At 70.7% G+C, this 57,671-nt stretch carries 44 protein-coding genes and 1 tRNA gene (2 of these 45 running past the window's edge); 21 read left to right on the top strand and 24 right to left on the bottom strand.

What is annotated here, in order from left to right; all coding sequences use genetic code 11:
• Window positions 1–182, bottom strand: the start of a protein-coding gene (locus ACIRR9_RS10075; RefSeq protein ID WP_384563975.1) for a PAC2 family protein. 757 nt of this gene lie to the left of the window's left edge; 182 of the gene's 939 nt are visible here — the first part of the coding sequence; its start codon is at window positions 180–182; its stop codon lies off the left edge, out of view.
• 304 nt (window positions 183–486) lie between these two features.
• The gene (rpsA, locus tag ACIRR9_RS10070) at window positions 487–1,983 is read right to left on the bottom strand and encodes a 30S ribosomal protein S1 (protein ID WP_123977983.1); all 1,497 of its coding nucleotides are present in this window, start codon (window positions 1,981–1,983) and stop codon (window positions 487–489) included.
• Between the two features lie 368 nt (window positions 1,984–2,351).
• On the opposite strand from rpsA, the gene ACIRR9_RS10065 reads away from it, so the two are divergent.
• Both ACIRR9_RS10065 and ACIRR9_RS10060 read left to right on the top strand, forming a co-directional pair.
• The gene (locus ACIRR9_RS10065) at window positions 2,352–3,200 is read left to right on the top strand and encodes a class I SAM-dependent methyltransferase (RefSeq protein WP_365336101.1); all 849 of its coding nucleotides are present in this window, start codon (window positions 2,352–2,354) and stop codon (window positions 3,198–3,200) included.
• 82 nt (window positions 3,201–3,282) lie between these two features.
• Entirely contained in the window at window positions 3,283–6,069 is a 2,787-nt protein-coding gene (locus ACIRR9_RS10060) for an ATP-dependent RNA helicase (RefSeq protein WP_403749478.1), read from the top strand.
• Here the strand turns inward: ACIRR9_RS10060 and ACIRR9_RS10055 are convergent.
• The 3 genes from ACIRR9_RS10055 to ACIRR9_RS10045 form a co-directional block, all read right to left on the bottom strand.
• Window positions 6,059–7,051, bottom strand: a complete 993-nt coding sequence (locus ACIRR9_RS10055; RefSeq protein ID WP_403749476.1) for a DUF3068 domain-containing protein — start codon at window positions 7,049–7,051, stop codon at window positions 6,059–6,061. The two genes, ACIRR9_RS10060 and ACIRR9_RS10055, sit on opposite strands and share 11 nt — an antisense overlap.
• Window positions 7,052–7,072: 21 nt before the next feature.
• Window positions 7,073–7,207, bottom strand: a complete 135-nt coding sequence (locus ACIRR9_RS10050; protein ID WP_365335926.1) for an SPW_0924 family protein — start codon at window positions 7,205–7,207, stop codon at window positions 7,073–7,075.
• Between the two features lie 147 nt (window positions 7,208–7,354).
• Window positions 7,355–9,136 (bottom strand): lytic transglycosylase domain-containing protein, encoded by a 1,782-nt coding sequence (locus ACIRR9_RS10045; RefSeq protein ID WP_403749474.1) that lies wholly within the window; start codon window positions 9,134–9,136, stop codon window positions 7,355–7,357.
• A gap of 311 nt (window positions 9,137–9,447) precedes the next feature.
• On the opposite strand from ACIRR9_RS10045, the gene ACIRR9_RS10040 reads away from it, so the two are divergent.
• Window positions 9,448–10,287 (top strand): DUF4184 family protein, encoded by an 840-nt coding sequence (locus tag ACIRR9_RS10040; RefSeq protein ID WP_403749472.1) that lies wholly within the window; start codon window positions 9,448–9,450, stop codon window positions 10,285–10,287.
• Here the strand turns inward: ACIRR9_RS10040 and ACIRR9_RS10035 are convergent.
• Both ACIRR9_RS10035 and polA read right to left on the bottom strand, forming a co-directional pair.
• Window positions 10,223–10,603, bottom strand: a complete 381-nt coding sequence (locus ACIRR9_RS10035) for a hypothetical protein (protein ID WP_403749471.1) — start codon at window positions 10,601–10,603, stop codon at window positions 10,223–10,225. The genes ACIRR9_RS10040 and ACIRR9_RS10035 overlap by 65 nt on opposite strands.
• A gap of 373 nt (window positions 10,604–10,976) precedes the next feature.
• Complete coding sequence (polA, locus tag ACIRR9_RS10030) at window positions 10,977–13,706, bottom strand: DNA polymerase I (protein WP_403749469.1); 2,730 nt, start codon at window positions 13,704–13,706, stop codon at window positions 10,977–10,979.
• 443 nt (window positions 13,707–14,149) lie between these two features.
• Between polA and ACIRR9_RS10025 the strand changes: the two genes are divergently transcribed.
• The 7 genes from ACIRR9_RS10025 (at window position 14,150) to ACIRR9_RS09995 (ending at window position 23,302) form a co-directional block, all read left to right on the top strand.
• Window positions 14,150–16,444 carry an FdhF/YdeP family oxidoreductase gene (locus ACIRR9_RS10025; protein WP_403749466.1) on the top strand — a complete coding sequence of 765 codons (2,295 nt, stop codon included), beginning with the start codon at window positions 14,150–14,152 and terminating at the stop codon, window positions 16,442–16,444.
• Between the two features lie 87 nt (window positions 16,445–16,531).
• Window positions 16,532–17,023 carry a hotdog fold thioesterase gene (locus ACIRR9_RS10020; RefSeq protein WP_403254081.1) on the top strand — a complete coding sequence of 164 codons (492 nt, stop codon included), beginning with the start codon at window positions 16,532–16,534 and terminating at the stop codon, window positions 17,021–17,023.
• Between the two features lie 565 nt (window positions 17,024–17,588).
• Window positions 17,589–18,797 (top strand): branched-chain amino acid ABC transporter substrate-binding protein, encoded by a 1,209-nt coding sequence (locus ACIRR9_RS10015; RefSeq protein WP_403749718.1) that lies wholly within the window; start codon window positions 17,589–17,591, stop codon window positions 18,795–18,797.
• 109 nt (window positions 18,798–18,906) lie between these two features.
• Complete coding sequence (locus tag ACIRR9_RS10010; RefSeq protein WP_403749463.1) at window positions 18,907–19,845, top strand: branched-chain amino acid ABC transporter permease; 939 nt, start codon at window positions 18,907–18,909, stop codon at window positions 19,843–19,845.
• A gap of 5 nt (window positions 19,846–19,850) precedes the next feature.
• Entirely contained in the window at window positions 19,851–21,632 is a 1,782-nt protein-coding gene (locus ACIRR9_RS10005) for a branched-chain amino acid ABC transporter permease (RefSeq protein WP_403749462.1), read from the top strand.
• Window positions 21,633–21,638: 6 nt separating this feature from the next.
• The gene (locus ACIRR9_RS10000) at window positions 21,639–22,589 is read left to right on the top strand and encodes an ABC transporter ATP-binding protein (protein ID WP_403749459.1); all 951 of its coding nucleotides are present in this window, start codon (window positions 21,639–21,641) and stop codon (window positions 22,587–22,589) included.
• On the top strand, window positions 22,586–23,302 hold the full coding sequence (locus ACIRR9_RS09995; RefSeq protein ID WP_123977971.1) for an ABC transporter ATP-binding protein: 717 nt from the start codon (window positions 22,586–22,588) through the stop codon (window positions 23,300–23,302). Before ACIRR9_RS10000 ends, ACIRR9_RS09995 begins: the two co-directional genes overlap by 4 nt.
• Before the next feature lie 139 nt (window positions 23,303–23,441).
• Here ACIRR9_RS09995 and ACIRR9_RS09990 read toward each other — a convergent pair whose 3' ends face one another.
• Entirely contained in the window at window positions 23,442–24,098 is a 657-nt protein-coding gene (locus tag ACIRR9_RS09990) for a response regulator (protein ID WP_365335935.1), read from the bottom strand.
• Window positions 24,099–24,198: 100 nt separating this feature from the next.
• Between ACIRR9_RS09990 and ACIRR9_RS09985 the strand changes: the two genes are divergently transcribed.
• Window positions 24,199–24,273, top strand: a tRNA-Leu gene (locus ACIRR9_RS09985).
• 78 nt (window positions 24,274–24,351) lie between these two features.
• On the opposite strand, the gene pyk is transcribed toward ACIRR9_RS09985, so the two are convergent.
• Entirely contained in the window at window positions 24,352–25,788 is a 1,437-nt protein-coding gene (pyk, locus tag ACIRR9_RS09980) for a pyruvate kinase (RefSeq protein ID WP_403749455.1), read from the bottom strand.
• Window positions 25,789–26,042: 254 nt separating this feature from the next.
• On the opposite strand from pyk, the gene ACIRR9_RS09975 reads away from it, so the two are divergent.
• Window positions 26,043–27,839, top strand: coding sequence for a bifunctional metallophosphatase/5'-nucleotidase (locus tag ACIRR9_RS09975; RefSeq protein ID WP_403749453.1), 1,797 nt, complete (start codon window positions 26,043–26,045; stop codon window positions 27,837–27,839).
• Between the two features lie 41 nt (window positions 27,840–27,880).
• On the opposite strand, the gene ACIRR9_RS09970 is transcribed toward ACIRR9_RS09975, so the two are convergent.
• Window positions 27,881–29,293 carry a lysine N(6)-hydroxylase/L-ornithine N(5)-oxygenase family protein gene (locus ACIRR9_RS09970; protein ID WP_403749450.1) on the bottom strand — a complete coding sequence of 471 codons (1,413 nt, stop codon included), beginning with the start codon at window positions 29,291–29,293 and terminating at the stop codon, window positions 27,881–27,883.
• Complete coding sequence (locus ACIRR9_RS09965; RefSeq protein ID WP_403749448.1) at window positions 29,290–30,648, bottom strand: pyridoxal phosphate-dependent decarboxylase family protein; 1,359 nt, start codon at window positions 30,646–30,648, stop codon at window positions 29,290–29,292. The genes ACIRR9_RS09970 and ACIRR9_RS09965 overlap by 4 nt, the downstream gene beginning before the upstream one ends.
• 231 nt (window positions 30,649–30,879) lie before the next feature.
• Between ACIRR9_RS09965 and ACIRR9_RS09960 the strand changes: the two genes are divergently transcribed.
• Window positions 30,880–31,425: a GNAT family N-acetyltransferase gene (locus tag ACIRR9_RS09960; protein ID WP_403749446.1), complete on the top strand. Its 546-nt coding sequence runs from the start codon at window positions 30,880–30,882 to the stop codon at window positions 31,423–31,425.
• 3 nt (window positions 31,426–31,428) lie between these two features.
• On the opposite strand, the gene ACIRR9_RS09955 is transcribed toward ACIRR9_RS09960, so the two are convergent.
• From ACIRR9_RS09955 to ACIRR9_RS09940, 4 genes are all read right to left on the bottom strand, one after another.
• Window positions 31,429–32,259 (bottom strand): NAD(P)H-binding protein, encoded by an 831-nt coding sequence (locus ACIRR9_RS09955; protein WP_403749443.1) that lies wholly within the window; start codon window positions 32,257–32,259, stop codon window positions 31,429–31,431.
• Between the two features lie 110 nt (window positions 32,260–32,369).
• Window positions 32,370–34,853: an aminopeptidase N gene (gene pepN / locus ACIRR9_RS09950; protein WP_403749442.1), complete on the bottom strand. Its 2,484-nt coding sequence runs from the start codon at window positions 34,851–34,853 to the stop codon at window positions 32,370–32,372.
• A 205-nt stretch (window positions 34,854–35,058) separates the two neighbouring features.
• On the bottom strand, window positions 35,059–35,412 hold the full coding sequence (locus ACIRR9_RS09945) for a chorismate mutase (protein ID WP_123977963.1): 354 nt from the start codon (window positions 35,410–35,412) through the stop codon (window positions 35,059–35,061).
• Window positions 35,413–35,446: 34 nt separating this feature from the next.
• On the bottom strand, window positions 35,447–36,349 hold the full coding sequence (locus ACIRR9_RS09940; RefSeq protein ID WP_384564095.1) for a helix-turn-helix domain-containing protein: 903 nt from the start codon (window positions 36,347–36,349) through the stop codon (window positions 35,447–35,449).
• Between the two features lie 107 nt (window positions 36,350–36,456).
• Here ACIRR9_RS09940 and ACIRR9_RS09935 point away from each other — a divergent pair, with 107 nt between their 5' ends.
• Together ACIRR9_RS09935 and ACIRR9_RS09930 are read left to right on the top strand one after the other, a co-directional pair.
• Window positions 36,457–38,208, top strand: coding sequence for a beta-galactosidase family protein (locus ACIRR9_RS09935; protein WP_403749439.1), 1,752 nt, complete (start codon window positions 36,457–36,459; stop codon window positions 38,206–38,208).
• 155 nt (window positions 38,209–38,363) lie between these two features.
• Window positions 38,364–39,254: a hypothetical protein gene (locus tag ACIRR9_RS09930; protein WP_403749438.1), complete on the top strand. Its 891-nt coding sequence runs from the start codon at window positions 38,364–38,366 to the stop codon at window positions 39,252–39,254.
• A 39-nt stretch (window positions 39,255–39,293) separates the two neighbouring features.
• Here ACIRR9_RS09930 and ACIRR9_RS09925 read toward each other — a convergent pair whose 3' ends face one another.
• Window positions 39,294–40,199, bottom strand: coding sequence for an SDR family oxidoreductase (locus tag ACIRR9_RS09925; RefSeq protein ID WP_403749436.1), 906 nt, complete (start codon window positions 40,197–40,199; stop codon window positions 39,294–39,296).
• A gap of 1 nt (window position 40,200) precedes the next feature.
• Window positions 40,201–40,959 (bottom strand): SDR family oxidoreductase, encoded by a 759-nt coding sequence (locus ACIRR9_RS09920; protein WP_384563913.1) that lies wholly within the window; start codon window positions 40,957–40,959, stop codon window positions 40,201–40,203.
• Between the two features lie 101 nt (window positions 40,960–41,060).
• Between ACIRR9_RS09920 and ACIRR9_RS09915 the strand changes: the two genes are divergently transcribed.
• The 4 genes from ACIRR9_RS09915 to ACIRR9_RS09900 are packed head-to-tail and all read left to right on the top strand — an operon-like array spanning window position 41,061 to window position 44,467.
• Window positions 41,061–41,831: an enoyl-CoA hydratase family protein gene (locus ACIRR9_RS09915; RefSeq protein WP_403749433.1), complete on the top strand. Its 771-nt coding sequence runs from the start codon at window positions 41,061–41,063 to the stop codon at window positions 41,829–41,831.
• Between the two features lie 10 nt (window positions 41,832–41,841).
• Entirely contained in the window at window positions 41,842–42,693 is an 852-nt protein-coding gene (locus tag ACIRR9_RS09910) for a CoA transferase subunit A (protein ID WP_403749715.1), read from the top strand.
• Window positions 42,690–43,418: a CoA-transferase subunit beta gene (locus ACIRR9_RS09905; protein ID WP_403749430.1), complete on the top strand. Its 729-nt coding sequence runs from the start codon at window positions 42,690–42,692 to the stop codon at window positions 43,416–43,418. Before ACIRR9_RS09910 ends, ACIRR9_RS09905 begins: the two co-directional genes overlap by 4 nt.
• Window positions 43,418–44,467, top strand: a complete 1,050-nt coding sequence (locus ACIRR9_RS09900) for an NAD(P)H-dependent flavin oxidoreductase (RefSeq protein ID WP_403749428.1) — start codon at window positions 43,418–43,420, stop codon at window positions 44,465–44,467. The genes ACIRR9_RS09905 and ACIRR9_RS09900 overlap by 1 nt, the downstream gene beginning before the upstream one ends.
• On the opposite strand, the gene ACIRR9_RS09895 is transcribed toward ACIRR9_RS09900, so the two are convergent.
• From ACIRR9_RS09895 to ACIRR9_RS09885, 3 genes are read right to left on the bottom strand one after another with little or no spacing between them, the layout of a single operon-like run.
• Window positions 44,451–45,608 carry an acetyl-CoA C-acetyltransferase gene (locus ACIRR9_RS09895; protein WP_403749426.1) on the bottom strand — a complete coding sequence of 386 codons (1,158 nt, stop codon included), beginning with the start codon at window positions 45,606–45,608 and terminating at the stop codon, window positions 44,451–44,453. The genes ACIRR9_RS09900 and ACIRR9_RS09895 overlap by 17 nt on opposite strands.
• Window positions 45,609–45,654: 46 nt before the next feature.
• The gene (locus ACIRR9_RS09890; RefSeq protein ID WP_403749424.1) at window positions 45,655–46,266 is read right to left on the bottom strand and encodes a TetR/AcrR family transcriptional regulator; all 612 of its coding nucleotides are present in this window, start codon (window positions 46,264–46,266) and stop codon (window positions 45,655–45,657) included.
• Window positions 46,267–46,281: 15 nt separating this feature from the next.
• Window positions 46,282–47,079: an SDR family oxidoreductase gene (locus ACIRR9_RS09885; protein WP_365335951.1), complete on the bottom strand. Its 798-nt coding sequence runs from the start codon at window positions 47,077–47,079 to the stop codon at window positions 46,282–46,284.
• Between the two features lie 53 nt (window positions 47,080–47,132).
• Between ACIRR9_RS09885 and ACIRR9_RS09880 the strand changes: the two genes are divergently transcribed.
• Window positions 47,133–48,272, top strand: coding sequence for an acyl-CoA dehydrogenase family protein (locus ACIRR9_RS09880; RefSeq protein ID WP_403749713.1), 1,140 nt, complete (start codon window positions 47,133–47,135; stop codon window positions 48,270–48,272).
• A gap of 1 nt (window position 48,273) precedes the next feature.
• Complete coding sequence (locus ACIRR9_RS09875; RefSeq protein WP_403749422.1) at window positions 48,274–49,239, top strand: acyl-CoA dehydrogenase family protein; 966 nt, start codon at window positions 48,274–48,276, stop codon at window positions 49,237–49,239.
• A gap of 57 nt (window positions 49,240–49,296) precedes the next feature.
• Here ACIRR9_RS09875 and ACIRR9_RS09870 read toward each other — a convergent pair whose 3' ends face one another.
• From ACIRR9_RS09870 to gltB, 4 genes are all read right to left on the bottom strand, one after another.
• Window positions 49,297–50,967 (bottom strand): cytochrome bc complex cytochrome b subunit, encoded by a 1,671-nt coding sequence (locus ACIRR9_RS09870; protein WP_403749419.1) that lies wholly within the window; start codon window positions 50,965–50,967, stop codon window positions 49,297–49,299.
• Window positions 50,968–51,064: 97 nt separating this feature from the next.
• Window positions 51,065–51,790: a VWA domain-containing protein gene (locus tag ACIRR9_RS09865; RefSeq protein WP_365335953.1), complete on the bottom strand. Its 726-nt coding sequence runs from the start codon at window positions 51,788–51,790 to the stop codon at window positions 51,065–51,067.
• Between the two features lie 150 nt (window positions 51,791–51,940).
• Window positions 51,941–53,401 carry a glutamate synthase subunit beta gene (locus ACIRR9_RS09860; protein ID WP_403749416.1) on the bottom strand — a complete coding sequence of 487 codons (1,461 nt, stop codon included), beginning with the start codon at window positions 53,399–53,401 and terminating at the stop codon, window positions 51,941–51,943.
• Window positions 53,394–57,671: the 3' portion of a glutamate synthase large subunit gene (gltB, locus tag ACIRR9_RS09855; protein WP_403749413.1), read on the bottom strand. 345 nt of this gene lie beyond the right edge of the window; only the last 4,278 of its 4,623 coding nucleotides appear in the window; its start codon lies beyond the right edge, outside the window; the stop codon is at window positions 53,394–53,396. Before gltB ends, ACIRR9_RS09860 begins: the two co-directional genes overlap by 8 nt.

Here is a 57,671-nt window from a genome sequence, read left to right as displayed (position 1 = left end):
ACGACCTGGTGGGGCAGCGAGTCCAGGAGCCGGTCGACGATCTGGTCGCCGGTCTCACCCGCGTCGATGTATCCGTCGAAGTGGTAGAGCATGACAAGGCCGGCCGACTCCTGGGCGAGCGCCATGTCGACGGTGGCGAGGCCCTTCGGCTCCCATGCGTACAAACCCTGCGGATCAAGCACTGTGACCGCTCCTCCTCGTGTTCGTACGACACAACGTGGCACGGACCGCAGGCATTCCCGTCGGCGACGTGAACAGCCGACATCTCACCGCCTTTTCATGGCCGGAAGGCGGGCACGCGCGCGTGCCGGGCCCCGCCCCGGCCGTGCGGAACGCGCCGAACCGCTCCGGGCCCGGTGGCCGTCAACTCCTGGTCCAGAGCGCCCCTGTTCGTGGCCCTGGCCGGCAACTCCCGCCGGAAAACACCGAGGGACCGCACCTCGGAAGGTGCGGCCCCTCGGTCAGGAGCTACTGCTCAGTGAGCGTTCAGCTCTGGCCACCCGCGAGCTTCTCGCGGAGCGCGGCCAGCGCCTCGTCCGAGGCGAGGGCACCGGAGGTGTCCGCACCCTCGGAGGAGTACGAACCGCCACCGGCGGCCGGAGCCGCACCCGCGGCGTCGCCACCCTCCTCGGCAGCGGCAGCGTCGGCCTCGCGGCTCTTGATGACCTGCTGCTGGTGCTGCTCGAAGCGCTGCTGCGCCTCGGCGTACTGGTGCTCCCACGCCTCGCGCTGGGTCTCGTAGCCCTCGAGCCAGTCGTTGGTCTCGGGGTCGAAGCCCTCGGGGTAGATGTAGTTGCCCTGGTCGTCGTAGGACGCGGCCATGCCGTACAGGGTCGGGTCGAACTCGACCGTGGCCGGGTCGGCACCGAAGGCCTCGTTGGCCTGCTTCAGCGAGAGGCTGATGCGACGGCGCTCGAGGTCGATGTCGATGACCTTGACGAAGATCTCGTCGTTGACCTGGACGACCTGCTCCGGGATCTCCACGTGGCGCTCGGCCAGCTCGGAGATGTGGACCAGACCCTCGATGCCCTCGTCGACGCGGACGAACGCACCGAACGGAACCAGCTTCGTGACCTTACCGGGCACGACCTGGCCGATCTGGTGGGTGCGGGCGAACTGCTGCCACGGGTCTTCCTGGGTCGCCTTCAGCGACAGGGAGACACGCTCGCGGTCCATGTCGACGTCGAGGACCTCGACGGTGACCTCCTGGCCGACCTCGACAACCTCGGACGGGTGGTCGATGTGCTTCCAGGACAGCTCGGAGACGTGGACCAGACCGTCGACGCCACCCAGGTCCACGAAGGCACCGAAGTTGACGATCGAGGAGACCACACCGGAGCGGACCTGACCCTTCTGGAGGGTCGTGAGGAACGTCTGGCGGACCTCGGACTGGGTCTGCTCCAGCCAGGCACGGCGGGACAGGACCACGTTGTTGCGGTTCTTGTCCAGCTCGATGATCTTCGCCTCGAGCTCCTTGCCCACGTAGGGCTGGAGGTCGCGGACGCGGCGCATCTCGACCAGGGAGGCCGGGAGGAAGCCACGGAGGCCGATGTCGAGGATGAGACCACCCTTGACGACCTCGATGACGGTACCGGTGACGATGCCGTCCTCTTCCTTGATCTTCTCGATGGTGCCCCAGGCACGCTCGTACTGGGCGCGCTTCTTCGAGAGGATCAGGCGGCCTTCCTTGTCCTCCTTCTGGAGAACAAGGGCTTCGATCTCGTCACCGACGGCGACGACCTCGTTGGGGTCGACGTCGTGCTTGATCGAGAGTTCGCGGCTCGGGATGACACCTTCGGTCTTGTAACCGATGTCGAGCAGGACCTCGTCCCGGTCGACCTTCACGATGACGCCGTCGACGATGTCGCCGTCGTTGAAGTACTTGATCGTCTCGTCGATCGCGGCGAGGAAGGCTTCCTCGTTACCGATGTCGTTGACCGCAACCTGCGGGGTGGTGGCGGTGGTCTCGGTGCTGCTCGTCATGTGGGAAAGGGCTCCGGTACGGACATTGAAGTCGTAGGTACTGCTTACGCCGGGAGCCCGTTTCGCTCTGATGAAGCCGGACAGCCAAGGAAGCGCCACAGAAAACCGCTGGTGGCGCCTCGAAAACCGAGGGGACATACAACAGATGCGAGCGCAGCCTGCTACGTCTGAGGTGCGCAGGCCCGCAGCGCAACTTGTAGCATACGGGGGCAGCCGGGCAGGGTCAATGCGCGAAGGCGCACACCCGGGGCGGATCGCCGCATACCCGGCACAAGAACCGTCCCGCGAGGCCACACACGCCTGACACACCGCGCGTGTGACACTCCCCTGAACGGGTTGCACGGAAGAGTACGACGAGGGAGCCGATCATCCAAGAGCCCGATTCGTTCGACCTCGAAGACACCGGGTCACAGTCCGGAACAGAGGCCGAACCCGAAGCCACCCGGCGTGCCGCCGGGGTCGCGGAGAGCAGCCGGGCCAACCGGGGCTGGTGGGACCGCAACGCCGACGAGTACCAGGTCGAACACGGCACGTTCCTGGGCGACGACCGCTTCGTGTGGGGCCCCGAGGGCCTCGACGAGGTGGAGGCGGAGCTGCTCGGCCCGCCGGAGGAGCTGAAGGGCAAGGACGTCCTGGAGATCGGCGCCGGCGCGGCCCAGTGCTCGCGCTGGCTGGCCGCGCAGGGTGCCCGGCCGGTCGCCCTGGACATCTCGCACCGCCAGCTCCAGCACGCCTTGCGCATCGGCGGATCGTTTCCCCTGGTCTGCGCGGACGCGGGCGAGCTCCCCTTCGCGGACGCCTCGTTCGACCTGGTGTGCTCGGCGTACGGCGCGCTCCCCTTCGTCGCGGACCCGCGCCTGGTGCTGCGCGAGGTGCGCCGCGTGCTGCGTCCCGGCGGCCGCCTCGTCTTCTCGGTCACCCATCCGATCCGCTGGGCGTTCCCGGACGAGCCGGGCCCCGAGGGCCTGTCCGTGTCCTCGTCCTACTTCGACCGGACGCCGTACGTCGAGCAGGACGACGACGGCCGCGCGGTGTACGTCGAGCACCACCGCACGCTCGGCGACCGCGTCCGCGACATCGCCTCCTCGGGCTTGCGGCTGGTGGACCTGGTGGAGCCGGAGTGGCCGGCCTGGAACACCTCCGAGTGGGGCGGCTGGTCCCCGCTGCGGGGCAATCTCATCCCCGGGACGGCGATCTTCGTGTGCGAGCGGGATTGATGCGAGCGGGATTGAGCCGTACGCAGCTTGACTGTGCACGCGCGCGTGCGGGGCGTTTTCGGGGGCGTACGACACTAGGGGCGTGATCCGCTACGACGCCCTGGACGCGCTGCCCGTACGACAGGTCCTGCCCGGCCTGAAGGACGCCCTGGACGGGCACGGCACCGCCGTCCTCGTGGCACCGCCCGGCACCGGCAAGACGACGCTGGTGCCGTTGGCGCTGGCCGGGCTGCTGGGCGAGGGGCCGGCCCGGCGGGTGGTCGTGGCCGAGCCCCGCCGGATCGCGGCACGCGCGGCGGCCCGCCGGATGGCGTGGCTGCTCGGCGAGCAGGTCGGGCGGAGCGTCGGCTACACCGTGCGCGGCGAGCGGGTCGTGGGACGCCGCGCGCGCGTGGAGGTCGTCACGACGGGTGTGCTGTTGCAGCGTCTGCAGCGCGACCAGGAGCTGTCCGGTGTGGACGTCGTCGTCCTCGACGAGTGCCACGAACGCCATCTGGACGCCGACACGGTGGCTGCCTTCCTCTGGGACGTCCGGGAGACGCTGCGGCCGGAGCTGCGGCTCCTGGCCGCGTCGGCGACGACGGACGCGCAGGGCTGGGCGCGGCTCCTGGGGGACGCGCCGGTGGTCGAGGCGGACGGCGTGTCATATCCCGTGGAGACGGTGTGGGCGCCGCCGGTGCGTCCGGTACGGCCGCCGCACGGGATGCGCGTCGACCCCGTCCTGCTGACACATGTGGCATCCGTCGTGCGGCGGGCCCTGACCGAGCGCTCCGGTGACGTGCTGTGCTTCCTGCCCGGGGTCGGCGAGATCGCGCGCGTGGCCGGGCAGCTGGGGGACCTCGGGGGCGTCGAAGTGCTCCAGGTGCACGGCCGGGCACCGGCGGCCGTGCAGGACGCTGTGCTGGCGCCCGGGGCGCGGCGCCGGGTGGTCCTCACCACGTCCGTGGCGGAGTCCTCGCTGACCGTCCCGGGCGTCCGGGTGGTGGTCGACTCCGGGCTCGCGCGGGAGCCGCGTGTCGACCACGCGCGCGGGCTGAGCGCGCTGACGACGGTGCGGGCGTCGCGCGCGGCCGGGCGGCAGCGGGCGGGGCGCGCCGGGCGCGAGGCGCCGGGCACGGTGTACCGGTGTTGGACCGAGGCCGAGGACGCCCGTCTCACGGCCTTTCCGGCACCGGAGATCAGGGTGGCCGACCTGACCGCGTTCGCCCTCCAGGCGGCCTGCTGGGGCGACCCGGAGGCCGCGGGGCTGGCGTTGCTGGACCCACCGCCGGGCGGGGCCATGGCGGCGGCGCGGACTCTTCTGACGGCGATCGAGGCGGTCGACTCCGTCGGTCGGGCCACGGGGAGGGGGGTGCAGTTGGCGCGGCTGGGGTTGCACCCCCGGCTGGGGCGGGCCCTGATGGACGGTGCCGCGGTGGTGGGGGTGGAGCGGGCTGCGGAGGTGGTCGCGCTGTTGAGCGAGGAGGTGCCTCGGGAGTACGGGGACGATCTCGGGGCGGCTCTGCGGAGTGTGCGGCGTGGGGGTGACGCCTATTCCGGGAGGTGGCGTGCGGAGGTTCGGCGCCTGCGGGCCGTCTTCGTTGGTATTTCCCACCCACCCGCCCATGACCGTCGGCCGACAGGCGAGGTCGAGGACGGAGCCACCGCCGAGGTCGGGGCCGGAGTCGAGGCCGGGGCCGGAGTCGAGGCCGGGGCCGGAGTCGAGGTCGAAGTCGAGGCCGGGGCCGAAGTCGAGGCCGGGGCCGGAGTCGAGGCCGAGGTCGAGGCCGGAGTCGAAGTCGGGGCCGAGGTCGATGCCGGAGTCGGGGTCGGGGCCGGGGCCGGGGCCCCGGTCGTGGTCGGGGTCGGGGCCGGGGCCCCGGTCGTGGTCGGGGTCGGGGTCGGGCCGGGCGCTGCTGATGACCATGTCGCCGGGCTCGTCGCCGCCCTCGCCTTTCCCGAGCGGGTCGCCCGGGCGGACGGCGGTTCCTGCCTCATGGTCTCGGGGACCCGTGCCGAACTCCGTGACGGATCGCCGCTGCGGTCCGCACCCTGGCTCGCCGTCGCCGTCGCCGACCGGCCCGTGGGGAAGGGGCACGCGCGTGTGCAGCTCGCGGCGGTGGTGGACCAGGGGATCGCGCGAGCGGCCGCCGGGGCGCTGCTCGACGAGCGGGACGAGGTGCACTGGGCCGACGGGGATGTCGTCGCGCGGCGTGTGGAACGGCTCGGGGCGATCGAGCTCGCGGTGCGGCCGCTGCGGGACGCCGGCCCCGCCCTCGTACGCGCTGCGCTGCTCGAAGGGCTGCGGCACGAGGGGTTCGGCCTGTTGCGGTGGACGCCCGAGGCTGTCGTACTGCGGCAGCGGCTCGCTTTCCTTCACCTGCGGCTCGGCGAGCCCTGGCCCGACGTGTCCGACAACGCGCTGCACGCGCGCGTGGACGACTGGCTGGAGCCGGAGCTCGGCAGGTCCCGACGGCGGTCCGATCTCGGGCGGGTCGACGCCGGGGAGGCGCTCCGGCGGCTGCTGCCCTGGGCGAGCGGGGAGGCGGGACGGCTCGATGAGCTGGCGCCCGAGCGGATCGCCGTACCCAGCGGTTCGCGTATCCGGGTCGACTACGCCGATCCCGAGCAGCCAGTTCTCGCCGTGAAGTTGCAGGAGATGTTCGGGTTGCAGGAATCGCCCGCCGTGGCCGGGGTGCCGGTGCTGGTGCATCTGCTGTCGCCCGCCGGTCGGCCCGCCGCCGTCACCGCCGACCTCGCCTCCTTCTGGAGGGACGGGTACAGGGGTGTGCGGGCCGAGCTTCGGGGGCGGTATCCGAAGCATCCCTGGCCGGAGGATCCCGCGACCGCGGAGCCCACCCGGCACACCAACGCGCGGCTCAGGCGCTGACCGGCTGCGGGATCGTGGACTGCGCCGGCTGCGGGTCGGCGGGGCGGCGGCTCAGCGCCTCCAGGCAGAGGGAGAGGGCCAGCAGCGCGACACCGAGGGACAGGAAGCCCCAGGGGAGGTAGGAGGTCAGCATCAGGACGATCGTGCGGTTGTGCTTCACCAGGGCGACCGTGTGCTCGATGTAGTCCTCGCGCATCTTCACGTCGCCGGCGAAGGCGGTGACCTTGGCGCGGCCGCCCAGCAGGGTGCCGCCGCGCAGCTCCTCCTTGTGGATCTCCTCGCCGTAGACGGGCGCTCCGGTGACGGGTTCCACCCAGAACTTGCGGACCGTCGTGTACCAGCGGGTGGTGCCGGTCTTGGCGACGGACTCCGGGGTGATGCCCTGCACCGGCATCTTCTTGGGCAGCGCGACCTTGGTCCACGGGATGGTCTGCTCGAAGTAGTAGACCTTGACGCCCCGGAAGGTCCGCGTCCCCTTGTAGTGGATGGGGTTGGTGGTGCGGGTCTGCGCGTCGAAGTACTCGTAGTCCCGCTTCTCGGTCAGGAACGGCCACTTGAACTCGATGCCGTCCCGGGTCACCGGGTCGCCGTCGACCATCTCGCCGGTGGCGTGGACGGGTTCCTGGCTGTGGGCGTCGAAGATGTAGCGCTCGGGGATCTCGGAGACCATCTTGCCGTCGGGGCCCTGGACGTAGGACAGCCCGTCCCAGACGACGACGTCCCGGCCCGCCGTCCGCTCGATCTCCTTCGCGGCCTCCACGTTGCCCTTGAGGGTCTGCACGATGGTGACCCGGGGGACTTTCTTCGCCTGCATGGTGCCGTAGTCGAGGAGCGTGGCGTTCTTCGCCACCAGGACCATGTCCTGGTACTGGTTCGCCGGGATCTTGGCGAGGCGCGGGAAGGCGTACCAGCGCAGCAGCGGGGACAGCGCCGCGAAGAACACGGCGCAGGCGAGCAGGACCAGACTGGCCTTGCGGCGCATCTCGGCCTCCCGGGGCGGCGGTTACGGGTGTGACGGCACCGTCGTGAGCAGCGGCTTGGGGGACGTCTTTCCGTTCGGCGACCCCAGGGCACTGATCGTCACGACCAGGGCGAGCGCGAGGGCGAGACCGGTCGCGGCGGCGATCAGTGCGCGCATGCGGGGCCTCCTTGCCTTGTCGGCACCTGACGGCTCGTCAGGTGCGGGCACCGTAGCAACGGGAGGGTGAGAAGAGAACAGGTCTCACGCGCGAGGGCGCCCTCCCGCGTCGGCGGAAGGGCGCCCTCGTCGTCGTGGGAGCGGGGATCAGGAGGTGGCGGAGGCCGAGGGGCTCGGGGATGCGGACGCGGAGGCGGAGGCGGAGGCGGACGCGGAGGCGGTCGGCGACGGGCTCGCCGAGCTGTCCGCCGCGGCGACCGTCAGCTCGACGGTGAGCGTCGCACCGCCGGTGGTGGTGATGCGGAGCAGGAACGTGCCGGTGGTGTCGTCCGCGTACAGCTTGGGCAGCGTGAGCAGGCCGTTCGCGTCCGTCTGGAGGTCCGTGAGGGTGCGGACGGCGTTGCCGTTCGCGTCCTTGAAGTACGGGCCCTTGTCGTTCGTGCTCGTGTCGTCCGCCGACTTGATGAGCGTGGCGGTGGCGGCGACCTTGTCGGCGACGGCACCCTGGTAGGTGGCCTTCGCCTGGACCTGGTCGGCGAACTCGCCGCCCGGCGTGCAGGTCAGCGCCGTGGTGTTGGCGAGGGCGAGGGTGTCGGCGGCGCGCGCGGTGACGCTCACCTTGTAGTCGACGCCCTTCACCGCACGGCCGACCACGCCGGTGCGGACCGTGAAGTCACCGGTCTTCTCGCCCGCCTGGAGCGCCGGTGCGACGGCGACGCCCTTGCTGTCGGTGACGACCGTGGCGGTGGTCTCGCCCCCGGCGAAGGTCGCGTCCGTGTCCCCGACGATGGTGAAGCGGACGCGGACCTTGGCGACGGCCTGTCCGGCCTCGGTCTCCGCGCGCGTGCTGATCTTCTTGGTGAACGCGTCGCCGGCCATCGCCGTGAGCGTGGCGGTGCCCGCGTCCTCCAGGTGGTCCACGGTCTCGGTGGGCGTGGCCGGCAGCGTCGGGGACGTGCTCGGGGTGCTCGGCGTGGGCAACGAGGGGCTCGGCGTGCTCTTGCCCGGCGCGCTGGGCGACGGGGAGGCGCTGGAGCCGCCGGAGCCGCTCGATCCCGACCCGGTCTTCCCGCTGTTGCTGCGGTGGCTGGGCACGGTACCGGTGCCGTCCGGTATCGAGTGGGTGCCCTTGCGGTAGAACTCGTACCAGGACAGGACCAGGTTCAGGTAGTCCTGCGAGTTGTTGTAGCTGAGGATCGCGCTGTTCATGTCGGCCTGGACGGACAGGTCCCAGCCGTTGCGGCACAGGTAGTGGCCGGCGGCGAGTGCCGCGTCGTAGACGTTGTTGGGGTCCTTGACGCCGTCGCCGTTGCCGTCGCGGCCCGCCCACGCCCAGGTCGAGGGGATGAACTGCATGGGGCCGACGGCCTGGTCGTACTGGCTGTTGCCGTCGTACTTGCCGCCGTCGGTGTCCTTGATGAGCGCGAAGCCGTTGCCGTCGAGCTCAGGGCCGAGGATCCGGTGCAGGGTGTTGCCCTCGGCGTCGACGTCACCGCCGCGGGCCTGGCCGGACTCGACCTCGCCGATGGCGGCGAGCAGCTGCCAGGGCAGGTTGCAGCCGGACTTGGAGCTGCGCAGCTCCGCCTCGGCCTTCTTGTAGGCGTCCAGAACGGTGGCCGGTATCCCGGCCTCGGCGCTGCCGCGCGAGACGGCGGTGCCGATGCTCGACGAGGAGGCCGTGGGGCTGGTGCTGGGGTTCGGGCTGTTCAGCGGCGGCAGGTCCGTGTAGTACGGCGAGTTGCCGGTGGCCCCGCCGGTCGCGCCGACTCCGTCGGGTGCGGCGGTGCTGGCGCCGGCGTTGGCCTGTCTGCCCATGTCGCCGGTCGTCGCGCCCGGTGCCTGGGACGCGGACAGAGCCGCGACCGCCAACGCGGCCGCGGCGGTCGTCGCCGCTCCCTTGCGCAGCCGCCTGCCGAATTGCGCCGCCATAAGGTGAACCCCTCCCCTGAGCGCCTTCTGAGCGCCCGTCTCCGACTGTCCACTCGCCCTGGTGTGACGGTTGACCCGATGCTGTGGTTGCCCCCGTTACCTCTTTCGAGTTGTGAGGTCGTGCACCCGGCCGTACGCGCCCCGGGCGGCGACCCAGGCGACCCTACGACAACTTGCTTTCCACGGACACCCGCCGGTGCCCGATTTTCACCAGTTGGCCATCCCCCGTTGAACGACGGTGGTGTCCCGGATACTTGCCGTACGCGATCACGTTCGGCACGCCGGCCGACGACTGCTCCAGGGGGCCCCGGGTGCCGTTCACTCTCAGCCATGCCGCCGCCGTACTGCCCGCCGTGCGCGGCGACGGGACCGGGCGCGGACGCCTGGTGCCGGCGGTGCTCGTGGCGGGGTCCTTCTCCCCCGACCTCACCTACTACGCGGCGAGCGCGGTGCCGGACGCGATGGAGTTCGGCGAGTTCACCCACTCCTTCACCGGTGTGTTCACCGTCGACGTGCTCTTCTCCTGGGCGCTCGTGGGGCTGTGGGTGCTGATACGGGAGCCGCTCGTGGCCCTCCTCCCACGCGCCCGGCAGGGACGCGTGGCCACCGTGCTGCGCTGCGGGACGCCACGCGCGCGTGCCGGCGTTTCCGTCGCGGCCCGCTGGTACGGCTGCGCCGTGCTCGGCGCGCTCACGCATGTCGTCTGGGACGCGTTCACCCACCACGACCGCTGGGGGACGCGGCTGATCCCCGCGATCGGCCGGAACGTCGCGGGCGTGCCGTTGTACACCCTGCTCCAGTACGGCAGTTCGGCGGTGGGTGCGGCCGTGCTCGCCGTGTTCGTGGTCCGCGCGGTACGGCGGGCACCGGCCGGGGAGCCGGTGGGCGTACCGCTGCTGTCGGTACGGGACCGGTGGTGGGCCGCTGCCGGGATCGGCGGCTGCGCCCTGGTCGCGGCGGTGCAGCGGGCGACCCGGTGGTGGGCCTATTGGGGGGCTACGGCCAAGCCCTGGGAGCTGCTGCCCACGGTGCTGTTCGGAGCGGGCGCGGGGCTGCTGCTAGGGGTGCTGGGGTACGCCGTGGTGGTCAGGGTGTGGCGTCCGGTTCCGGTGGCCGGCGGCGTGCGGCGGAGCCCGTCGGCCGTTCGGTGAGGGTCGCCACGAACACGGTCATGGTGCGGGGGCGGCGGGGGCCGGGGAGCGCGGTGAGGAGCAGCGCGAGGTAGCTGCGGACGAGGTCGAGCCACTGGCGCAGGCCGGGGCGGCGGGCACGGAGCCGGCGCCGCAGACGGGTGACCGCCCGGCGCACGGTGACGGCGAGGTCGGTGGGGATGCGGGCGGAGCTGGCGCCGGCGGCTTGGGCCGGGGCCGACGGGGACGCCGTGACCTGAGCGGAGGCCGAGGCGGAACGGGCCTTGGCCGGAGGCCTGCTCTGGGGCGTCCGGCGGTGAACCATACGTATACCCATGGCGGCATCCTTGCCGGTGGCGAGGGCGGGGGCGTTCTGGCGGGGTCCAGGTGAGTGATGGGGGCGATGGCCTCCTTTCCCGCCACGACGACGCGCACCCACTATGGCGTGGTCCGGCGGTGCCGCACCGGTCGTGACCCGCCGGTTCGGCACCGCCGGGAACCGGCGTGGTGGCTGAGCGCCGTTGCGGCGGGCAGAAGGGACGGACAGCGGCCAGTGGCCGGAGCGAGCAGGAGGGCGCCCCCACCGGGGTCGGGGAGCGGCGCCCTTGGCCGACCACTTCGTCACACGCGCCGTCTGCCGACCTCCGCGCCACCCGCCCCCCTGTCGCCCTCCGCGCCACCCGCCGCCCCCTGCCGGCTGGCGCCGCAGGCTAGTGCGCTGCCGACTCCCAGTCCGGGCCCACGCCCACCGAGACGTCCAGCGGGGCCCTGAGGCGGACCGCGTCGGACATCTGCTCGCGGAGGATGGACTCGACCTCCGCGCGCTCGCCGGGCGCGACCTCCAGGACGATTTCGTCGTGGACCTGGAGGAGCATGCGGGACTTCAGGTCCGCCTCGCGCAGCGCGCCGTCCACCCGGAGCATGGCGATCTTGACGATGTCCGCCGCGGTGCCCTGGATGGGTGCGTTGAGGGCCATCCGCTCGGCCGCCTCGCGGCGCTGGCGGTTGTCGCTGTTGAGGTCGGGGAGGTAGCGGCGGCGGCCGAAGAGGGTCGCCGTGTACCCGGTGGCACGGGCCTCGTCGACGACACGGCGCAGATAGTCGCGGACCCCGCCGAAGCGCTCGAAGTACGTGTCCATCAGGCCCCGCGCCTCGCCGGCGTCGATGTTCAGCTGCTGGGAGAGGCCGAAGGCCGACAGACCGTACGCGAGGCCGTACGACATCGCCTTGATCTTGCGGCGCATCTCCGCGTCGACGGACGAACGGTCGACGTCGAACACCTGGGAGGCGACCGTGTTGTGCAGGTCCTCGCCGGAGGTGAACGCTTCGATCAGGCCCTCGTCCTCGGAGAGGTGGGCCATCACACGCAGTTCGATCTGGCTGTAGTCGGCGGTCATCAGGGACTCGAAGCCCTCGCCCACCACGAAGCCCCGGCGGATCGCCCGGCCCTCGTCGGTGCGGACCGGGATGTTCTGGAGGTTGGGGTCCGTGGAGGAGAGACGGCCGGTCGCGGCGACCGTCTGGTTGAACGTGGTGTGGATACGGCCGTCGGCGGCGACGGTCTTGATCAGGCCCTCGACGGTCACGCGCAGCTTGGCCTGCTCACGGTGCCGGAGCATGATCACCGGCAGTTCGTTCTCGGTCTGGCCGGCGAGCCAGGCGAGCGCGTCGGCGTCGGTGGTGTAACCCGTCTTGGTCTTCTTCGTCTTGGGGAGCGCCAGTTCGCCGAAGAGTACCTCCTGGAGCTGCTTGGGCGAGCCCAGGTTGAACTCGTGTCCGGCAGCCGCGTGCGCCTCCTTCACGGCCTGCTGGACCGCGCCCGCGAACATCTGCTCCATCGCCTCAAGGTGCGCGCGGTCGGCCGCGATGCCGTACCGCTCCATCCGGGCGAGGAGGACGGAGGTCGGCAGCTCCATGTCGCGCAGGAGGTCCGCCGCGCCGACCTCCTGGAGCCGCTCCTCGAAGGCCCCGCCGAGGTCGAGGATCGCACGGGCCTGGATCATCAGGGCCTCGGCCTCGGCGCCGTCGTCCGCGCCGAAGGCCAGCTGCCCGTCGGCCGCCGCCGCGGGGGCCAGCTCGCGGCCCAGGTACTCCAGGGACAGCGCGTCCAGGTCGAAGGAGCGGCGGCCGGGCTTGACCAGGTACGCGGCGAGGGCCGTGTCCATGGTGACGCCCTCGATGGTCCAGCCGTGCTCGGCGAAGACCCGCATCGCGCCCTTGGCGTTGTGGAAGACCTTCGGCTTCGCGGCGTCGGTGAGCCAGGCCGCCCACGCGTTCTCGTCGGCCTCGTCGAGCTCGGCCGGGTCGAACCAGGCGGCCGGGCCGTCGGCCGTGGCGAGGGCGACCTCGGCGACCGAGCCGGTGCCGAGCGCCCAGGTGTCGACGGTGGCGATGCCCAGCGGCTGCTCCGTGCCGTGCTCGGCGAGCCAGCCGGCCAGCTCACCGGTGCCGAGGACGGTGGCGTCGACCTCCACACCCGCCTCGGCGACCGGCGTGGACTCGGCCTCCTCGGCGCCGGGGTCGACGGCGTAGAGACGCTCGCGCAGCGACGGGTTGCGGATCTCCAGGGTGTCCAGGATCATCGCGACGTTCTTGCGGTCGTACGGCGCGCGCTCCAGGTCGGTGACCGTCCTCGGCAGCTCCACGCCGCGCTCCAGCTCGGTGAGCCGGCGGTTGAGCTTGACCGACTCCAGGTGGTCGCGGAGGTTCTGGCCGGCCTTGCCCTTCACCTCGTCGACGCGCTCCACCAGCTCGGCGAAGGAACCGAACTGGTTGATCCACTTCGCCGCGGTCTTCTCGCCGACGCCCGGGATGCCGGGCAGGTTGTCGGACGGGTCGCCGCGCAGGGCCGCGAAGTCGGGGTACTGGGCGGGCGTCAAGCCGTACTTCTCGAGAACCTTCTCCGGGGTGAACCGGGTCAGCTCGGAGACACCCTTGGTCGGGTAGAGGACCGTGGTGCGCTCGGTGACCAGCTGGAAGGAGTCCCGGTCGCCGGTGACGATCAGGACGTCGAAGCCCTCCGCCTCGGCCTGGGTGGCGAGGGTGGCGATGATGTCGTCGGCCTCGAAGCCCTCGACGGCGAAGCGCTGCGCGTGCATCGCGTCGAGCAGCTCGCCGATCAGCTCGACCTGGCCCTTGAACTCGTCCGGGGTCTTGGAGCGGTTCGCCTTGTACTCGGTGAACTCCTCGGAGCGCCAGGTCTTGCGGGAGACGTCGAACGCCACCGCGAAGTGTGTGGGCGCCTCGTCACGCAGGGTGTTGGCCAGCATCGACGCGAAGCCGTAGATCGCGTTCGTCGGCTGGCCCGTCGCGGTCGTGAAGTTCTCCGCGGGCAGCGCGAAGAACGCGCGGTAGGCCAGCGAGTGCCCGTCCATGAGCATCAGCCGGGGACGGGTCCCGCCGGGGGTCTTGTCGGTCTTCTTCGATGCTGTCTCTGCCACGCCTCCGATCCTGCCACGCCGCACTGACACGCCGCGCTCCGCGAGGGCCGACGGTTCGGGTCCCGGCCGGTCGGACACCGTCGGCAAGGCATCACGAAGGCGACGGAGCCGACAAGGCAGGCACGACAAGCGAGGTGAGATAAAAGAGATGAAAAACACATTTACGGCAGAGGGTCATGAGAGGCGCGTAAGTGAGATGAGCGGCAGCACGATCCACGGGATCCGACGGGACACGGCACGCAGAGCAGCCGACGGAGACAGGAACGGCAAGGCGGGCCGGGTAGTTGGGTAGAGGTGGGGGGGCGGACGAAGGGGACAGAGGGCCGCGGCCGCCGCAGGCACTCGTGCCGTTCTCCCCCGTCCGCCTTCCTCGGTCGTCGTCGGTGACGCGTGCGAGGATCGATGCACAGGGCAGTGGTGCCGGCGTAGAGGGAGAACGAGCGATGGCCACAAAGCCGCCCAGCGGGGACCCGGTTCAGGACGCGCCGCGGGTCGCGGAGCCGAAACACGCGGCCGCCGGGCTGCCGGCCATCGGGCACACCCTGCGCATCGCCCAGCAGCAGATGGGAGTGAAGCGCACCGCGCTGACGCTGCTGCGGGTCAACCAGAAGGACGGCTTCGACTGCCCCGGCTGCGCCTGGCCGGAGCCGGAACACCGGCACACCGCCGAGTTCTGCGAGAACGGCGCCAAGGCCGTGGCCGAGGAGGCCACCCTGCGCCGGGTCACACCTGAGTTCTTCGCCTCGCACTCCGTCGCCGACCTGCACCACCGCAGCGGCTACTGGCTCGGCCAGCAGGGGCGGCTCACCACCCCCATGTATCTGTCCGAGGGCGCCGAGCACTACGAGCCGGTCAGCTGGGAGCGCGCCTTCGACATCATCGGCGAGGAGATCACCGCCCTCGGCTCCCCCGACGAGGCCGTCTTCTACACCTCGGGGCGGACCAGCAACGAGGCCGCGTTCCTGTACCAGCTGTTCGCGCGCGAGCTCGGCACCAACAACCTGCCGGACTGCTCCAACATGTGCCACGAGTCGTCCGGCTCGGCGCTGAACGAGACGATCGGCATCGGCAAGGGCAGCGTCCACCTGGAGGACCTCTACAAGGCCGACCTGATCATCGTCGCCGGGCAGAACCCGGGCACGAACCACCCCCGGATGCTCTCCGCCCTGGAGAAGGCCAAGGCCAACGGCGCGAAGATCATCAGCGTCAACCCGCTCCCCGAGGCCGGTCTGGGGCGGTTCAAGAACCCGCAGACCCCCCAGGGCATGCTCAGGGGCGCCGCGCTCACGGACCTGTTCCTGCAGATCCGCATCGGCGGCGACCAGGCCCTGTTCCGGCTCCTGAACAAGCTGGTCCTGGAGACGGACGGCGCGGTCGACGAGGAGTTCGTGCGCGAACACACCCACGGGTACGAAGAGTTCGCGAAGGCCGCCCGCGCCGCCGACTGGGACGAGACGCTGGCCGCGACCGGCCTCACCCGCGACCGGATCGAGGAGGCCCTGCGCATGGTGCTCGCCTCCCAGCGCACCATCGTCTGCTGGGCCATGGGCCTCACCCAGCACAAGCACTCGGTCCCGACGATCCGGGAGGTCGTCAACTTCCTTCTGCTGCGCGGCAACATCGGCCGCGCGGGCGCGGGCGTCTGCCCGGTCCGCGGCCACTCGAACGTGCAGGGCGACCGCACGATGGGCATCTTCGAACGCCCGGCACCGGCCTTCCTCGACGCCCTGGAGAGGGAGTTCGGCTTCGCGCCCCCGCGCGCGCACGGCTTCGACGTCGTCCGGGCGATCCGGGCGCTGCGCGACGGCGAGGCGAAGGTCTTCTTCGCGATGGGCGGCAACTTCGTCTCCGCCACCCCCGACACCGAGGTCACCGAGGCGGCGATGCGGCGCGCGCGGCTGACCGTGCACGTGTCTACGAAGCTCAACCGCTCACATGTCGTCACGGGCGCGCGGGCGCTGATCCTGCCGACGCTCGGCCGGACCGAGCGCGATCTCCAGGACGGCGGCGAGCAGTTCGTCACCGTCGAGGACTCCATGGGCATGGTGCATGCCTCGCGCGGCCGACTGGAGCCCGCGAGCCCGCAGTTGCTGTCGGAGCCGGCGATCGTGTGCCGGCTCGCGCGCCGGGTGCTCGGTACGAACAGCCGCACGCCGTGGGAGGAGTTCGAGAAGGACTACGCGACGATCCGCGACCGTGTCGCGCGGGTGATCCCCGGCTTCGAGGACTTCAACGCACGCGTGGCGCACCCGGGCGGCTTCACACTCCCGCACGCCCCGCGCGACGAGCGCCGCTTCCCGACGGCCACCGGCAAGGCGAACTTCACGGCGGCGCCGGTCGAGTACCCCGAACTGCCCGAGGGCCGGCTGCTGTTGCAGACGCTGCGCTCGCACGACCAGTACAACACCACGATCTACGGGCTGGACGACCGCTACCGGGGCATCAGGAACGGCCGCCGGGTGGTCCTGGTGAACCCGGAGGACGCGCGGGCGCTGGGCGTGGCCGACGGGGCGTACGTGGACCTGGTGAGCGAGTGGAAGGACGGTGTGGAGCGCCGGGCGCCGGGCTTCCGGGTCGTGCACTACCCGACGGCCCGGGGCTGTGCGGCCGCGTACTACCCGGAGACCAATGTGCTGGTGCCGCTGGACGCCACCGCGGACACCAGCAACACCCCCGCCAGCAAGTCCGTGGTGATCCGTCTGGAGAGCGGCGCACAGCACCCGGCACCCGCCGTCTGACCATCCGCCCGGCCCGTCTGGAAGAATCGGCTACCGACTGAGCGTTTGCTCAGTGGAAGACGGTTGTACGACGAACGGAGCCGGTCCATGGGCGAGCAGCAGCGCGTGAAGTTCCCGCAGGAGGTCATCGAGGAGTACGCCGCGCTCGGGGTCGACCTGCCCGCCCTGTTCTCGGCGGGCCACCTCGGCGCGCGGATGGGCGTACAGATCCTGGAGGCCTCCGTGGACCGGGTGGTCGGCACCATGCCGGTGGAGGGCAACACCCAGCCGTACGGGCTGCTGCACGGCGGCGCCAGCGCGGTGCTGGCGGAGACCCTGGGTTCGGTCGGCTCGATGCTGCACGGCGGCAGCTCGAAGATCGCGGTCGGCGTCGACCTGAACTGCACGCATCACCGCGGAGTCCGCTCCGGCCTGGTCACCGGCGTGGCCACGCCGGTGCACCGGGGGCGCTCGACGGCGACGTACGAAATCGTGATCAGCGACGAGGAGGGCCGCCGGGTCTGCACGGCCCGACTGACCTGCCTGCTGCGGGACGTTCGCAACGGCGACGAGATCCACGTCCAGGGCAGCAACACCTGACGCACCCCGGCGGGGCCCTCGGACCCCGCCCGGCCGTCACCCCCGGACGCCGGCGTCGCGTCGGCCGGAACTCTCACCTCTTCTCACCTCTTCCCCCTGCGCCCCGCATGGAAATGCGAAGAAGTTCCGAAGGCTTGACTTTCTTTCCTATGCGTAACTCTACGTAATACGCGCGCAATACAGATTCGCCGCTCCACTCGGTTCCCTCGGTGCAAGCGGCTCTCATCGCGCCCCGAAAGTCGCCCACAGCAACGGCACGCGTCATGCCCAAAACCGTTGAGACACCTGAACCGATACAGGGTGAGTCCTGCAGGTTCTCAGAATCCGGACTGGGCGAATCGGGCTTAATTCCTTCTTTCCCACCCACGTTGTACCGCTCTGCATTACCTCGTGTCATAACAAGAGCGTCACAGCCTTGGTCAAGCACTCCTCCACGTTCCTCACCCGCGCTTAGAGTCACGGCCAGTCACCGCTCCATGGGGAGTTCGGTACCGGCGCGGCACTCGTCGTTCCCTACAAGGGGGCGCACTGCCCACGGAAAGGATCGATTGTGCGACAGCGTTCTCTGGTGATTCTTACCTCCGTTCTGACCACCGGAGCCCTGACCCTCACCGCCTGCGGCTCCCGCGACAACGGCAGCAAGAGCGGCGACAGCGGCAACGTGACGGTCACGATCGGCGTCGACGCCCCGCTGACCGGCGCGAACTCGGCCACAGGGCTCGGCATCCAGTACGGCGCCCAGATCGCCGTCGACGACGCGAACAAGAACAAGACGGTCCCGGGCGTCACCTTCAAGATCAAGGCGCTGGACGACAAGGCGGTTCCGGCCACCGGCCAGCAGAACGCCACCCAGCTCGTCTCGGACAAGACCGTGCTCGGCGTCGTCGGCCCGCTCAACTCCGGTGTGGCCACGCAGATGCAGCAGGTCTTCGCCACCGCCAACCTGGTGGAGATCTCGCCGTCCAACACCAACCCCGAGCTGACGATGGGCAAGAACTGGCAGACCAGCCCGTCCCGTCCGTTCAAGACGTACTTCCGCACCGCGACCACCGACGCCCTCCAGGGCGCCTACGCGGCGGACTACGCCTTCAACGTCGCCAAGAAGAAGAAGGCCTTCGTCGTCGACGACAAGCAGACCTACGGTGCGGGTCTGTCGAAGATCTTCTCGGAGCAGTTCGTCAAGCAGGGCGGCAAGGTCATCGGCAGCGACCACGTCAACACCGGTGACCGTGACTTCTCGACCCTGGTCACGAAGATCAAGGCCTCGGGCGCAGACATCCTGTACTACGGCGGCCAGTACGACGAGTCCCAGGTGCTGACCAAGCAGCTCAAGGACGCGGGCGCCAAGATCCCGCTGTTCGGCGGCGACGGCATGTTCACCCCGACCTACATCAAGACCGCCGGCACGGCGTCCGAGGGCGACCTGGTGACGTCGATCGGTGTCCCGGTCGACACCCTCCCCGCCGCCAAGGACTTCGTGGCCACCTACAAGGCCAAGAAGTACCCCGGTGACTACGGCACCTACGGCTCGTACTCCTACGACGCCACCACCGCGATCATCAAGGCCGTCGGCACCGTCGTGAAGGACGGCAAGATCCCCACCGACGCCCGCTCCCAGATCGTCAGCGCCGTCCAGAGCACCTCCTTCGACGGCATCTCCGGCAAGATCGCGTTCGACCAGTACGGCGACACCACGAACAAGCAGCTGACCGTCTACAAGGTCGTCAGCGGTGCCTGGAAGTCCGTCCAGAGCGGCGTGGCCAACCCGAAGTAACCAACCCAAGCACATCGCTTCACCAGGGCCGCGCGGCACAGACCACCGTCACCGCGCGGCCCGCCCTCTACCGCCCCCCTGACTCTCCCCACCACATGGAGGCCATGCGGTGAACACCCTGCCGCAGCAGCTGGCCAACGGGCTGTTCCTCGGCTCGATGTACGGTCTGATCGCCATCGGCTACACGATGGTGTACGGCATCGTCCAGCTCATCAACTTCGCCCACGGCGAGATCTTCATGACCGGAGGCTTCGGCGCCCTCACGGTCTACCTTCTCCTGCCGGACGGCATATCCATGTGGGTAGCCCTGCCGGCGATGCTCATCGGCGGCGCCCTGGCCTCCGTCCTCATCGCCGTCGGCGCCGAACGCTTCGCCTACCGCCCCTTGCGCGGCGCACCACGCCTCGCCCCGCTGATCACCGCGATCGGCCTGTCGCTCGCGCTCCAGCAGGCGGTCTTCAACTGGTACCACGTCGACGGCGACGCCAAGACCGCCCGGGTCTTCCCGCAACTGCCGTTCGGGCCGCTGCACATCGGCTCCGTGACCGTGCAGAGCGGTGACATCTTCCTGATCATCGCCGCGCCGCTGTGCATGGCGATCCTCGCCCTGTTCGTCCGGCTCTCCCGCACCGGCCGCGCCATGCAGGCCACCGCCCAGGACCCGGACACCGCGCAGCTGATGGGCATCGACACCAACCGCATCATCGTCATCGCCTTCGCGATCGGCGGCTTCTTCGCGGCGGTGGCCGGTGTCTCGTACGGCCTCAAGTACGGCTCCGTCTCCTACGACATGGGCTTCATCGCCGGTCTGAAGGCGTTCACCGCGGCCGTCCTCGGCGGCATCGGCAACATCTACGGCGCCATGCTCGGCGGCCTCGTCCTCGGTATCGCCGAGGCCATGGCGACCGCCTACATCGCCAACGTCCCCGGCATGCAGCAGCTCGGCGGTGGCGGCTGGTCCTCCGTGTGGGCCTTCGTCCTGCTGATCCTCGTACTTCTCTTCAGACCACAGGGTCTGCTCGGCGAACGCGTCGCGGACAGGGCGTGAGCAGCATGACCGACACCATCACCAACTCCCCGGCGGCGACGGAGCGCGGGCCGGTCCCGCTGCCCCGGTCCCTCGCCCGGCTGCTCATCGTCGTGGGCGCCCTTGGCACCATCGCCAGCACCTTCCTCAGCTGGACCTGGACGTCCGACTTCCCCGGCGACCTGACCGTCTACGGCTACCCGGCCGGCCTGCAGATCCTCGCCCTCGTGGGCGGCGCCCTCACCCTGCTGTTCGGGCTCACCCTGTGGGACATCAAGTGGCTGCGCTGGCTGAACCCGGCGAACGCCACCTCCCCGGTCTTCCTGACGGCCCTGTCGGCGTTCGCCGTCTGCTGGTTCACCGGCATCGCCATCGCCGTCGACCTCGGCGGCCTGGTCAACCTCGACCCCGGCGCCTACGTGGCGATGGCGGCCTCCGCGCTGCCCGTCGTCGGCGCCCTCGCCCTGCCCCACCCGGCGCCGGGCACCGGCATCCGCGGCTACCTGACCAAGCCCCAACTGCCCGCTCCCGGCAAGGCGTCGCCGCTCATCGAGCGCATCGTCATCACGGTCGGCGTCGCGCTCGCCCTGCTGGCCTTCACCTACGGCATCGGCATTGACAACGACGCGAGCGAGACCTTCATCGGCTACCTGCTGCTGCTCGTCTTCGCCGCCTGGGGCCTCATGCACACCGGCCTCGTCGACCGCTTCGCGACCACCGCGGCCCACCACAAGGGGTTCGCCTCGGCGCTCGCCTTCGTCGCCGCCGTGATCTTCCCCTTCACCCAGAGCGACGACCACAACGCCAACGTCGGCGTGAACATCCTGATCTTCGCCACCGTCGCCCTCGGCCTGAACATCGTCGTCGGCCTCACCGGTCTGCTCGACCTCGGTTACGTCGCCTTCCTCGGCGTCGGCGCCTACGCGGCCGCCCTGGTCTCCGGCTCGGAGTACTCCCGGTTCTCCGGTGTGCACTTCCCGTTCTGGGCCGCCGCCCTGACCGGCATGGCCGCCTCGCTGGTCTTCGGTGTGCTGATCGGCGCGCCGACCCTGCGGCTGCGCGGCGACTACCTGGCCATCGTCACCCTCGGCTTCGGTGAGATCTTCCGCATCACCGTCAACAACCTCGACGGCACCTCGGGTCCGAACATCACCCGTGGCCCGAACGGCATCACCCAGATCCCGGACCTGGACATCTTCGGGTTCAACCTGGGCGAGTCGCACAACATCCTCGGACACACCCTGGGCCGGTTCGCCAACTACCTGTTCCTGATGCTCATCGTCACGGCGATCGTCGTGCTCGTCTTCACCCGCGCCGCCGACTCCCGTATCGGCCGCTCGTGGATCGCCATCCGCGAGGACGAGACCGCCGCGACCGCCATGGGCATCAACGGCTTCCGCGTCAAGCTGGTCGCCTTCGCCCTCGGCGCCTCCCTCGCGGGCCTCGCCGGCACCGTGATGGCCCACGTCAACTACAGCGTGAACCCGCAGCCGTACCAGTTCGCCGGCGCCGCCCCGCCCAACTCGGCCTTCCTGCTGGCCGCCGTCGTCCTCGGCGGCATGGGCACCGTCAGCGGCCCGCTGCTCGGCGCGAGCGTGCTCTACCTGGTCCCGGAGAAGCTCCAGTTCCTGCAGAACTACGAGCTGTTCGCGTTCGGTATCGCGCTGATCCTGCTGATGCGGTTCCGGCCGGAGGGCATCATCGCCAACCGCCGCCGCCAGCTGGAGTTCCACGAGACCGGCCAGCTCGACGTACCGGCGCAGGCGACGCTGAGCGACGATCCGGCCGTCACCAAGGCAGGGGCGTAAGGAACCATGACGACACCTGTACTCGAAGCCCGTGACGTCACGATGCGCTTCGGCGGCCTGACCGCTGTCCGTTCCGTGGACTTCACGGTCAACAGCGGCGAGATCGTCGGCCTGATCGGCCCGAACGGCGCCGGCAAGACCACCTTCTTCAACTGCCTCACCGGTCTGTACATCCCCACCGAGGGCACGGTCTCCTACCAGGGCAAGGTGCTGCCGCCCAAGCCGCACCTGGTGACCCAGGCGGGCATCGCGCGCACGTTCCAGAACATCCGGCTCTTCGCCAATATGACCGTCCTGGAGAACGTCCTCGTGGGCCGCCACACGCGGACCAAGGAGGGTCTGTGGTCCGCGCTGCTGCGCGGTCCCGGCTTCCGCAAGGCCGAGAAGGAGTCCGAGGCGAAGGCCATGGAGCTCCTGGAGTTCATCGGCCTGGCGGGCAAGCGCGACCACCTCGCGCGCAACCTGCCCTACGGCGAGCAGCGCAAGCTGGAGATCGCCCGGGCACTGGCGAGCGAGCCGGGCCTGCTGCTGCTCGACGAGCCGACCGCGGGCATGAACCCGCAGGAGACCCGGGCCACCGAGGAACTGGTCTTCGCCATCCGGGACAGGGGCATCGCCGTCCTCGTCATCGAGCACGACATGCGGTTCATCTTCAACCTCTGCGACCGGGTCGCCGTCCTCGTCCAGGGCGAGAAGCTCGTCGAGGGCACCTCCGACGTCGTCCAGGCCGACGAGCGTGTCGTCGCCGCCTACCTGGGCGAGCCGTTCGAGGGCGACCCCGGGACGGCGGAGGCCGCCGAGGTCGAGGCCGCGGAGGCCGCCGCGGAGGCTGTCGCCGAGGACCGGACCGCCGACGCGGCTCCGCCCGCCGACGCGGAGGACGCCGACGCCGACGCGGAGGACGCCGGCACGGAGAGCACCGAGGCGGACAGCACCACCAAGGGAGAGACCCAGTGACCGCACTGCTGGAGGTCGAGGACCTCAGGGTCGCCTACGGCAAGATCGAGGCCGTCAAGGGCATCTCGTTCAGTGTCGAGGCCGGCCAGGTCGTCACTCTCATCGGCACCAACGGCGCCGGCAAGACGACGACCCTGCGCACCCTGTCGGGCCTGCTCAAGCCCGCCTCGGGGAAGGTCGTCTTCGACGGCAAGCCGCTCAGCGGGGTCCCGGCGCACAAGATCGTCGCGCTCGGGCTGGCCCACTCCCCCGAGGGCCGGCACATCTTCCCCCGCCTGACCATCGCGGAGAACCTCCAGCTCGGTGCGTTCCTCCGCAAGGACAAGGCCGGCATCGAGCGGGACATCCAGCGGGCCTACGACCTCTTCCCGATCCTCGGGGAGCGGCGCAAGCAGGCCGCGGGCACCCTCTCGGGCGGTGAGCAGCAGATGCTGGCGATGGGCAGGGCGCTGATGTCCCAGCCGAAGCTGCTGATGCTGGACGAGCCGTCCATGGGGCTGTCGCCGATCATGATGCAGAAGATCATGGCGACGATCTCCGAGCTGAAGTCGACGGGCACGACGATCCTGCTGGTCGAGCAGAACGCGCAGGCGGCGCTGTCGCTGGCCGACCAGGGGCATGTCATGGAGGTCGGCAACATCGTGCTGTCGGGCAGTGGGCAGGATCTGCTGCACGACGAGTCGGTGCGAAAGGCCTATTTGGGCGAGGACTAGGTCGTGGGATCACTGCGGGCCGGTTGTGGCTGGTCGCGCAGTTCCCCGCGCCCCTACGGGGCGCTCCGCCGCCCGGCATCACAAAGGCCCGCGCTCCCTTCTCCGGAGCGCGGGCCTTGGCGTTCGTACGACGATCGCGTCAGCCCTTGTTGGACTTCTTCTCCTCGCTGTCCGCGATGACCGCCTCCGCGACCTGCTGCATCGACATGCGGCGGTCCATCGACGTCTTCTGGATCCAGCGGAACGCGGCCGGCTCGGTCAGGCCGTACTCGGTCTGGAGGATGGACTTCGCGCGGTCGACCAGCTTGCGGGTCTCCAGGCGCTGGCTGAGGTCGGCGACCTCCGCCTCCAGCTGCTTCAGCTCGCTGAACCGGGAGACGGCCATCTCGATCGCGGGGACGACATCGCTCTTGCTGAACGGCTTGACGAGGTACGCCATCGCGCCGGCGTCACGCGCCCGCTCGACCAGGTCGCGCTGCGAGAACGCGGTCAGCATCAGGACCGGGGCGATGGACTCCTCGGCGATCTTCTCGGCCGCCGAGATGCCGTCCAGCTTGGGCATCTTGACGTCGAGAATGACCAGGTCGGGGCGGTGCTCGCGGGCGAGTTCCACGGCCTGCTCGCCGTCACCGGCCTCGCCGACGACGGTGTACCCCTCCTCTTCCAGCATCTCTTTCAGGTCGAGCCGGATCAGGGCCTCGTCCTCGGCGATGACGACACGGGTCGTCAGCGGAGGCACGTGCGACTTGTCGTCGTCGGGTGCGTCGACTGGCTGGGGCGACTCGGCGGCGGTCACGGGGGCTCCTCGTTCAGGGCAGGGGTACTGCTGACAAGAGCCTACCTAGCTACGGTATGGTGGACGCGCGGAGGGTCGGGGATAACCTTTGATTCTTCGAGCCCCGGTAGCCCAATTGGCAGCAGGCAACGGATTCAAAACCCGTACAGTGTCGGTTCGAGTCCGACCCGGGGCACTTTTCCTGCGATTCCAAGGTCGCAATAAATTCGTGTAAATGATGGGCCCCTCCGTTTGACGGAGGGGCCCATCGGCGTCACTTGGGGCTGTCGTCCTCGCCGATGTGATGCACCCGGACCATGTTGGTCGAGCCGGAGACTCCGGGCGGGGAGCCCGCCGTGATGACCACGATGTCGCCCTTCTCGCAGCGCCCGTACTTCAGCAGCAGTTCGTCGACCTGGTCGACCATCTTGTCCGTCGAGTCCACGTGCGGGCCGAGGAAGGTCTCGACGCCCCAGGTGAGGTTGAGCTGGGAGCGGGTGGCCGGTTCCGGGGTGAAGGCGAGCAGCGGGATCGGCGAACGGTAGCGGGAGAGCCGGCGGACCGTGTCTCCCGACTGGGTGAACGCGACCAGGAACTTCGCGCCCAGGAAGTCGCCCATCTCGGCGGCGGCCCGGGCGACCGCGCCGCCCTGGGTGCGGGGCTTGTTGCTCTCGGTCAGCTCCGGCAGGCCCTTGGCGAGGATGTCCTCCTCCGCCGCCTCGACGATCTTCGCCATGGTGCGCACGGTCTCGATCGGGTACTTGCCGACGCTGGTCTCGCCCGAGAGCATCACCGCGTCCGTGCCGTCGATGACCGCGTTGGCGACGTCGGAGGCCTCGGCACGGGTGGGGCGGGAGTTGTCGATCATCGAGTCGAGCATCTGGGTGGCGACGATGACCGGCTTGGCGTTGCGCTTGGCGAGCTTGACGGCGCGCTTCTGGACGATCGGCACCTGCTCCAGCGGCATCTCCACGCCCAGGTCGCCGCGCGCGACCATGATGCCGTCGAAGGCGGCCACGATGTCGTCGATGTTCTCGACGGCCTGCGGCTTCTCGACCTTGGCGATCACCGGGAGACGGCGGCCCTCCTCGTCCATGATGCGGTGGACGTCCAGGATGTCCCGGCCGCTGCGCACGAAGGAGAGGGCGATGACGTCGAAGCCGGTGCGCAGCGCCCAGCGCAGGTCCTCCTCGTCCTTCTTGGAGAGCGCGGGCACGGAGACGGCGACACCGGGGAGGTTGAGGCCCTTGTGGTCGGAGACCATGCCGCCCTCGATGACCGTGGTGTGCACCCGGGGGCCGTCGACGTGGGTGACCTCCAGGCAGACCTTGCCGTCGTCGACGAGGACGCGCTCACCGGGGGTGACGTCGCCGGCCAGGCCTGCGTACGTCGTCCCGCACTGGCCGCGGTCGCCCTCGGCGCCCTCCTCCACCGTGATGACGAACGTGTCACCGCGTTCGAGGAGTACGGGCCCCTCGGTGAAACGGCCGAGCCGAATCTTCGGGCCTTGAAGGTCGGCGAGCATCCCGACGCTGCGACCGGTCTCGTCGGAGGCCTTGCGCACCCGGCGGTAGCGCTCCTCGTGCTCGGCGTAGCCGCCGTGGCTGAGGTTGAATCGGGCGACGTCCATTCCGGCCTCGACCAATGCCTTGATCTGGTCGTACGAGTCGGTGGCGGGCCCCAGAGTACAAACGATCTTTGCTCGGCGCATGGTTCGAGCCTAGGCCTTACCGGCCGGTAGAGAATTGGCCCTACATGACGACCCAACAACCTTTGCGTGAAGGCCTATTGACAAGTGTTGAATTGTGCGGCGCCCCGCTCCTATGAGCATCTCGCACTTGTTGAAGGCGGCCGTCGATTCACCGATCAGGTCACCAGATCGCAACCTCCAGGACCTTTTGATGTCGGTCATGCCCAGGTCAGAATCTACGCGCGTCGTTGACCGTTTCCCGAGGAGAACCAGAGATGCCCTTGAACCGCCGGAAGTTCCTGAAGAAGTCCGCCGCCACCGGGGCGGGAGTGGCGGTCGCCGGTGCGGCGGCGACTCCGGCACAGGCCGCGCCGCGCCCGCCGAAGCCTGCCAAGCGGTACTCCCTCACCGTCATGGGCACCACCGACCTGCACGGGCACGTCTTCAACTGGGACTACTTCAAGGACGCGGAGTACTCCGACAAGGCCGGCAACGCGATGGGCCTGGCCCGCATCTCCACCCTGGTCGAGCAGGTACGCAAGGAGAAGGGCCGCTGCAACACACTGCTCCTGGACGCCGGTGACACCATCCAGGGCACCCCGCTGACGTACTACTACGCCAAGGTCGACCCGATCACCGCCAAGGGCGGCCCGGTGCACCCGATGGCGCAGGCCATGAACGCGATCGGGTACGACGCTGCGGCGCTCGGCAACCACGAGTTCAACTACGGCATCGAGACCCTGCGCAAGTTCGAGGACCAGCTGCACTTCCCGCTGCTCGGCGCCAACGCGGTCGACGCCAAGACCCTCAAGCCCGCCTTCCCGCCCTACTTCGTCAAGCAGTTCCACGTCCCGGGCGCCCCGCCGGTCAAGGTCGCCGTCCTCGGCCTCACCAACCCGGGCATCGCCATCTGGGACAAGGCCTACGTCCAGGGCAAGCTCGCCTTCCCCGGTCTTGAGGAGCAGGCCGCGAAGTGGGTGCCGAAGCTGAAGGCGCTGGGCGCCGACGTGGTCGTGGTCTCGGCCCACTCCGGTTCGTCCGGCACCTCCTCCTACGGCGACCAGGTGCCCTACGTCGAGAACGCGGCCGCCAATGTCGCCAGGCAGGTGCCGGGCATCGACGCGATCCTGGTCGGCCACGCGCACGTGGAGATCCCGGAGCTGAAGGTCACCAACGAGGCCACCGGCAGGACCGTCGTGCTCTCCGAGCCGCTGTGCTACGCCGAGCGCCTCTCCCTCTTCGACATCGAGCTGGTCTTCAGCAAGGGCAGGTGGGAGGTCGAGTCGGTCGCGGCCTCGCTGCTGAACTCCAACACGGTCGCCGACGACCCGAAGATCACCCGCCTGCTTAAGGACGAGCACGCGAAGGTCGTCGAGTACGTCAACCAGGTCGTCGGCACCGCCACCGCGACCCTCACCACGGTCGACGCCCGCTACACGGACGCCCCGATCATCGACCTGATCACCAAGGTCCAGGAGGACGTGGTCAAGGCGGCCCTGACGGGCACCGAGTACGCCGCGCTGCCGGTGATCGCGCAGGCCTCGCCGTTCTCGCGGACGTCGGAGATCCCGGCCGGCAACGTGACCATCCGGGACCTGTCGAGCCTGTACGTGTACGACAACACGCTGGTCGCGAAGCTGATGACGGGCGCGCAGATCCGCGCGTACCTGGAGTACTCGGCGGAGTACTTCGTGCAGACGGCGGCGGACGCGGCTGTCGACGTGGAGAAGCTGACCAACGCCAACAACCGCCCGGACTACAACTACGACTACGTCTCGGGCCTGAGGTACGAGATCGACATCGCCCAGGCGGCCGGGTCGCGGATCAGGAACCTGACCTACGACGGTGCCGCCCTGGACGACACGCAGCAGTTCGTGCTCGCGGTCAACAACTACCGTGCCAACGGCGGCGGCGCGTTCCCGTACGTCGCCTCGGCCAAGGAGCTGTGGTCGGAGTCGACGGAGATCCGCACCCGGATCGCGGAGTGGGTGACCGCGAAGGGCGTGCTGGACCCGAAGGACTTCGCGTCGGTGGACTGGAAGCTGACGCGGAACGGCACGCCGGTCTTCTGAGTCGCCCGAAGGGCGCCGGCCCCGGAGCCGGCGCCCTTCCCTCAGTCGGCCAACGGCGTGAGCTGCAACGGCTGCTGCCGGTGTTGCGTCGGGACCCGCTCCCCGTGCTGTTCCAGGCCGAAGCTGGTGAAGGCCGTGCGGGCGGGCAGCGGGTACGGGTCCTTCCCGGTCACGGAGTTGAGGATGGTGGCGCTGCGCCAGGCGGCGAGGCCCAGGTCGGGGGCGCCGACGCCATGGCTGTGGAGTTCGGCGTTCTGGACGTAGGCCGATCCGGTCACCGACGGGTCGAGGACGAGCCGGAACCGCTCGTCCACGCGCGGGCGTTCGCTGTTGTCGCGGCGCAGATAGGGGTCGAGTCCGGCGAGCAGCCTGCCGAGGGGTCGCTCGCGGTAGCCGGTGGCCAGGACGACGGCGTCGGTGGTGAGCCGGGAGCGGCTGCCCTGCTGGACGTGTTCGAGGTGGAGTTCGACCTTGGTGGTGGCGATCCGTCCGGCCGTTCGGACCTGGACGCCCGGGGTGAGGACGGCGTCGGGCCAGCCCCCGTGCAGGGTACGGCGGTACAGCTCGTCGTGGATGGCGGCGATGGTGTCGGCGTCGATGCCCTTGTGCAGCTGCCACTGGGAGTCGACGAGCCGGTCCCGGACGGGCTCGCCGAGGGCGTGGAAGTAGCGGGTGTAGTCGGGGGTGAAGTGCTCCAGGCCGAGCTTGCTGTACTCCATGGGCGCGAACGCCTCGCTGCGGCCGATCCAGTGCAGCTTCTCGCGGCCCGCGGGCCGGTGGCGGAGCAGGTCGAGGAAGACCTCGGCGCCGGACTGCCCGGAGCCGACCACGGTGACGTGCTCGGCGGCCAGGAAGGCCTCGCGGTGGTCGAGGTAGTCGGCGGCATGCACGACGGGCACGCCCGGCTGCTCCACCAGCGGTCTGAGCGGATCGGGCACATGGGGGACGGTCCCGACCCCGAGCACGACGTTCTTCGTATACGTACGTCCGAGGGACTCGGCCTCCCCCTCGGCGTCGAGCTGGGTGAAGTCGACCTCGAACAGGTCGCGTTCGGAGTTCCAGCGGACGGCGTCGACCTGGTGGGAGAAGCGCAGTCCGGGGAGGTTCTCGGCGACCCAGCGGCAGTAGGCGTCGTACTCGGCGCGCCGGATGTGGAAGCGCTCGGCGAAGTAGAACGGGAAGAGCCGGTCGCGGGCCTTGAGGTAGTTGAGGAACGACCACGGGTTGGCGGGGTCGGCGAGGGTCACCAGGTCGGCGAGGAACGGCACCTGGATGGTGGCGCCGTCGATCAGCAGCCCGGGGTGCCAGTCGAAACCCGGGCGCTGTTCGTAGAAGACGGCGTCGAGTTCGGCGAGCGGGTGGGCGAGGGCGGCGAGGGAGAGGTTGGACGGTCCGACACCGATGCCGACGAGGTCGCGGGGTGCTTCGGACTCGTGGCGTGGGGGGTTGGTCATCTGGGGGTGGTTCCTTCCACGAGTTTGAGGAGGAGGGCCAGCTCGTCCGGCCGGATGTGGGGGTTGAGGAGGGTGGCCTTGAGCCAGAGCCGGCCGTCGATCCGGGCCCGGCCGAGGACGGCCCGGCCGTCGTGCAGCAGCCTGCGCCGTACCTCGGCGACGTCGTCGTCGGTGGCTCCGCTCGGGCGGAACAGCACCGTGCTGATGTTCGGCCGGTCGTGGAGCTCGAAGCCGGGGTGCTCGCGGACGAGCGCCGCGAACTCCCTTGCCTTCAGGCACACCTGGTCGACCAGAGCGCCGAGTCCGCTGCGTCCCAGGGTCTTGAGGGTGACCGCGATCTTGAGGACGTCGGGGCGCCGGGTGGTGCGCAGCGAGCGGCCGAGCAGGTCGGGGTAGCCGGCCTCGGTGTCGTCGTCGGCGTTGAGGTAGTCCGCGCGGTGGTGGAGTACGCCCAGTTCGGTCGGGCGGGCGACGGCGAGGAGGCCGGCGGCGACCGGCTGCCAGCCGAGTTTGTGCAGGTCGAGGGTGACGGTGTGGGCGCGCTCCAGGCCGGCGAGCTTGTCCCGGTGCCGGTCGCTGAAGGCGAGGCCGCCCCCGTAGGCGGCGTCGATGTGCAGCCGGGCGCCGTGGGCCGCGCACAGTCCGGCGATCTCGGGGAGCGGGTCGATGAGCCCGGCGTCGGTGGTGCCCGCGGTGGCGGCGACCAGCAGGGGCCGGGGCAGCCGGGTGAGGGCGTCGTGCAGGGCCGACGGGTCGAGGATGCCGTTCGGAGCGGGGACGACGACGGGGTCGGGCAGGCCGAGCAGCCAGGCGGCACGCGGCAGTGAGTGGTGGGCGTTGGCCCCGCAGACCAGCTGGACACCGCCGCCGGAGGCCTCGCGGGCGAGCAGCAGGGCGAGCTGGTTGGACTCGGTGCCGCCGGTGGTGACCACGGCGTCGGAGAGGCCGATGGTGTGGGCGAGGGTACGGGTGACCAGGGCCTCCAGGGCGGAGGCGGCCGGGGCCTGGTCCCAGGAGTCCAGGGAGGGGTTGAGGGCGCTCGCGGCGAGGTCGGCGGCGGTGGCGACGGCCAGCGGCGGGCAGTGCAGATGCGCCGCGCACAGCGGGTCGGCCGGGTCGGCGGCGCCTTCGGCGAGGGCGGTCACCAGAGTGCGCAGGGCATCCGGGTCGCCGTCGTCCGGGAGTACGTCCCCCACGGCGTCCGCGATCCGCTCCACGACCGCCTCCGGCCCGCCCGCGGGCAGCGGCCCGCCGCGCCCCCGGCCGCCCTCGCGCAGCGCGTCGAGCACGGTGTCCAGCAGAGGCCTCAGGGCGTCGGGGCCCTGGGGTCCGGATGCGAGGGGCGGCATGCTCATGGGCTCTCCTCGGGGGCACTGGCCGAAGGGGGTTGTCCGCGACGGGAGTTCCAGCTTGTACGGGATTGGGTCTGCGCGCCCATAAAGCCCAACGATCGGAACCCGAAAGTGGGTACTGCCGTGCGGGGAAAACATGTTGGGGCGCTGCGCCCGCGCGATGTGCTACAAGCGGTCGGGCCAAGCCGCGAAGGGCCGTTGTGACCTGGACTGACCGGGGTTAACGTCGATCGCGTGGTTGACGCATGGATGATCGACGTGCCCGGTGAGCGGGTGATGGTGCGGGAGCCGCTGCCCTCGGACGAGGTGCCGCTGCTGGACCTGTTCGAGGCATGCGAGGACTGGTTCGTGGCGGCGACGGGGCTGCCGTCGGGGCCCGGTGATGTGCAGAGCCTGTTCTACGGGCTGCCCGAGGGCGCCGACCCGGACGACAAGGTGCTGCTGGTGCTGGAGCGGGACGGGGTCGTCTCGGGCCTGGTGGACGCCGTACGGAACCATCCGGTGCCCGGCGCGGTCGCGGTGGGGCTGTTCCTGCTGGCGCCCTGGGCGCGGGGGCGGGGCCTGGGGCGGGCGCTGGCCGAGTCGCTGCTCGCGCACGCCGAGGGGGTGTCGCTGGTGACGGCGAGCGTGCCGCCGGGGTGGCGCTCCGGGGAGTGTTTCCTGGAGCGCCTGGGCTTCACGCTGGGGGCGGAGGCACCCCGGGCGGCCGAGGTGGGCAACCGGCGGGCGGGGCCTCGGGAGGGCGGGGTGCGCAGGGCCGAGCTGCGGCCCGCCCCCTGAGGGTCAGGGTCGGAAGTCGGCCGCGTGGTCGTCGGCCCACTGCCCGAAGGTGCGGGCCGGGCTGCCGGTGACGTCCTCGACGGTGGTGGTGATCTCCGGGGGCACGCCCACGGTGGCCGCGAAGGTCTTCAGGAGGCCCTGGAGGAACTCCGGCGGGGTCCCCGGGAACAGCGGTGCCGCCTCCTCCGGCTCCACCTCGACGAAGGTCAGGTCCCGGCCGACGGCCCGGCCGATCGCGGCGATCTGGTCGGTGTTGGTGGTGGCGGCGGGACCGGTGAGGCGGTGGGCCGCGCCCTGGTGGCCGTCGTCGAGGAGCGCGCGTTCCGCCACGGCGGCGATGTCGTCCTCGTGGATGGGTGCCGTGAGCATCCCGGCGAAGACACCGCGAACGGTGTTCCCGGCGCGGATCTGGGGTGCCCACTGGAGGGCGTTGGTGGCGAACGCGTTGGGGCGCAGAAACGTCCAGGCGAGACCGCTGTCGCGGATCTGCCGCTCGGCGGTGGCGTGCATGACGTGGATCGGGTGGGTCTCGTCGGCGCCCTCGTTGATGATCCCGGAGGAGAGCAGCACGACGTGCCGCACCCCGGCCGTGCGGGCCGCGTCCAGCAGTTCGGGCATCCGGCCGCCGGCGCCCTGGACGTACAGGAAGAGTCCGGTCGCCCCCTCGAAGAGGCCTGCCTGGTCGTCCGGCCGGTACTTCACCACCTCGGCCTTGTCGGGCAGTCCGGCCCGTTCCGGGTCGCGGGTGAGCGCCCGTACGGCGTGCCCGCCGGCGACGAGCCGCCCGACGAGGGCACGGCCGACGTTGCCGGTGGCACCGGTGACTACGATCACGGATCTCTCCCTCGGTTCAGTGCTCTTGGCCACCGAGCCTAGAAGCGGCGGCCGGCCCCCGCATCACCATTGGGGACCAGCCGCGCCCGTGTCGTCCTACGCCCGCCGTCCTACGCCCCGCGGACCCGCAACGCCCTTTCCAGGTCGTCGAGTTCATCGATCAGACGGCGACGCAGGGCCGCGGCCGGGCCGGCGTCGCGCAGACAGTCCCGGCCGAGGGCGAGGTTCTCGGCGTCGACGGCGTGGGCGGGGAAGGCCTCGCGGCCCGCGGCCGTGGCGATGGCGGGGCCGCGGCGGGCGGCGACGGCGACCGCGTCCCGGTAGTAGCGCGGCACGTACTCCCGGACCAGGTCGGCCTGTTCGGGGTGCCAGAAGCCCTGGGCGGTGGCCGCGAACAGGTAGTTGGACAGGTCGTCGCCGTTGAACATCGCCTCCCAGGCCCTGCGCTTGGCCTCGGGGTCGGGCAGTGCGGCCCGGCAACGGGCGGCGCCCTCCTGGCCGCTGGCACTGGGGTCGCGCGCCAGCTCGGCGGCGATCCGGTCCTCGTCGACGGCGCCGAGGACGGCGAGCCGGCCCATGATGCGCCAGCGCAGCTCGGGGTCGAGCTCGGGGCCGCCGGGCACGGTGCCCTCGGCGAGCCAGGCGGCGATGGTGTCGGGGTGGGCGGCGGCACGGATGAAGTGCCGTACGGCGATCAGGCGCAGGCCGGGGTTGTCGCCGTCCTCGGTGCGCCGGATGAAGTCGCGGCACAGGGCGGAGACGGTGGCGAGCGCGGCCGGGCGCTCCTCCGGCGTGAGGTACCGGTCGACGACATGGACCGCGGTGAAGGCGAGTACGCCCTGGACGAGGGCGAGGTCGGTCTCGTGCGGGAGATGGACGCGGGCGGTCTCCAGGTAGGCGGCGGCCGGGAGTTCGCCGTCGCGGACCGCGTCCCGCAGCGCGTTCCACACCACCGCGCGGGTGAGCGGGTCGGGCAGGCCGGAGAGGTGGGCGCGGACGGCGGCGGCGGACTCGGCGTCGAAGCGGACCTTGGCGTAGGTCAGGTCGCCGTCGTTCAGCAGGAGGAGGGCGGGGCGCTTGCCGAGGGGCTGCGGGACGGTCTGCGGGATGTCGAGGTCGATGCGCTCGCGCAGGGTGAGCCCGCCCTCGTCGGCGAGGCTCTGGTCATAGACGCCGACGCTGATGTGGTGCGGGCGGCTGCCGGTGCGCTCGACGGTGAGGGTGCGGGTGCCGTCGGGGGCGGTGTCCAGGACCGGGGTGAGGGTGTCGACGCCGGTGGTGCGCAGCCAGGTGTCGGCCCAGGCGTGCACGTCGCGTTCGGTGGCGGCGGCGAGGGAGTCGATGAAGTCGGCGAGGGTGGCGTTGCCGAACCGGTGCCGCTGGAAGTGGATGTTGATGCCGGCGAGGAAGTCCTTCTCGCCCATCCAGGCGACCAGTTGGCGCAGCGCGGAGGCACCCTTGGCATAGGAGATGCCGTCGAAGTTGAGCAGGGCGGCGGCGGTGTCGTCGACGGCCTCGGGAGCGACCGGGTGGGTGGAGGGGCGCTGGTCGGCGTCGTAGCCCCAGGCCTTGCGGGCCACGCCGAAGTCGACCCAGGTGTCGGTGAACCGGGTGGCCTCGGTGAGGGTCTGGTAGCCCATGTACTCGGCGAAGGACTCGTTCAGCCAGATGTCGTCCCACCAGCGGAGGGTGACGAGGTCGCCGAACCACATGTGGGCCATCTCGTGGGCGATGACCATCGCGCGGGTCTGCCGCTCGGTGTCGGTGACGGCGGAGCGGTAGACGAACTCGTCGCGGAAGGTGACCAGACCGGGGTTCTCCATGGCACCGGCGTTGAACTCGGGGACGAACGCCTGGTCGTAGGAGTCGAAGGGGTAGGGCTCCTCGAACTTCTCGTGGTAGCGGTCGTAGCACGCGCGCGTGATGTCGAGGAGTTCCTCGGCGTCGGCGTCCAGGTGGGGCGCGAGGGAGCGGCGGCAGTGGATGCCGAAGGGCAGTCCGCGGTGCTCGGTGCGCACGGAGTGCCAGGGGCCGGCGGCGACGGCGACCAGGTAGGTGGAGATCAGCGGGGTGGCGGCGGCCCGCCAGCGGCCCTCGCCGAGGTGCTCGGTGACGCCGTTGGCGAGGATGGTCCAGCCTTCGGGAGCGGTGACGGTCAGCTCGAAGACGGCCTTCAGGTCGGGCTGGTCGAAGGCGGCGAAGACGCGCTGCACGTCGTCCATGAACAGCTGCGTGTAGACGTACGTCCGGTCGTCCGTGGGGTCGGTGAAGCGGTGCATGCCCTCGCCGGTGCGGGAGTAGCGCATCGTGGCGTCGATGCGCAGTTCGTGTTCCCCGGCGGTGAGGTTCTTCAGGGGCAGCCGGTCCTGGTCCAGCGTCTCGGGGTCGAGGGGCTGTCCGTCGAGGGTGACGGCGCGCAGCTCGGTGGGCTTCATCTCGACGAAGGTGTCGCCGTCGGACCGGGCCGTGAACCTGATCACGGTACGGGAGTCGAAGGTCTCGTCCCCGGTGGTCAGGTCGAGGTCGATCGTGTAGCGGTGGACGTCGAGGAGCTCGGCGCGGCTCTGCGCTTCGTCGCGAGTCAGTACGGACATGCCGCCATGCTGCCTGATGACTCTGACAACGCACAGTGGCGGGAGCGGTACGCGGCTTATGTCCGCCCCGGGGTCTCGGTGCGGGACGAGACGGCACCGGTGGGCGCCGCCCTGCGTCTTGCGCACCTGTTCGAGCGCCTCGTCACCGCGGGGGTCACCCGGCGGTACCGGGGCGCTCGCCAGGGCATCCGGCGGGCGCTTCGGGTCAGTGCGTGTCCGCCGCCCCCTGGTTGTTGACGGTGTCCTCGGCGATGGACTCGTGGTGTCTGATCACCTCGGCGATGATGAAGTTGAGGAATTTCTCGGCGAAGGCGGGGTCGAGCTTGGCGTTCTCGGCGAGGGCGCGCAGCCGGGCGATCTGCCGGGACTCCCGGGCCGGGTCGGCCGGGGGCAGCCGGTGGACCGCCTTGAGGTGGCCGACCTGCTGGGTGGCCTTGAAGCGTTCGGCGAGCATGTGGACGACGGCCGCGTCGATGTTGTCGATGCTGTCGCGCAGCCGCGCGAGCTCCTCGCGGACGGCGGGGTCGACGTCACCGGTACCGGTGTTGCTGGTGGTCATGGGCGTCAACCCTAAGGGGGCGGCCGTGCGATCTCTAAGGGCCGTCGGCGGGTTCGGCCACCGGCTGCCCCGGTTCGGGTTCGCCGGGCTCCTGGAGGCTGTCGTTCCAGTCGTCGGGGACGGCCCGGCCCTGCTGGGCACGGAAGCGCACGGGGGCCGTGCCGACCCGGCGGGTGAACAGGCGGGAGAAATAGGCCGGATCGTCGTAGCCGACGCGGCGGGCGACGGCGGCCACGGACAGTCCGGTGGTGGCGAGGAGTTCCTGGGCGCGGCCCAGCCGGACGCCGATCAGATAGTCCTTGGGACTGCAGCCGGCGACCCGGCGGACGGCGGTGCGCAGCTCGGCGGGGGTCATGCCGTGCCGGGCCGCGTGGTCGGCGACGGTCATCCCGGTGCAGGCGTCGCGCGCGAGCGCGTGCAGCACCGGGTCGCCGTCCGGGGCGAGGTCGGCACGCGCGCGACGCAGGGCGACGAGGAGCTCGTGCACGGCGGCGCCGGTCTCGACCTCCAGGAGGGGGTTGCCCTGCCGGGCGGCCCGGGCGATACGGGCGATCACGTCCCGGGGGCCGGTGGCGTCCGCGAGGGGCACCACGGGCCGCTCGGGCTCGATGTAGCCGAGTTCCGTGTAGGTCGCGGTGTCGGGCCCGGTGAAGGTCACGAAGCCCTCGTCCCAGCCGCTGTCCGGGTCGGGCCCGTAGTGGTGCGGGACGCCGGGCGTGAGCCACACCAGCGCGGGCGCGACGACGGCGGTACTGCGCCCGTCGGGCGTGCGGTACCAGCCCCGGCCCGAGCTGATCACCACGGCGACGTGGTGCTCCAGCAGGCGCGGGCCGACGGCGGGCACCGCGCCGTACTGCAGACCGACGCCCCAGCAGACCAGGCCGAGCCGGCGGTGCACGGCGCCCGGTGTGAAGAACCGCATCCAGGTATGGAAGATCGGCGGTCCACCCGGCACTGCGCGCTCCTTGCTGTCGGCTCTTCCGTCCAAGTACTGCCGATCTTTGTCCATGGTTTCGGCGCTCGCCAGCAGGCCAAAGTGAGCCTATGAGTGACTTCACGGTGGGCGAAACGGATTTCCTGCTGGACGGGCGGCCGGTGCGGCTGCTGTCCGGCGCGCTGCACTACTTCCGGGTGCACGAGGAGCAGTGGGGCCACCGGCTCGCGATGCTGCGTGCCATGGGCCTGAACTGCGTGGAGACGTACGTGCCGTGGAACCTGCACGAGCCGCACCCGGGCGCCTTCCGGGACGCCGGGGCGCTCGGCCGTTTCCTGGACGCGGCGCGGGAGGCGGGCCTGTGGGCGATCGTGCGGCCGGGGCCGTACATCTGCGCGGAGTGGGAGAACGGCGGTCTGCCGCACTGGGTGACGGGCGAGCTGGGCGCACGGGCACGCACGCGTGACGAGCGATTCCTCGGGTACGTGGACCGCTGGTTCCGTCACCTGCTGCCCGAGGTCGTGTCCCGGCAGCTGGACCGGGGCGGCCCGGTGATCATGGTGCAGGTCGAGAACGAGTACGGCAGCTACGGCTCCGACGCCGACTACCTGGCCCATCTCACCGGCCTGCTGCGCACCGAGGGCGTCACGGTGCCGCTGGTCACCTCGGACGGCCCCGAGGACCACATGCTCACCGGCGGCTCGGTCCCCGGACTGCTGGCGACGGTGAACTTCGGCTCCCACGCGCGCGTGGCCTTCGAGACCCTGCGCCGGCACCAGCCGCAGGGCCCGCTGATGTGCATGGAGTTCTGGTGCGGCTGGTTCGATCACTGGGGCGGCGAGCACGTCGTACGGGACGCCGACGACGCGGCGGCGGCCCTGCGGGAGATCCTGGAGTGCGGTGCGTCGGTCAACGTCTACATGGCGCACGGCGGCACCAACTTCGCCGGCTGGGCGGGCGCCAACCGGCCCGGCGGCGAGCTGCACGAGGGCCCGCTGGAGGCGGACGTGACGTCGTACGACTACGACGCGCCGATCGACGAGTACGGCCGTCCCACGGAGAAGTTCTGGCGCCTGCGCGAGGTCCTCGCCGAGTACCACGACGGACCGCTGCCCGAACTGCCGCCCGCCCCGGCCGCTTCGGCTTCGGCAACGCACGTGGAACTGACCTCCTGGGCGCCCCTGCCGGGCGTCCTGGAGGCCCTGGGCACCCCGGAACGCGTCCACGCCGTCCCGCCCACCTTCGAGGAGCTGGACATCGCCCGCGGCCTGGTCCGCTACGAGGTGGACGTCCCGGGACCCCGCCAGCCGTACCCGCTCACCGCGCGGGGCCTGCGCGACCTGGCGGTCGTGTACGTCGACGGCGAGCGCGCCGGGGTCCTCACCGAGGAGGAACCCCAGCTCAAGGAGCCCATCGCGGGCCCCGCGCGCGTGGAGCTCTGGGTGGAGTCCCTGGGCCGCGTCAACTACGGCCCCCGCTCGGGTGAGACGAAGGGCATCACCGGCGGCCTCCTGCACGAACGCCAGTTCCTGCACGGGGTACGCGCGCGTGCGCTGGATCTGGACGCCTTCGAGGCGGGTGTGGAGGCGGTGCCCTTCGGCTCCCTCCCGGAGGACGGCGCGCCGGGCCTGTACCGGGGGACGGTGACGGTCGCCGACGCCGGTGACGCCCGCCTGGAACTCCCCGGCTGGACCCGGGGCTTCGCCTGGATCAACGGCTTCAACCTGGGGCGCTACTGGTCGACGGGCCCGCAGGAGTCTCTGTACGTCCCCGGCCCGGTCCTGAAGGAGGGCGAGAACGAGATCTGGCTCCTGGAACTCCAGGAAACGAATCAAGCGGCGGTACGGCTGGCGCCCCTTTAGGGGCGCGGGGCTGTACCGATCTGCGGCTACCGCCGCGTGAGCGCGATCAGCCCCCACCGACCCGCAGACATCGGACAACCTGTCGCCCCCCGATTTCCCCCATCCCCCGCATACTGTGAAAGACAGCTCCGGCAGCGTCTGTGGGGGTAGGGGACGTGGCGAACGGCGGCCCGGTGGAACACGGCTACCCGCACCTGGACACCGTGCGGGCCGCCATCACGGCGTTGTACCGCCGCCTGTCGCACGACACCGTCCAGACCTTCGCCACCAGCGTGCTCCCCGCCGACGTCGCGTTCTGCGACACCGACGACCTCCACCTCGGCTCGCAACGCGTCGCCCGCGAGATCGTGCGGCACTTCCGCCTGCCCGACGCCCGTATGATCGTCGGCTTCAAGGACATGACCCACGCGGCGAACGTCGAACTCGCCGCGGGCCCCGAGTACTTCGTCGAGCTGAACGACCGTTTCCGCACCCACCGCAGGGACATCGGCGCGGCGCTCGCCCACGAGGTGATGCACGTCTATCTGCACCGCCTGGATCTGTCCTTCCCCAGCACCCGGGAGAACGAGATCCTCACGGACACGGCGACCACCTACCTGGGCGCCGGCTGGCTGCTCCTCGACGCCTACCGGGAGCACGGGGAGGCGTCCCAGAAGCTCGGCTACCTCACCCCGGAGGAGTTCGGCTACGTCCTGGCCAAACGCTCCCTCGTCTTCCACGAGGACCCCTCGGTGTGGTTCACCAGCCCGCAGGCCTACACGGCGTACGAGAAGGGCATGGCCAGGGCCCGCCAGGACGGGGAGCAGCCGCCGCTGAGCGCGGCCGGGTGGGCGGGCCGCCGCCGCTACGCCCGTGACCGCCGCCACGCCCCCACCTCGGCGTACCCACAGCCCGGCGCCCCTTACACCTTCGCCCCCGACAGCGGCGGCCATCTGCGCGTCTCGTTCCCGTGCCCGACCTGCCACCAGCGGATCAGGGTGCCGGTGCGGGGCCGGGTACGGGCGCGGTGCTCGCTGTGCCGGACGGTGCTGGAGTGCGACACCTAGGCCCGTGCCGGAGAGCGGCACCCGGGCCCCGCCCCGGCCTCACGCCCCGTACACCGCCCCCGGCGCCGCCGCCTCGGCCAGCAGTTTCAGTGCCGTCTCCCCCGCCTCGGCCGGGGACCGGCGGGCTCCCTTGTCCGCGGTCGGCCCCGGCCGCCACCCCTCCATGACGGTGATCCGCCCGCCCTCTGTCTCGAACACCCGCCCGGTCACGCCCGCGCTCGCGGCGGAGCCCAGCCAGACGACGAGCGGGGAGACGTTCTCGGGGGCCATGGTGTCGAAGCCGGCGTCGGGGGCGGCCATGGTCTCGGCGAACGTGCGCTCGGTCATCCGGGTGCGGGCGGCTGGGGCGATGGCGTTGACCTGGACGCCGTAGCGGGCGAGTTCCGCCGCGGCGACCAGGGTGAGGCCCACGATGCCGGCCTTGGCGGCGCTGTAGTTGCCCTGCCCGACCGAGCCCAGCAGGCCCGCCCCGCTGCTGGTGTTGACGATCCGGGCGACCGGCGTCCGGCCCGCCTTGGTCTCGGCCCGCCAGTGCGCGGCCGCGTGCCGCAGCGGCAGGAAGTGGCCCTTGAGGTGGACGCGCATCACCGCGTCCCAGTCGTCCTCGCCGAGATTGACGAGCATCCGGTCGCGCAGGAACCCGGCGTTGTTGACGAGGGTGTCGAGCCGGCCGTACGTGTCCAGGGCCGCTGCCACCAGGGACTCGGCCCCGGCGGCCGTCGCGATGTCACCGCCGTGCGCCACCGCCTCCCCGCCGGCCGCCCGGATCTCGTCCACCACGGCCCCGGCCGGACTGTCCGGGCCCGGCACGCCGTCGAGGCCGACACCGAGGTCGTTGACGACGACCCGGGCACCCTCGGCGGCGAAGGCGAGTGCATGGGCCCGGCCGAGGCCGCGCCCGGCGCCGGTGACGACGACGACCCGGCCCGCGCAGATTCCGCTCATGTCAGTCCTCCTTGTCCGATGGCTTGTTGGCGGTCGCCGCGTCCAGGAACGCCGGCCGCTCGCCGCCCCCGTGCACGAGCAGGCTCGCCCCGCTGATGTAGGCGGCCGCGTCGGAGGCGAGGAAGACGGCGGCGGCGCCGACGTCGGACGGGGCGGCGAGCCTGCCGAGCGGGACGGTGCGGGAGACGGCGTCGATGCCGCCCTGTCCGCCGTAGTGGAGGTGGGTCAGCTCGGTGCGGACCATGCCCACGACCAGCGTGTTGACCCGGACCTCCGGCGCCCATTCCACGGCCATGGACCGGGCGAGGTTCTCCAGTCCGGCCTTGGCCGCGCCGTAGGCGGCGGAGCCGGGCGAGGGGCGGCCGCCGCTGACGCTGCCGATCATCACCACCGCTCCCCTGGCCTGTCTGAGCTGCTCGTACGCGGCGAGGGAGGCGGTCAGTGGGGTGACGAGGTTCAGCTCGATCACCCGGGCGTGCCGCTCGGCGTCCGCGTCGGCGAGCCGCCGGTAGGGGGTGCCGCCCGCGTTGTTGACGAGCACGTCGACCCGGGGCAGGGCGTCGAAGAAGGCGCGTACTGCGGGCGGGTCACGCAGGTCGAGGGGGGTGAACTCGACGCCGTCGAGGTGTTGTCCGGGCGGCCGGCGGGCACAGACCACGACATGGGCACCGGCCTCGGCGAAGGCCTGCGCGATCCCGGCGCCCACGCCCCTGGTACCGCCGGTGACGACGACAGTCCTGCCGCTCGGCGAGTTATCCACAGGGCCTCCCGCTTGTCTGCGCCGACTGCTAGCTTCGAAGCCTCACACCTAACAAATGTTTGGTGGAAAGGCAGCTGAGTGCGAAGGTAGCTGATGCGTCCATGGGTGTCTCCACCTCGTGTCCGGAAAAGGGAATCGCGCTCGTCACGGTCGACTTCCCGCCGGTGAACGCGCTGCCGGTGCGCGGCTGGTTCGCGCTGGCGGAAGCCGTCGGCGCGGCGGGCCGCGACCCCGGGACCCGGTGTGTCGTGCTGACCGCGCGGGGCCGCGGCTTCAACGCGGGCGTGGACATCAAGGAGATACAGGCGCGGGGGAACGACGCGCTGCTCGGCGTCAACCACGGCTGCGCGGAGGCGTTCGCGGCGGTGTACGAGTGCGAGACCCCGGTGGTGGCGGCGGTGCACGGCTTCTGCCTGGGCGGCGGAATAGGCCTGGTGGGCAGCGCGGACGCGATCGTGGCGAGCGAGGACGCCGTCTTCGGGCTCCCCGAGCTGGACCGGGGCGCCCTGGGCGCGGCCACGCATCTGGCCCGCCTGGTCCCGCCGCATCTGATGCGGACGCTGTACTACACCTCGCGCACGGCGACCGCGGCCGAACTGCACGCGCACGGCTCGGTGTGGCGGGTCGTGTCGCGCGACGAACTCGACTCCGCCGCACTGGAGTTGGCGCGGGAGATAGCGGCCAAGGACGGCCGGCTGCTGCGGCTGGCCAAGGCTGCCATCAACGGTATCGACCCCGTCGACATACGGCGGAGCTACCGCTTCGAACAGGGCTTCACCTTCGAGGCCGCCCTCAGCGGGGTGGCCGACCGGGTCCGCGACACCTTCGGGAAGGAGGGTGCTGGGAGTGACCGACAAACCGGAAACGGCTGACAAGCCGGCAGTGACCGACAAGACGATGACCGCCGACGAGGTCGTCGCACGGCTGGCGAGCGGTATGACCCTCGGCATCGGCGGCTGGGGTTCCCGACGCAAGCCGATGGCCCTGGTCAGAGCAGTGCTCCGGAGCGGTATCGGCGATCTCACGCTGGTCTCGTACGGCGGCCCGGACGTCGGGATGCTGGTCGCGGCCGGCCGGGTGCGCAGACTGGTGACGGCCTTCGTCACCCTCGACTCCGTCCCGCTCGAACCGCACTACCGGGCGGCGCGCGAGCGCGGGGCGTTCGAGCTGACGGAGATCGACGAGGGCATGTTCATGTGGGGCCTGCAGGCGGCCGCGAACCGGCTCCCCTTCCTCCCCGTGCGAGCCGGCGTCGGCTCGGACGTCATGCGGGTCAACCCCGGTCTGCGGACGGTCACTTCGCCGTACGACGACGGCGAGACGTTCGTGGCGATGCCCGCGCTGCGCCTGGACGCGGCCCTGGTGCATCTCAACCGCGCCGACCGGCTGGGCAACGGGCAGTACCTGGGCCCGGACCCGTACTTCGACGACCTGTTCTGCGAGGCGGCGGACGCGGCCTATGTCTCCTGCGAACGGATCGTGGACACGGCCGAGTTGACGAAGGAGGCGCCGCCGCAGTCACTGCTGGTCAAACGGCTCGCCGTGACCGGGGTCGTGGAGGCTCCCGGCGGTGCGCACTTCACTTCCTGCGCCCCCGACTACGGGCGGGACGAGGAGTTCCAGCGGCTGTACGCGACCACGCCCTGGGAGGAGTTCGCGACGCGTTTCCTCGCCGGGGACGAGCAGGCCTACCGGACGGCGGTGCGGAACCGGCAGGAGGAACAGGACCGATGAGTGTTCTCCGTTCCGAGTACTGCGTCATCGCCTGTGCCGAGGCCTGGCGCGGCTCCGGTGAGATCCTGGCGAGCCCGATGGGCCTGATCCCTTCCCTGGGTGCCCGCCTGGCCCGGCTCACCTTCGCGCCGGATCTGCTGCTGACCGACGGCGAGGCCCTGCTGGTCCGCCCGGACGGCACACCGGAGGGCTGGCTGCCCTACCGGCAGCACCTCGCCCTGGTGTCCGGTGGGCGGCGGCACGTGATGATGGGCGCGAGCCAGATCGACCGGTACGGCAACCAGAACATCTCGTGCATCGGCGACTGGGCGCACCCGGGACGGCAGCTGCTCGGGGTGCGCGGGGCACCGCTGAACACACTGAACAACCCGACGAGTTACTGGGTCCCGAAGCACTCCCGGCGGGTGTTCGTGACGAAGGTCGACATGGTGTGCGGGGTGGGGTACGACCGGGTGGCCGAGGATCCGGGCATCGGCCGCTTCCATCGCATCCCGAGAGTCGTCACCGACCTCGCTGTCCTCGACTTCGAGACCCCCGACCGCTCGATGCGGCTGGCCGCGCTGCATCCCGGGGTCAGCGTCGACCGGGTGCGGGAGGCGACGGATTTCGAGCTCACCGTCCCGGACGAGGTGCCGTACACCCGCGAGCCGAGCGAGGAGGAGCTGCGGCTGATCCGTGAGGTGCTCGATCCGGGTGGCGCGCGGGTGAAGGAGGTCGCGGGCTGATGGAGACCGCGCTCACCCGGCTGGCCGGGATACGGCATCCGATCGTGCAGACGGGGATGGGCTGGGTGGCGGGCCCCCGCCTGGTCTCCGCGACGGCCAACGCCGGCGCCCTCGGCATCCTGGCCTCCGCGACGATGACGCTCGACCAGTTGCGTACCTCGATAGCGGAGGTGCGGTGCCGTACCGACGCTCCGTTCGGGGTGAACCTGCGGGCGGACTCGGCCGACGCCGGTGACCGGGTCCGGTTGATCATCGACGCGGGTGTGCGGGTGGCGTCCTTCGCGCTCGCCCCCTCACCCGAGCTGATCGCCGAACTGAAGGCCGCGGGTGTGGTGGTGATCCCGTCCGTCGGGGCACGGCGGCACGCCGAGAAGGTGGCGGAGTGGGGTGCGGACGCGGTGATCGTGCAGGGCGGTGAGGGCGGCGGGCACACCGGCGAGGTGGCGACGAGCGTGCTGCTTCCGCAGGTGGTGGACGCGGTGCGGATACCGGTGGTGGCCGCGGGGGGGTTCTTCGACGGGCGCGGGCTGATGGCTGCACTGGCGTACGGGGCGGCGGGGGTCGCGATGGGGACGCGGTTCCTGCTCACCTCGGACTCGGCGGTGCCGGACGCGGTGAAGGCACGCTATCTGGCGGCGGCGGTCAAGGACGTCACCGTGACCAGGGCGGTGGACGGGCTGCCGCACCGGATGCTGCGGAGCGATCTGGTGGCCGCGCTGGAGAGTTCGGGCCGGGCCCGGAGTCTGCTGCACGCGCTACGGCGGGCGGCGGGGTTCCGGAAGCTGTCCGGACTCACCTGGCGGCAGATGGTCCAGGACGGCCTGGCGCTGCGGCACGGGAAGGAACTGTCCTGGAGTCAGGTCCTGCTGGCCGCGAACACGCCGATGCTGCTCAGGTCGGCGATGGTGGACGGCCGTACGGATCTGGGAGTGATGGCGTCCGGGCAGGTCGCCGGCGTGATCGACGACCTGCCGTCGTGCGCGGAGCTGGTGGAGCGGATCTTGAAGGAGGCTGAGGAGGTCAGGGAACGGCTCACAACCGCTCGATGATCGTCACGTTCGCCTGTCCCCCGCCCTCGCACATGGTCTGCAGGCCGAACCGGCCGCCGGTGCGCTCCAGTTCGTGCAGGAGGGTCGTCATCAGTTTGACGCCGGTCGCGCCGAGGGGGTGACCGAGGGCGATCGCGCCGCCGTTGACGTTGACCCTGGCGGGGTCGGCGCCGGTCTCCTTGAGCCAGGCCAGGACGACCGGCGCGAAGGCCTCGTTGATCTCGACGAGGTCGATGGCGTCGATGGTGAGGCCGGTCTTCTTCAGGGCGTGCGCGGTGGCCGGGATCGGCGCGGAGAGCATCCGGATGGGGTCCTCGCCGCGGACGGAGAGGTGGTGGACGCGGGCGCGGGGGCGCAGTCCGTGTTCGCGGACGGCCCGTTCGGAGGCGAGGAGCATCGCGGCGGCACCGTCGGAGACCTGGGAGGAGCAGGCGGCGGTGATGGTGCCACCGTCGACGACCGGTTTGAGGGCGGCCATCTTCTCCAGGGAGGTCTCCCGGCGCGGCCCCTCGTCCACGGCGACCGGGCCGTAGGCGACGGTCTCGCGCTCGAAGCGGCCCTCGTCGATGGCGCTCAGGGCCCGCCGGTGGGAGCGCAGGGCGAACTCCTCCTGGTCCTGGCGGCTGATGCCCCACTTGGCGGCGATCATCTCGGCGCCGGCGAACTGGTTGACGGGCTGCCGGCCGTACCGGGCCCGCCAGCCCTCGCTGCCCAGGAAGGGGCCCTCGGTCAGGCCCAGGGGCGCGGCGGCCTGGCGGGAGGCGAAGGCGATGGGGATCTGGGACATGTTCTGGACACCGCCGGCGACCACCAGGTCCTGAGTGCCCGACAGGACGGCCTGCGCGGCGAAGTGCACGGCCTGCTGCGAGGAGCCGCACTGGCGGTCGACGGTCACGCCCGGCACCTCCTCGGGCAGCCCGGCCGCCAGCCAGCTGGTCCGGGCGATGTCACCGGCCTGCGGTCCCACCGCGTCCAGGCAGCCGAAGACGACGTCCTCGACGGCGGCCGGGTCCACGCCCGACCGCTCGACCAGGGCCCGCAGCACATGGGCGCCCAGATCGGCCGGGTGGACCCCGCTCAGTCCGCCCCCGCGCCGCCCGACGGGCGTACGCACCGCTTCGACGATGTAGGCCTCGGCCATGTCAGCGACTCCCTCGTCAGAAAGGGGTTTTCAACGAATGGGTGAGCTATTCGCGGACGGCGATCCCGTCCAGCACCATCGACAGGTACTGCCGGGCGATCTCCTCCGGGCTGTGCTGTCCGCCGGGCCGGTACCAGGAGGCCGCGACCCACACGGTGTCGCGGACGAACCGGTAGGTGAGGCGGACATCGAGGTCGGCGCGGAAGATGTGCGCGGCGACCCCGCGCTCCAGCGTGGCCAGCCACGCCTTCTCGAACCTGCGCTGCGACTCGGCGAGGAAGCCGAACCTCTCCTGCGCGACCAGCTGCTTGCTCTCCTTCTGGTAGATCGCGACGGCGGCGCGGTGCCGGTCGATCTCCCGGAAGGACTCGGTGACCAGGGCTTCCAGGGTCTCGCGGGGGCCGAGTCCGGCGTCCAGGACGGTGTCGTAGCCGTCCCAGAGCTCGTCGAGGAAGGTCCGCAGGATCTCCTCCAGCATCGATTCCTTGGAGTCGAAGTGGTAGTAGAGGCTGCCCGCGAGCATGCCCGCGTGGTCCGCGATCTTGCGTACGGTGGTGGCGTTGTAGCCCTGCTCGGCGAAGACCTCGGCGGCGGTCTCGAGGAGTTCGCGGCGCCGGGCGGGAGCCGCGGTCACCTGGGGCTTCTTCTTGGTCGGCACGCGTCCATTGTGGTCCTAGGGATGCTGGCTGCTGACGGAGAGGACCTCACCGGTGAGGTACGAGGAGTAGCCGGACGCCAGGAAGACGATCGCGTTGGCCACCTCCCACGGCTCGGCGTACCGCCCGAAGGCCTCACGGGCGGTGAGTTCCTCCAGCAGTTCGGCGGACGTCACCTTCACCAGGTGCGGATGCATGGCGAGGCTCGGCGCCACGGCGTTGACCCGCACCCCGTACTCGGCGGCCTCGACCGCCGCGCACCGGGTCAGCGCCATCACCCCGGCCTTGGCGGCGGCGTAGTGCGCCTGTCCGGCCTGGGCCCGCCAGCCCACGACGGAGGAGTTGTTCACGATCACCCCGCCGTCCCCGCTCTCGCGAAAGAGCCGCAGGGCGGCGCGCACACACCGGAAGGTGCCGTTGAGAGTGACGTCGAGGACCCGCGCCCACTGCTCGTCGGCCATCTCCACGAGCGCCGAAGTCCCGCCGAGGCCCGCGTTGTTGACGACGATGTCCAGCCGTCCGTGCGTGCGCACGGCGGTGTCGAACAGGGCCTGCACCTGGGCCTCGTCGGTCACATCGCAGGGAAGTGCGGTCACGGCCCCCGGATGCCGGCCGGCCAGTTCGGCCTCGTGCTCCTTCAGTCGCCGGGCATGCGCATCGCTGATCAGCACGCGCGCGCCCTCCTCCAGGAAACGGCGCGCGGTCGCGCCTCCGATGCCCGCCCCGGCCGCGGCCGTGATGACCGCGGTGCGCCCCTCGAGCAGCCCGTGCCCGGGCACGTACTCCGGACTCTCGACACTCTCGACGCCTGTCATGGGCCCACGCTAACCTACCAAACACTTGTTAGGGAAGGACGGTGACGGCGACCGTGGACCTGACCCACACCCCGGCCGACGAGGAGTTCCGTGCCGAGGCCCGCGCCTGGCTGGCGGACCATGTGCCCAGCCCTCCGCTCCCCTCCCTGGAGACGGCGGAGGGCTTCGCGGCGCACCGCGCCTGGGAGGCCGAACTGGCGGCGGACCGCTGGTCGGTGGTGTCCTGGCCGGAGCGGTACGGCGGCCGGGAGGCGGGGCTGCTGCGGTGGCTGGTGTTCGAGGAGGAGTACTACGCGGCGGGCGCGCCCGGCCGGGTCGGCCAGAACGGCATCAGCCTGCTCGCACCGACCCTCTTCGACCACGGCACGGAGGAGCAGCGCACGCGGGTGCTGCCGCCGATGGCCACGGGGGAGGTGGTCTGGGCGCAGGCGTGGTCCGAGCCCGAAGCAGGTTCCGACCTGGCGTCCCTCACCTCCAAGGCCGTGCGGACGGACGGCGGCTGGCTGCTCCGCGGCCAGAAGACCTGGTCGTCACGGGCCGCCTTCGCGGACCGCGCGTTCGGCCTGTTCCGCAGCGAGCCGCAGACGCCGAAACCGCATCAGGGGCTCACCTACCTGATGTTCGACCTGCGCGCACCGGGCGTGACCGTCCGCCCGATCGGCCGGCTCGACGGGAAGCCGGCGTTCGCCGAGCTGTTCCTGGACGAGGTGTTCGTGCCCGACGAGGACGTGATCGGCGCACCCGGTCAGGGCTGGCGGATCGCGATGTCGACGGCGGGCAACGAGCGGGGGCTGACACTGCGGTCGCCAGGCCGGTTCCTGGCCGCCGCCGACCGGTTGCTGGACCTCTGGCGGGCACAGGGCGCCCCCGAGTCCGCCGCGGCCCGGGTGGCCGACGCCGTCATCGGCGCCCGCGCCTATCAGCTCTTCACCTACGCGGCCGCCTCCCGCTTCCTGGACGGCGAGTCCCTGGGCCCGGAGTCCAGCCTGAACAAGGTGTTCTGGTCCGAGCTGGACCTGGCGCTGCACGAGACGGCGCTCGATCTGCTGGGTACGGAGGGCGAGTTGGCCGACACTCCATGGTCCGAGGGGTACGTCTTCTCGCTCGCCGGCCCCGTCTACGCGGGCACCAACGAGATCCAGCGCGACATCATCGCCGAGCGTCTGCTCGGCCTGCCGAAGGGACGCCGCTGACATGCGTTTCCTCCTCGACACCGAACAGCGCGACTTCGCCGACGCCCTGCGGGCGCTGCTGACGGCCGCCGACACCCCGGCGGTGGTACGGGACTGGAGCCGCGGGGATCATACGAGCGGGCGGGCGTTGTGGGGACGGGTGGGCGAGGCGGGGGTGTTCGGGCTGGCGGTGCCGGAGGAGTACGGCGGGGTCGGGCGCAGACCTGTCGAACTCGCGGTGGCTTTCCTTGAGTTGGGTCGCCACGCGGTGCCGGGGCCGTTGGTGGAGACGGTGGCCGCGGCGGTGCTGCTCGGTGAGAGTGCCGACCTCGCCAAGCGGTTTCTGCCGGGGATCGCGGCGGGCGGGACGATCGCCACGGTGACGACGGACTTCACCGGGCACGGGTACGGGTACGCGCTGGACGGGGACGCGGCGGGGCTGCGGCTCGCCGCGACGCCGGACGGGCTGCGGTTGTCCCCCGGTGCCGGTGCGGTGCGCCGGTCGCTGGACCCCGCGCGTCGGCTGACACCGCTGCCTCCGGTCGGCGAGCTGATCAGCGCGGAGCCGGCGTGGGCGCAGGCGCTGCCCTGGGCACGGCTCGCCACGGCCGCGCAGGCGCTGGGGGTGGGGCTGGCGCTGCTCGACAGAACGGTGGCGTACGTCAGGCAGCGGACCCAGTTCGGGGTACCCATCGGGTCGTTCCAGGCGGTCAAGCACAGGCTGGCCGACGCGAAGATCGCCCTGGAGTTCGCCCGGCCGTTGGTCTTCGGGGCGGCGGTGACGATGACTCCGTCGGACGTGGCCGCGGCGAAGCTCAGCGCGTGCGAGGCCGCCTACGCCGGGGCGCGGGCGGCGCTGCAACTGCACGGCGCGATCGGCTACACCGCCGAGTACGACCTGTCGCTCTGGCTGACCAAGGCCCGTGCGCTGCGCGCGGCCTGGGGGACGCCGGAAGAGTGCAGAGGGGTGGTTCTCGGGCGTCGTTGACTGCGTGCCGCTGGGGGCCGGTCGCGCAGTTCCCCGCGCCCCTAAAAGAAGGGCGCTTCAGTGGTGGTCCCCGCTCGTGATCTCCCGGTACTCCTGCTCCGTCGGCTTCGGGATGTGGGTGTCCGGGCCGAACATTCCCTTGGCCAGGCTCGCCCGTACCCGCTGTCCGAGCGTGACCTTTCGCCGTACCCCGTTCGCGTCCTCGAGCGGGCCGATTTCGTACGGCGGGTCCTGTTCGTGCTGGGTGAGGGTGAACAGGCTTTCCTGGGTGAGGGGTTCGTGGACCTCGATGTACTCGCCGTGCGGGAGCATCTTGATGAGGCCGGTCTCTCTGCCGTGCAGGACCTTGTCGCGGTCCCGGCGTTGCAGACCGAGGCAGACCCGTTTCGTGACGACGAAGGCCAGGACGGGGACGACGAAGACGGAGATCCGGACGAACCAGGTGATCGAGTTGATGGCGAGATGGAGATGGGTGGCGACGATGTCGTTGCCGCCGCCGATCAGCAGGACGACGTACAGGCTGAGCCAGGCCACGCCGAGGGCGGTGCGGACGGGTGTGTTGCGCGGCCGGTCGAGGATGTGGTGCTCGCGTCTGTCGCCGGTGATCCACGCCTCGATGAACGGGTAGACGCCGATGGCCAGCAGGAACAGCGGGAAGACCGAGAAGGGGATCAGGACGCCCAGTTCCAGGGTGTGGCCCCAGGCGTTGATCTCCCAGCCGGGCATCACCCGGATCAGGCCCTCGGAGAAGCCCAGGTACCAGTCGGGCTGGGCACCGGTGGTGACCAGGTCGGGGCGGTAGGGGCCGAACGCCCACACGGGGTTGATGGTGGCGATGCCGCCCATGAGCGCGAGGACGCCGAAGACGAGGAAGAAGAAACCGCCGGCCTTGGCCATGTAGACCGGCAGGAAGGGCATGCCGACCACGCTCTTCTGGTCGTGTCCGGGCCCCGGGTACTGGGTGTGCTTGTGGTAGAAGACCAGGATCAGATGGGCGACGACCAGTCCCAGCATGATCCCGGGCAGCAGCAGGACGTGGATCGGGAAGAAGCGGGAGATGATGTCGTGGCCGGGGAACTCCCCGCCGAACAGGAACATCGAGATGTACGTCCCGACGATCGGGATCGACAGGATCGCGCCGTCGGCGAACCGGACGCCGGTGCCGGAGAGCAGGTCGTCGGGGAGCGAGTAGCCGGTCAGGCCGGTGAGGATGGCGAGGAACAGCAGGGTCCAGCCGAACAGCCAGTTGATCTCGCGGGGCTTGCGGAAGGCGCCCGTGAAGAACACCCGCATCATGTGGACGAACATCCCGGCGACGAAGACCAGGGCCGCCCAGTGGTGGATCTGCCGGATCAGCAGTCCGCCGCGTACGTCGAAGCTGATGTGCAGCGTCGACTCGTACGCCTTGGTCATGATGATGCCGTTCATCGGGCCGTAGCTGCCGTGGTAGACGACCTCGGCGCCGCTGGGCTCGAAGAAGAGCGTGAGGTAGATGCCCGTGAGGATCAGGATGAGGAAGCTGTAGAGGCAGACCTCGCCCAGCATGAAGGACCAGTGGTCCGGGAACACCTTGCGCATGTTGGCCTTGGCCAGGGAGTAGATCCCGAGCCTTCCGTCGGCCCAGTCCGCGACTTTCTCACCCTTGCCCGGGGGATCCGCCCTGCGCGCGGAATCAGTGGAACTCCCCACCCGTGCCTGGCCGTTCACCGTTCGTGCCGCGTCGTCCATACGTCGCGTCGCCTCCCCGCCGGATCACCCATCAGGGTGGCACGACAGGACCCCGACAGCCAACGGTGCGACGTAAAGTCGGCCGGGGCCGAAGGGTTCAGCCGGCGCGTACGATGCCCGCCGCCCGCGCCGCCGCCAGCCACTGCGGGAACTCGCCGACGAGGCGGTCGTACAGCTCACCGTCCGGGACCTTCAGCGGGTCCGAACCGGCGTGGAAGAAGCCCGCGTTGTCCACCGCCCGCTTTCCCGGGACCGCCAGCTCGTCGAGTTTGCGCAGGAAGTCGAACTGTTTGCTGTGCGGGTCGCCGAAGCCGACGAACTGCCAGAACAGCGGCAGCTTGGCCGCCTTGCACAGATAGCGTTCCGCGGCGGGCTTGTTGATGGGGCCGCCGTCGGTCTGGAAGACGACCAGAGCGGGATCGGTGGCGCCGCTGTCGAGGTAGTGGTCGATGACGGCGTCCATCGCCAGGTGGTAGCTGGTCTTGCCCATGTGCCCGAGCCCGGCCGCGATCTCCTCGATACGGCCCTTGTGCTCGGCGAGCTTGATGTCGGTGACCGCGTCGATGTCGGTGGAGAAGAAGACGACGGGGACCTGACCGTCGTCGTCCAGGTGCGCGGAGAGCCCCAGCACCCGGTCGGCGAGCGCCTGGACGCTGCCGTCCGCGTAGTACGGCTTCATCGAGCCGGAGTAGTCGACGACCAGGTAGACGGCGGCGCGCAGTCCGTCGAGTCCGTGCTTGGTGAGGGAGATCCCGGCCGAGCGGTAGGCGCCGACGAGCGCGGGCGCGGTCTGCTCCACCTTGCTGAGACTGATCGCGGCCATGTCCTGCTCCCCCTCACCCTGGTTCAGGAGGCCGAGGTTACTTGATCGCGGAAAGGCGGCGGCGCCTGCCCATCGTCCGGTCGGGGACTGTGGGGCAGGCGCCGTCAGTGTTCCGTACGCCTTTGTACGGGACGTTCTACGGGGTGATGGTCAGACCATCAGCGAGCGGTCCGTCGGGCGGATCGGGGCCGGGAGGTCGCTCGCGCCCGTGAGGAAGCGGTCGACGCCCTTGGCGGCCGAGCGGCCCTCGGCGATCGCCCAGACGATGAGCGACTGGCCGCGGCCCGCGTCACCGGCGACGAAGACACCGGGGACGTTGGTCTGGAAGTCGGCGTCGCGGGCGACGTTGCCGCGCTCGTCGAGCTCGAGACCGAACTGGTCCACCACGCCGTTCACCCGGTCGGTGCCGGTGAAGCCCATGGCCAGCGTGACCAGCTGGGCCGGGATCTTGCGCTCGGTGCCCGGCTTCGGGGTCAGCCTGCCCTCGATGAACTCCACCTCGGTGAGGTGCAGCCACTGGACGTTGCCGTCCTCGTCGCCCTCGAAGTGGGTGGTGGAGACGGAGTAGACCCGCTCGCCGCCCTCCTCGTGCGCCGAGGTGACCTTGTAGAGCATCGGGAAGGTCGGCCACGGCTGGTGCGGCGCGCGGTCCTCGCCCGGACGGGGCATGATCTCCAGCTGGGTGACCGAGGCCGCGCCCTGGCGGTGGGCGGTGCCCACGCAGTCCGCGCCGGTGTCGCCGCCGCCGATCACGATGACGTGCTTACCCTCGGCCGAGATGGGCGACACCACGTAGTCGCCTTCCTGGACCTTGTTGGCGAGGGGCAGGTACTCCATCGCCTGGTACACGCCCTTCAACTCCCGCCCGGGGACGGGGAGATCACGGGCGGTGGTGGCGCCGGCGGCGATGACGACCGCGTCGTACCGCTTCTTCAGGTCGGTCGCCTTGAGGTCGACGCCGATCTCGATACCGGTACGGAAGCGGGTGCCCTCCGCGCGCATCTGTTCGATACGGCGGTTGATGTGCCGCTTCTCCATCTTGAACTCGGGGATGCCGTAGCGGAGCAGGCCGCCGATGCGGTCGGCGCGCTCGTAGACGGCGACCGTGTGGCCGGCCCGGGTCAGCTGCTGGGCGGCGGCCAGGCCCGCCGGGCCCGAGCCGATGACGGCGACGGTCTTGCCCGACAGGCGCTCGGGGGCCTGCGGAGCGACGGTGCCCGCGTCCCACGCCTTGTCGATGATCGAGACCTCGACGTTCTTGATGGTGACGGCCGGCTGGTTGATGCCGAGCACGCAGGCCGACTCGCAGGGGGCCGGGCAGAGGCGACCGGTGAACTCCGGGAAGTTGTTGGTCGCGTGCAGGCGCTCGGAGGCCGCCGTCCAGTCCTCGCGGTAGGCGAAGTCGTTCCACTCGGGGATCAGGTTCCCGAGCGGACAGCCGTTGTGGCAGAACGGGATGCCGCAGTCCATGCAGCGGCTGGCCTGCTTGCTGATGATCGGCAGCAGGGAGCCGGGGACGTAGACCTCGTTCCAGTCCCGGACGCGGTCAGCGACGGGGCGGGTCTTGGCGACCTCACGGCCGTGGTTCAGGAAGCCCTTCGGGTCAGCCATTGATCGCCGCCTCCATCATCTTCTCGTGGGTCTCGGTCTCGGAGAGACCCGCTCGCTCGGCGGCGTCCTTGGCGGCGAGCACTGCCTTGTAAGTGCCAGGAATGATCTTGCTGAACCGCTGCACGGACACGTCCCAGTCGGCGAGCAGCTTCTCGGCGACCGTGGAGCCGGTCTCCTCGGCGTGCCGGCGCACCACGTCGTGCAGCCACTGCTTGTCGCTGTCGTCGAGGGCCTCGACGGCGTCGACGTTGCCGACGTTGACGTTGTCGACGTTCAGGTCGATCACGTACGCGACGCCGCCGGACATACCGGCCGCGAAGTTGCGGCCCGTCTCGCCGAGGACGACCGCGTGACCGCCGGTCATGTACTCGCAGCCGTGGTCGCCCACGCCTTCCGAGACCACCAGCGCACCGGAGTTGCGGACGCAGAACCGCTCACCGGTACGGCCGCGCAGGAACAGCTCGCCGCCGGTCGCGCCGTAGGCGATGGTGTTGCCCGCGATGGTGGAGTACTCGGCGAGGTGGTCGGCCGCCCGGTCCGGACGGACGATGACGCGGCCGCCGGAGAGGCCCTTGCCGACATAGTCGTTGGCGTCGCCCTCCAGGCGGAGCGTGACACCGCGCGGCAGGAAGGCGCCGAAGGACTGGCCGGCCGAGCCGGTGAAGGTGATGTCGATGGTGTCGTCGGGCAGACCCGCGCCGCCGAACTTCTTCGTCACCTCGTGGCCGAGCATGGTGCCGACCGTGCGGTTGATGTTGCGCACCTTGATCTGGGCGCGCACCGGCTGGGCGTCGGTGGCGCTGGAGGCGGCCAGGGCGTCGGAGGCGAGCTTGATCAGCTCGTTGTCCAGGGCCTTCTCCAGGCCGTGGTCCTGCACGACGGTCTGGTGCAGCGCCGCGCCCTCGGGGAGCTCGGGCACGTAGAAGAGCGGGGCCAGGTCCAGGCCCTGCGCCTTCCAGTGGTTCACGGCACGGGTGACGTCGAGCGCCTCCGCGTGGCCGACGGCCTCCTCGATGGTGCGGAAGCCCAGCTCGGCGAGGATCTCGCGGACCTCCTCGGCGATGAACTTGAAGAAGTTCACCACGTACTCGGCCTTGCCGGAGAAGCGGTCGCGCAGCACCGGGTTCTGGGTGGCGACGCCGACCGGGCAGGTGTCGAGGTGGCAGACGCGCATCATGATGCAGCCGGAGACGACGAGCGGCGCGGTCGCGAAACCGAACTCCTCGGCGCCGAGCAGCGCGGCGATGACCACGTCACGACCGGTCTTCAGCTGGCCGTCGGTCTGCACGACGATGCGGTCGCGCAGGCCGTTGAGCAGCAGGGTCTGCTGGGTCTCGGCGAGGCCGAGCTCCCAGGGACCGCCCGCGTGCTTCAGCGAGGTCAGCGGGGAGGCACCCGTACCGCCGTCGTGACCGGAGATGAGCACGACGTCCGCGTGGGCCTTGGACACACCCGCGGCGACCGTGCCGACGCCGACCTCGGAGACCAGCTTGACGTGAATCCGGGCCTTCGGGTTCGCGTTCTTGAGGTCGTGGATCAGCTGGGCGAGGTCTTCGATGGAGTAGATGTCGTGGTGCGGCGGCGGGGAGATCAGACCGACACCCGGGGTGGAGTGCCGGGTCTTGGCGACCCACGGGTAGACCTTGTGGCCGGGCAGCTGGCCGCCCTCGCCGGGCTTGGCGCCCTGGGCCATCTTGATCTGGATGTCGTCCGCGTTGACCAGGTACTCGGAGGTGACGCCGAAGCGGCCGGAGGCGACCTGCTTGATGGCGGACCGGCGCGCGGGGTCGTAGAGACGGTCCGGGTCCTCGCCGCCCTCACCGGTGTTGGACTTGCCGCCCAACTGGTTCATGGCGATGGCGAGGGTCTCGTGGGCCTCGCGCGAGATGGAGCCGTACGACATGGCACCGGTGGAGAACCGCTTGACGATCTCGGAGACCGGCTCGACCTCGTCGATGGAGATGGCTTCCCGGTCGCTCTTGAAACCGAAGAGCCCGCGCAGCGTCATCAGGCGCTCGGACTGCTCGTTCACCCGGTCCGTGTACTTCTTGAAGATGTCGTAGCTGCCCGCGCGCGTGGAGTGCTGGAGGCGGAAGACCGTCTCCGGGTCGAACAGGTGCGGCTCGCCCTCGCGACGCCACTGGTACTCGCCCCCTATCTCCAGGGCGCGGTGGGCCGGCGCGATGCCGGAGGCCGGGTAGGCCTTGGCGTGGCGGGCGGCGACCTCCTTGGCGACGACGTCGATGCCGACGCCGCCGATCTTGGAAGCGGTGCCGTTGAAGTACTTGTCGACGAAGCCCTCTTCGAGACCGACGGCCTCGAAGACCTGGGCGCCGCGGTAGGAGGCGACCGTCGAGATGCCCATCTTGGACATGACCTTCAGGACGCCCTTGCCGAGGGCGTAGATCAGGTTGCGGATGGCCGTCTCGGACTCCATGCCCGGCAGGAAGGTGCCCGCGCGGACCAGGTCCTCGACGGACTCCATGGCCAGGTACGGGTTGACCGCGGCGGCGCCGAAGCCGATCAGCAGGGCGACATGGTGGACCTCGCGGACGTCACCGGCCTCGACCAGCAGGCCCACGTGGGTGCGCTGCTTGGTGCGGATGAGGTGGTGGTGGACGGCCGCGGTGAGCAGCAGCGACGGGATCGGCGCGTGCTCGGCGTCCGAGTGGCGGTCCGACAGGACGATGAGCCGGGCGCCGTTCTCGATGGCTGCGTCGGCCTCGGCGCAGATCTCCTCGATGCGCGCGGCCAGCGCGTCGCCGCCGCCGGAGACCCGGAACAGACCGGACAGGGTCGCGGCCTTGAAGCCGGGCATGTCGCCGTCGGCGTTGATGTGGATGAGCTTGGCCAGCTCGTCGTTGTCGATGACCGGGAAGGGCAGCACGACGGAGCGGCAGGACGCGGCCGTCGGGTCGAGCAGGTTGCCGGCCGGACCGAGGGACGAGCGCAGCGAGGTGACGAGCTCCTCGCGGATGGCGTCCAGCGGCGGGTTGGTGACCTGCGCGAACAGCTGGGTGAAGTAGTCGAAGAGCAGCCGCGGGCGCTCGGAGAGCGCGGCGATAGGGCTGTCCGTACCCATGGAGCCGATCGGCTCGGCGCCGGCCTTGGCCATCGGCGCGAGGATGACGCGAAGCTCTTCCTCGGTGTAGCCGAAGGTCTGCTGGCGGCGGGTGACCGAGGCGTGGGTGTGGACGATGTGCTCGCGCTCGGGCAGGTCGACCAGCTCGATCTCGCCGGCCTCCAGCCATTCGGCGTACGGCTGCTCGGCGGCGAGGGTCGCCTTGATCTCGTCGTCCTCGATGATGCGGTGCTCGACGGTGTCGACGAGGAACATCTTGCCGGGCTGCAGCCGGCCCTTGCGGACGACCCTGGCGGGGTCGATGTCGAGGACGCCGACCTCGGAGCCGAGGACGACCAGGCCCTCGTCGGTGACCCAGTAGCGGCCGGGGCGCAGACCGTTGCGGTCGAGAACCGCGCCGACCTGGGAGCCGTCGGTGAAGGTGACGCAGGCGGGGCCGTCCCAGGGCTCCATCATCGTGGAGTGGAAGCCGTAGAAGGCGCGGCGGGCCTCGTCCATGGAGTCGTGGTTCTCCCACGCCTCCGGGATCATCATCAGCACGGAGTGCGGCAGCGAGCGTCCGCCCAGGTGCAGGAGTTCGAGCACCTCGTCGAAAGACGCCGAGTCGGAGGCGTCGGGCGTACAGATCGGGAAGACGCGGTCGAGCTTGTCCTGCGGGCCGAACAGGTCGGAGACCAGCTGGGACTCGCGGGCGACCATCCAGTTGCGGTTGCCCTTGACGGTGTTGATCTCACCGTTGTGGGCGACGAAGCGGTAGGGGTGCGCGAGCGGCCACGACGGGAAGGTGTTCGTGGAGAACCGGGAGTGCACGAGCGCGATCGCGGACGCGAAGCGGCGGTCGGACAGGTCCGGGAAGAAGGGCTCCAGCTGGCCGGTGGTCAGCATGCCCTTGTAGACGATGGTCCGCGCGGACAGCGACGGGAAGTAGACGCCCACCTCGCGCTCGGCGCGCTTGCGCAGCACGAACGCCTTGCGGTCCAGCGCGATGCCCTCGCTGGCGCCTCCCCCGGACTCCGTCCGGGAGGTACCCCCAGTGACGAAGACCTGCCGGAAGACCGGCATGGTGGAGCGGGCGGTGGCGCCGAGCAGCCCCGGGGCGACCGGAACCTCACGCCAGCCGAGGACGGTGAGGCCCTCCTCGCCCGCGATCGTCTCGATCTGCGAGACGGCGTCCTGGGCGCCGTCCTC

It is taken from the genome of Streptomyces sp. NPDC101234 (assembly GCF_044767525.1).
GTDB classification, from domain to species: Bacteria; Actinomycetota; Actinomycetes; order Streptomycetales; family Streptomycetaceae; genus Streptomyces; species Streptomyces sasae.
The sequence above is the reverse complement of the archived record's forward strand: the minus strand, read 5'-3'. Positions and strand labels throughout refer to the sequence as shown.

Excerpts from the sequence above, each read along its gene's own strand:
- ACIRR9_RS10035 (WP_403749471.1), bottom strand. The coding sequence starts at position 10,603 with ATGGGTATACGTATGGTTCACCGCCGGACGCCCCAGAGCAGGCCTCCG.
- ACIRR9_RS09970 (WP_403749450.1), bottom strand. The coding sequence starts at position 29,293 with ATGACCAACCCCCCACGCCACGAGTCCGAAGCACCCCGCGACCTCGTC.
- ACIRR9_RS09965 (WP_403749448.1), bottom strand. The coding sequence starts at position 30,648 with ATGAGCATGCCGCCCCTCGCATCCGGACCCCAGGGCCCCGACGCCCTG.
- ACIRR9_RS09900 (WP_403749428.1), top strand. The coding sequence starts at position 43,418 with ATGGAGACCGCGCTCACCCGGCTGGCCGGGATACGGCATCCGATCGTG.
- ACIRR9_RS09925 (WP_403749436.1), bottom strand. The coding sequence starts at position 40,199 with ATGAGCGGAATCTGCGCGGGCCGGGTCGTCGTCGTCACCGGCGCCGGG.
- rpsA (WP_123977983.1), bottom strand. The coding sequence starts at position 1,983 with ATGACGAGCAGCACCGAGACCACCGCCACCACCCCGCAGGTTGCGGTC.
- ACIRR9_RS10055 (WP_403749476.1), bottom strand. The coding sequence starts at position 7,051 with ATGCGCCGCAAGGCCAGTCTGGTCCTGCTCGCCTGCGCCGTGTTCTTC.
- ACIRR9_RS10005 (WP_403749462.1), top strand. The coding sequence starts at position 19,851 with ATGACCGACACCATCACCAACTCCCCGGCGGCGACGGAGCGCGGGCCG.
- ACIRR9_RS09905 (WP_403749430.1), top strand. The coding sequence starts at position 42,690 with ATGAGTGTTCTCCGTTCCGAGTACTGCGTCATCGCCTGTGCCGAGGCC.
- ACIRR9_RS09860 (WP_403749416.1), bottom strand. The coding sequence starts at position 53,401 with ATGGCTGACCCGAAGGGCTTCCTGAACCACGGCCGTGAGGTCGCCAAG.
- ACIRR9_RS10025 (WP_403749466.1), top strand. The coding sequence starts at position 14,150 with ATGGCCACAAAGCCGCCCAGCGGGGACCCGGTTCAGGACGCGCCGCGG.
- ACIRR9_RS10050 (WP_365335926.1), bottom strand. The coding sequence starts at position 7,207 with ATGCGCGCACTGATCGCCGCCGCGACCGGTCTCGCCCTCGCGCTCGCC.
- pyk (WP_403749455.1), bottom strand. The coding sequence starts at position 25,788 with ATGCGCCGAGCAAAGATCGTTTGTACTCTGGGGCCCGCCACCGACTCG.
- ACIRR9_RS09915 (WP_403749433.1), top strand. The coding sequence starts at position 41,061 with ATGGGTGTCTCCACCTCGTGTCCGGAAAAGGGAATCGCGCTCGTCACG.
- ACIRR9_RS09885 (WP_365335951.1), bottom strand. The coding sequence starts at position 47,079 with ATGACAGGCGTCGAGAGTGTCGAGAGTCCGGAGTACGTGCCCGGGCAC.
- ACIRR9_RS10000 (WP_403749459.1), top strand. The coding sequence starts at position 21,639 with ATGACGACACCTGTACTCGAAGCCCGTGACGTCACGATGCGCTTCGGC.
- ACIRR9_RS09875 (WP_403749422.1), top strand. The coding sequence starts at position 48,274 with ATGCGTTTCCTCCTCGACACCGAACAGCGCGACTTCGCCGACGCCCTG.
- ACIRR9_RS10045 (WP_403749474.1), bottom strand. The coding sequence starts at position 9,136 with ATGGCGGCGCAATTCGGCAGGCGGCTGCGCAAGGGAGCGGCGACGACC.
- ACIRR9_RS09865 (WP_365335953.1), bottom strand. The coding sequence starts at position 51,790 with ATGGCCGCGATCAGTCTCAGCAAGGTGGAGCAGACCGCGCCCGCGCTC.
- ACIRR9_RS09895 (WP_403749426.1), bottom strand. The coding sequence starts at position 45,608 with ATGGCCGAGGCCTACATCGTCGAAGCGGTGCGTACGCCCGTCGGGCGG.
- ACIRR9_RS09870 (WP_403749419.1), bottom strand. The coding sequence starts at position 50,967 with ATGGACGACGCGGCACGAACGGTGAACGGCCAGGCACGGGTGGGGAGT.
- ACIRR9_RS09935 (WP_403749439.1), top strand. The coding sequence starts at position 36,457 with ATGAGTGACTTCACGGTGGGCGAAACGGATTTCCTGCTGGACGGGCGG.
- ACIRR9_RS10020 (WP_403254081.1), top strand. The coding sequence starts at position 16,532 with ATGGGCGAGCAGCAGCGCGTGAAGTTCCCGCAGGAGGTCATCGAGGAG.
- ACIRR9_RS09945 (WP_123977963.1), bottom strand. The coding sequence starts at position 35,412 with ATGACCACCAGCAACACCGGTACCGGTGACGTCGACCCCGCCGTCCGC.
- ACIRR9_RS09975 (WP_403749453.1), top strand. The coding sequence starts at position 26,043 with ATGCCCTTGAACCGCCGGAAGTTCCTGAAGAAGTCCGCCGCCACCGGG.
- pepN (WP_403749442.1), bottom strand. The coding sequence starts at position 34,853 with ATGTCCGTACTGACTCGCGACGAAGCGCAGAGCCGCGCCGAGCTCCTC.